General features: G+C 42.1%; 55 protein-coding genes and 1 riboswitch. Of the genes, 10 read left to right on the top strand and 45 right to left on the bottom strand.

The annotated features are described in order from the left end of the window. Window positions 1-200 precede the first annotated feature (200 nt). From ccsB to MKX97_RS06405, 7 genes are all read right to left on the bottom strand, one after another. On the bottom strand, window positions 201-1,385 hold the full coding sequence (ccsB, locus tag MKX97_RS06435; RefSeq protein ID WP_340758612.1) for a c-type cytochrome biogenesis protein CcsB: 1,185 nt from the start codon (window positions 1,383-1,385) through the stop codon (window positions 201-203). Further along, a complete protein-coding gene (locus MKX97_RS06430) occupies window positions 1,385-3,034 on the bottom strand; it encodes a cytochrome c biogenesis protein ResB (protein WP_342537212.1) in 1,650 nt (549 codons plus the stop codon). The genes ccsB and MKX97_RS06430 overlap by 1 nt, the downstream gene beginning before the upstream one ends. A gap of 15 nt (window positions 3,035-3,049) precedes the next feature. Next, on the bottom strand, window positions 3,050-3,583 hold the full coding sequence (gene resA, locus MKX97_RS06425) for a thiol-disulfide oxidoreductase ResA (RefSeq protein WP_078816441.1): 534 nt from the start codon (window positions 3,581-3,583) through the stop codon (window positions 3,050-3,052). 104 nt (window positions 3,584-3,687) lie between these two features. Further along, window positions 3,688-4,419 (bottom strand): pseudouridine synthase, encoded by a 732-nt coding sequence (locus MKX97_RS06420; protein ID WP_078816440.1) that lies wholly within the window; start codon window positions 4,417-4,419, stop codon window positions 3,688-3,690. A gap of 198 nt (window positions 4,420-4,617) precedes the next feature. Beyond that, window positions 4,618-5,628: a D-alanyl-D-alanine carboxypeptidase family protein gene (locus tag MKX97_RS06415; protein ID WP_078816439.1), complete on the bottom strand. Its 1,011-nt coding sequence runs from the start codon at window positions 5,626-5,628 to the stop codon at window positions 4,618-4,620. Beyond that, a complete protein-coding gene (gene scpB, locus MKX97_RS06410; protein ID WP_078816438.1) occupies window positions 5,625-6,242 on the bottom strand; it encodes an SMC-Scp complex subunit ScpB in 618 nt (205 codons plus the stop codon). Before scpB ends, MKX97_RS06415 begins: the two co-directional genes overlap by 4 nt. Continuing rightward, the gene (locus MKX97_RS06405; protein ID WP_078816437.1) at window positions 6,235-6,981 is read right to left on the bottom strand and encodes a segregation/condensation protein A; all 747 of its coding nucleotides are present in this window, start codon (window positions 6,979-6,981) and stop codon (window positions 6,235-6,237) included. Before MKX97_RS06405 ends, scpB begins: the two co-directional genes overlap by 8 nt. Before the next feature lie 37 nt (window positions 6,982-7,018). On the opposite strand from MKX97_RS06405, the gene MKX97_RS06400 reads away from it, so the two are divergent. Further along, a complete protein-coding gene (locus tag MKX97_RS06400) occupies window positions 7,019-7,528 on the top strand; it encodes a DUF309 domain-containing protein (protein ID WP_009497180.1) in 510 nt (169 codons plus the stop codon). On the opposite strand, the gene MKX97_RS06395 is transcribed toward MKX97_RS06400, so the two are convergent. The 12 genes from MKX97_RS06395 to MKX97_RS06340 form a co-directional block, all read right to left on the bottom strand. After that, window positions 7,525-7,857: a GNAT family N-acetyltransferase gene (locus MKX97_RS06395; protein ID WP_050804656.1), complete on the bottom strand. Its 333-nt coding sequence runs from the start codon at window positions 7,855-7,857 to the stop codon at window positions 7,525-7,527. The genes MKX97_RS06400 and MKX97_RS06395 overlap by 4 nt on opposite strands. 220 nt (window positions 7,858-8,077) lie before the next feature. Then, window positions 8,078-9,406 (bottom strand): diaminopimelate decarboxylase, encoded by a 1,329-nt coding sequence (gene lysA / locus MKX97_RS06390; RefSeq protein WP_342537211.1) that lies wholly within the window; start codon window positions 9,404-9,406, stop codon window positions 8,078-8,080. A gap of 89 nt (window positions 9,407-9,495) precedes the next feature. Further along, a complete protein-coding gene (locus MKX97_RS06385; RefSeq protein ID WP_342537210.1) occupies window positions 9,496-10,956 on the bottom strand; it encodes a spore germination protein in 1,461 nt (486 codons plus the stop codon). 1 nt (window position 10,957) lies between these two features. Next, window positions 10,958-11,746 (bottom strand): SigF/SigG family RNA polymerase sporulation sigma factor, encoded by a 789-nt coding sequence (locus MKX97_RS06380; protein WP_009497184.1) that lies wholly within the window; start codon window positions 11,744-11,746, stop codon window positions 10,958-10,960. 3 nt (window positions 11,747-11,749) lie between these two features. Continuing rightward, complete coding sequence (gene spoIIAB / locus MKX97_RS06375; RefSeq protein WP_009497185.1) at window positions 11,750-12,196, bottom strand: anti-sigma F factor; 447 nt, start codon at window positions 12,194-12,196, stop codon at window positions 11,750-11,752. Further along, window positions 12,186-12,539, bottom strand: a complete 354-nt coding sequence (locus MKX97_RS06370; protein ID WP_040758189.1) for an anti-sigma factor antagonist — start codon at window positions 12,537-12,539, stop codon at window positions 12,186-12,188. The genes spoIIAB and MKX97_RS06370 overlap by 11 nt, the downstream gene beginning before the upstream one ends. 875 nt (window positions 12,540-13,414) lie before the next feature. After that, entirely contained in the window at window positions 13,415-14,710 is a 1,296-nt protein-coding gene (locus MKX97_RS06365; RefSeq protein WP_078816990.1) for a pyrimidine-nucleoside phosphorylase, read from the bottom strand. 8 nt (window positions 14,711-14,718) lie between these two features. Next, on the bottom strand, window positions 14,719-15,912 hold the full coding sequence (gene deoB, locus MKX97_RS06360) for a phosphopentomutase (RefSeq protein WP_078816435.1): 1,194 nt from the start codon (window positions 15,910-15,912) through the stop codon (window positions 14,719-14,721). 23 nt (window positions 15,913-15,935) lie between these two features. Next, complete coding sequence (gene xerD, locus MKX97_RS06355) at window positions 15,936-16,835, bottom strand: site-specific tyrosine recombinase XerD (protein WP_342537209.1); 900 nt, start codon at window positions 16,833-16,835, stop codon at window positions 15,936-15,938. 44 nt (window positions 16,836-16,879) lie between these two features. Beyond that, window positions 16,880-17,350, bottom strand: coding sequence for a Fur family transcriptional regulator (locus MKX97_RS06350; protein WP_009497191.1), 471 nt, complete (start codon window positions 17,348-17,350; stop codon window positions 16,880-16,882). Between the two features lie 96 nt (window positions 17,351-17,446). Then, complete coding sequence (locus MKX97_RS06345; protein WP_078816433.1) at window positions 17,447-17,959, bottom strand: hypothetical protein; 513 nt, start codon at window positions 17,957-17,959, stop codon at window positions 17,447-17,449. 62 nt (window positions 17,960-18,021) lie between these two features. After that, window positions 18,022-18,573, bottom strand: coding sequence for an NUDIX hydrolase (locus MKX97_RS06340; protein ID WP_342537206.1), 552 nt, complete (start codon window positions 18,571-18,573; stop codon window positions 18,022-18,024). A 62-nt stretch (window positions 18,574-18,635) separates the two neighbouring features. Here MKX97_RS06340 and MKX97_RS06335 point away from each other — a divergent pair, with 62 nt between their 5' ends. Next, window positions 18,636-19,544, top strand: coding sequence for an aldo/keto reductase (locus MKX97_RS06335; RefSeq protein ID WP_078816431.1), 909 nt, complete (start codon window positions 18,636-18,638; stop codon window positions 19,542-19,544). A 527-nt stretch (window positions 19,545-20,071) separates the two neighbouring features. Here the strand turns inward: MKX97_RS06335 and MKX97_RS06330 are convergent. The 4 genes from MKX97_RS06330 to MKX97_RS06315 form a co-directional block, all read right to left on the bottom strand. Beyond that, window positions 20,072-20,356, bottom strand: coding sequence for a hypothetical protein (locus MKX97_RS06330; RefSeq protein ID WP_342537205.1), 285 nt, complete (start codon window positions 20,354-20,356; stop codon window positions 20,072-20,074). 181 nt (window positions 20,357-20,537) lie between these two features. After that, a complete protein-coding gene (locus MKX97_RS06325; RefSeq protein ID WP_342537204.1) occupies window positions 20,538-21,575 on the bottom strand; it encodes a beta-carotene 15,15'-monooxygenase in 1,038 nt (345 codons plus the stop codon). 122 nt (window positions 21,576-21,697) lie between these two features. After that, on the bottom strand, window positions 21,698-22,051 hold the full coding sequence (locus tag MKX97_RS06320; protein WP_340758604.1) for a DUF2200 domain-containing protein: 354 nt from the start codon (window positions 22,049-22,051) through the stop codon (window positions 21,698-21,700). Between the two features lie 52 nt (window positions 22,052-22,103). Further along, a complete protein-coding gene (locus MKX97_RS06315; RefSeq protein WP_340758602.1) occupies window positions 22,104-23,141 on the bottom strand; it encodes a DUF1835 domain-containing protein in 1,038 nt (345 codons plus the stop codon). Between the two features lie 992 nt (window positions 23,142-24,133). Here MKX97_RS06315 and MKX97_RS06310 point away from each other — a divergent pair. Then, a complete protein-coding gene (locus MKX97_RS06310) occupies window positions 24,134-25,360 on the top strand; it encodes an IS110 family transposase (RefSeq protein WP_078818701.1) in 1,227 nt (408 codons plus the stop codon). Window positions 25,361-25,915: 555 nt separating this feature from the next. Here the strand turns inward: MKX97_RS06310 and MKX97_RS06305 are convergent. The 3 genes from MKX97_RS06305 to MKX97_RS06295 all read right to left on the bottom strand — a co-directional run bounded on the left by MKX97_RS06305 (window position 25,916) and on the right by MKX97_RS06295 (window position 29,190). After that, window positions 25,916-27,271, bottom strand: coding sequence for a nucleobase:cation symporter-2 family protein (locus MKX97_RS06305; protein WP_342537203.1), 1,356 nt, complete (start codon window positions 27,269-27,271; stop codon window positions 25,916-25,918). Beyond that, window positions 27,271-27,855 (bottom strand): xanthine phosphoribosyltransferase, encoded by a 585-nt coding sequence (locus MKX97_RS06300; protein ID WP_342537487.1) that lies wholly within the window; start codon window positions 27,853-27,855, stop codon window positions 27,271-27,273. The genes MKX97_RS06305 and MKX97_RS06300 overlap by 1 nt, the downstream gene beginning before the upstream one ends. Window positions 27,856-27,984: 129 nt before the next feature. Next, window positions 27,985-28,086, bottom strand: a riboswitch (purine riboswitch). Between the two features lie 174 nt (window positions 28,087-28,260). Next, window positions 28,261-29,190 carry an AEC family transporter gene (locus MKX97_RS06295; RefSeq protein ID WP_342537202.1) on the bottom strand — a complete coding sequence of 310 codons (930 nt, stop codon included), beginning with the start codon at window positions 29,188-29,190 and terminating at the stop codon, window positions 28,261-28,263. Window positions 29,191-29,264: 74 nt separating this feature from the next. On the opposite strand from MKX97_RS06295, the gene MKX97_RS06290 reads away from it, so the two are divergent. Continuing rightward, window positions 29,265-30,497: an MFS transporter gene (locus MKX97_RS06290; protein WP_342537201.1), complete on the top strand. Its 1,233-nt coding sequence runs from the start codon at window positions 29,265-29,267 to the stop codon at window positions 30,495-30,497. A 35-nt stretch (window positions 30,498-30,532) separates the two neighbouring features. On the opposite strand, the gene MKX97_RS06285 is transcribed toward MKX97_RS06290, so the two are convergent. The 3 genes from MKX97_RS06285 to MKX97_RS06275 form a co-directional block, all read right to left on the bottom strand. Next, window positions 30,533-31,291 (bottom strand): exodeoxyribonuclease III, encoded by a 759-nt coding sequence (locus tag MKX97_RS06285; protein ID WP_342537200.1) that lies wholly within the window; start codon window positions 31,289-31,291, stop codon window positions 30,533-30,535. A 20-nt stretch (window positions 31,292-31,311) separates the two neighbouring features. Next, window positions 31,312-32,223: a pseudouridine-5'-phosphate glycosidase gene (locus MKX97_RS06280; protein WP_340758597.1), complete on the bottom strand. Its 912-nt coding sequence runs from the start codon at window positions 32,221-32,223 to the stop codon at window positions 31,312-31,314. Window positions 32,224-32,292: 69 nt separating this feature from the next. Next, window positions 32,293-33,417: an FAD-binding oxidoreductase gene (locus MKX97_RS06275; RefSeq protein ID WP_340758596.1), complete on the bottom strand. Its 1,125-nt coding sequence runs from the start codon at window positions 33,415-33,417 to the stop codon at window positions 32,293-32,295. 134 nt (window positions 33,418-33,551) lie between these two features. Here MKX97_RS06275 and MKX97_RS06270 point away from each other — a divergent pair, with 134 nt between their 5' ends. Continuing rightward, complete coding sequence (locus MKX97_RS06270; RefSeq protein ID WP_340758595.1) at window positions 33,552-34,646, top strand: branched-chain amino acid aminotransferase; 1,095 nt, start codon at window positions 33,552-33,554, stop codon at window positions 34,644-34,646. Between the two features lie 46 nt (window positions 34,647-34,692). On the opposite strand, the gene MKX97_RS06265 is transcribed toward MKX97_RS06270, so the two are convergent. The 9 genes from MKX97_RS06265 to MKX97_RS06225 all read right to left on the bottom strand — a co-directional run bounded on the left by MKX97_RS06265 (window position 34,693) and on the right by MKX97_RS06225 (window position 44,962). Further along, the gene (locus tag MKX97_RS06265) at window positions 34,693-35,490 is read right to left on the bottom strand and encodes an ABC transporter ATP-binding protein (RefSeq protein WP_340758594.1); all 798 of its coding nucleotides are present in this window, start codon (window positions 35,488-35,490) and stop codon (window positions 34,693-34,695) included. Next, the gene (locus MKX97_RS06260; RefSeq protein ID WP_078817708.1) at window positions 35,465-36,508 is read right to left on the bottom strand and encodes an ABC transporter permease; all 1,044 of its coding nucleotides are present in this window, start codon (window positions 36,506-36,508) and stop codon (window positions 35,465-35,467) included. The genes MKX97_RS06265 and MKX97_RS06260 overlap by 26 nt, the downstream gene beginning before the upstream one ends. Window positions 36,509-36,526: 18 nt before the next feature. After that, on the bottom strand, window positions 36,527-37,537 hold the full coding sequence (locus MKX97_RS06255; protein WP_340758593.1) for an ABC transporter substrate-binding protein: 1,011 nt from the start codon (window positions 37,535-37,537) through the stop codon (window positions 36,527-36,529). Between the two features lie 260 nt (window positions 37,538-37,797). After that, window positions 37,798-38,547 (bottom strand): amino acid ABC transporter ATP-binding protein, encoded by a 750-nt coding sequence (locus MKX97_RS06250; RefSeq protein ID WP_340758592.1) that lies wholly within the window; start codon window positions 38,545-38,547, stop codon window positions 37,798-37,800. A 12-nt stretch (window positions 38,548-38,559) separates the two neighbouring features. Then, a complete protein-coding gene (locus tag MKX97_RS06245; protein WP_340758591.1) occupies window positions 38,560-39,219 on the bottom strand; it encodes an amino acid ABC transporter permease in 660 nt (219 codons plus the stop codon). A 218-nt stretch (window positions 39,220-39,437) separates the two neighbouring features. Beyond that, a complete protein-coding gene (locus MKX97_RS06240) occupies window positions 39,438-40,247 on the bottom strand; it encodes an amino acid ABC transporter substrate-binding protein (protein ID WP_340758590.1) in 810 nt (269 codons plus the stop codon). A gap of 152 nt (window positions 40,248-40,399) precedes the next feature. After that, the gene (locus tag MKX97_RS06235; protein ID WP_342537486.1) at window positions 40,400-41,803 is read right to left on the bottom strand and encodes a SpoVR family protein; all 1,404 of its coding nucleotides are present in this window, start codon (window positions 41,801-41,803) and stop codon (window positions 40,400-40,402) included. Beyond that, window positions 41,794-42,957 (bottom strand): sporulation protein YhbH, encoded by a 1,164-nt coding sequence (gene yhbH / locus MKX97_RS06230; protein ID WP_342537199.1) that lies wholly within the window; start codon window positions 42,955-42,957, stop codon window positions 41,794-41,796. The genes MKX97_RS06235 and yhbH overlap by 10 nt, the downstream gene beginning before the upstream one ends. A gap of 109 nt (window positions 42,958-43,066) precedes the next feature. Continuing rightward, window positions 43,067-44,962, bottom strand: coding sequence for a PrkA family serine protein kinase (locus MKX97_RS06225; RefSeq protein ID WP_009497237.1), 1,896 nt, complete (start codon window positions 44,960-44,962; stop codon window positions 43,067-43,069). Window positions 44,963-45,127: 165 nt separating this feature from the next. On the opposite strand from MKX97_RS06225, the gene MKX97_RS06220 reads away from it, so the two are divergent. Continuing rightward, complete coding sequence (locus tag MKX97_RS06220) at window positions 45,128-45,991, top strand: YitT family protein (protein ID WP_342537197.1); 864 nt, start codon at window positions 45,128-45,130, stop codon at window positions 45,989-45,991. A gap of 63 nt (window positions 45,992-46,054) precedes the next feature. On the opposite strand, the gene purU is transcribed toward MKX97_RS06220, so the two are convergent. The 3 genes from purU to fdhF all read right to left on the bottom strand — a co-directional run bounded on the left by purU (window position 46,055) and on the right by fdhF (window position 50,763). Next, window positions 46,055-46,945 (bottom strand): formyltetrahydrofolate deformylase, encoded by an 891-nt coding sequence (gene purU, locus MKX97_RS06215; protein WP_050804657.1) that lies wholly within the window; start codon window positions 46,943-46,945, stop codon window positions 46,055-46,057. A gap of 386 nt (window positions 46,946-47,331) precedes the next feature. Further along, a complete protein-coding gene (locus MKX97_RS06210) occupies window positions 47,332-47,820 on the bottom strand; it encodes a DUF1641 domain-containing protein (RefSeq protein ID WP_340758587.1) in 489 nt (162 codons plus the stop codon). Window positions 47,821-47,838: 18 nt separating this feature from the next. Then, window positions 47,839-50,763, bottom strand: a complete 2,925-nt coding sequence (fdhF, locus tag MKX97_RS06205) for a formate dehydrogenase subunit alpha (protein ID WP_340758585.1) — start codon at window positions 50,761-50,763, stop codon at window positions 47,839-47,841. 265 nt (window positions 50,764-51,028) lie between these two features. On the opposite strand from fdhF, the gene MKX97_RS06200 reads away from it, so the two are divergent. The 3 genes from MKX97_RS06200 to MKX97_RS06190 all read left to right on the top strand — a co-directional run bounded on the left by MKX97_RS06200 (window position 51,029) and on the right by MKX97_RS06190 (window position 53,721). Further along, window positions 51,029-51,370 (top strand): DUF2294 domain-containing protein, encoded by a 342-nt coding sequence (locus tag MKX97_RS06200; protein WP_078817712.1) that lies wholly within the window; start codon window positions 51,029-51,031, stop codon window positions 51,368-51,370. A 15-nt stretch (window positions 51,371-51,385) separates the two neighbouring features. Continuing rightward, entirely contained in the window at window positions 51,386-52,180 is a 795-nt protein-coding gene (gene fdhD / locus MKX97_RS06195; RefSeq protein WP_078817713.1) for a formate dehydrogenase accessory sulfurtransferase FdhD, read from the top strand. 257 nt (window positions 52,181-52,437) lie between these two features. After that, on the top strand, window positions 52,438-53,721 hold the full coding sequence (locus MKX97_RS06190; RefSeq protein ID WP_342537195.1) for an OFA family MFS transporter: 1,284 nt from the start codon (window positions 52,438-52,440) through the stop codon (window positions 53,719-53,721). Between the two features lie 45 nt (window positions 53,722-53,766). Here the strand turns inward: MKX97_RS06190 and MKX97_RS06185 are convergent, their stop codons facing one another. Continuing rightward, entirely contained in the window at window positions 53,767-54,609 is an 843-nt protein-coding gene (locus MKX97_RS06185; RefSeq protein WP_342537194.1) for a neutral zinc metallopeptidase, read from the bottom strand. A gap of 186 nt (window positions 54,610-54,795) precedes the next feature. Here MKX97_RS06185 and serC point away from each other — a divergent pair, with 186 nt between their 5' ends. Further along, window positions 54,796-55,920, top strand: coding sequence for a 3-phosphoserine/phosphohydroxythreonine transaminase (serC, locus tag MKX97_RS06180; RefSeq protein ID WP_342537193.1), 1,125 nt, complete (start codon window positions 54,796-54,798; stop codon window positions 55,918-55,920). 43 nt (window positions 55,921-55,963) lie between these two features. On the opposite strand, the gene MKX97_RS06175 is transcribed toward serC, so the two are convergent. The 3 genes from MKX97_RS06175 to MKX97_RS06165 form a co-directional block, all read right to left on the bottom strand. Further along, window positions 55,964-56,815, bottom strand: a complete 852-nt coding sequence (locus MKX97_RS06175) for an STAS domain-containing protein (protein ID WP_342537192.1) — start codon at window positions 56,813-56,815, stop codon at window positions 55,964-55,966. A gap of 61 nt (window positions 56,816-56,876) precedes the next feature. Beyond that, complete coding sequence (locus MKX97_RS06170) at window positions 56,877-57,302, bottom strand: hypothetical protein (protein ID WP_078817718.1); 426 nt, start codon at window positions 57,300-57,302, stop codon at window positions 56,877-56,879. A gap of 103 nt (window positions 57,303-57,405) precedes the next feature. Then, window positions 57,406-57,663 (bottom strand): YqkE family protein, encoded by a 258-nt coding sequence (locus tag MKX97_RS06165; RefSeq protein ID WP_078817719.1) that lies wholly within the window; start codon window positions 57,661-57,663, stop codon window positions 57,406-57,408. Window positions 57,664-57,671: the final 8 nt, after the last annotated feature.

Raw genomic sequence — 57,671 nt, 5'->3', positions numbered from 1 at the left:
CGGATTCTTTCGAGCGCACTCATAATGATCCATTAAAAATCCATGACATCTGCCGGAAGCTATAACTGAGCTCAGCAGGCGTCTGAATACCTACCGCTCAGTAATAAATTCACATACATCTTACAAACAATAGAGGTGAGAGTTTTCATCTGAATTCAGATAAAAAGACTGCATGACAAGTTTTGCCATGCAGTCTAAGCTTACGCGTATGAATGCAAGCCTGCAATAATCAAGTTAACTGCAATCAAGTTGAACATAATGATCACGAAACCGATCACTGCCAGCCATGCTGATTTTTCTCCTTCCCAACCGCGAGACAAACGCAGGTGAAGGAATGCAGCGTAGAATAACCAAGTGATGAGCGCCCAAACTTCTTTCGGATCCCAGCCCCAGAACCGTGACCATGCTTCATGCGCCCAAATCATTGCGAAAATCAATGCACCGAGCGTGAAGACAGGGAAACCGATTAAGACTGAACGATAGCCGATCTCGTCCATCAGCTGAGAGTTCGCTTTCTTTGCAAGCGGTTGGAATACTGCGGCGATTGGTTTGCGTGCAATTAAACGTAATAACAGATAAAGCACAGAACCTACCGCAACGGCCCAGACAAGAGAGGATAACTTTTGTGCGTTTACAATTGGCGGCATCTCAATCCAAGGAGTCATAGTATCCGGCGTCATCGCTTCGTATTCATTCATTCCGAATAACGGAGGAACATGATACGTAATTTCAGCAGGTGCCTGATTTTTATCAATATACGTAAATTCTGCTTCATAATTCATTACCTTGAATGTCGTGGATGTTACGACAAAACCAAGTACAAGTATTAATGTATACATAACAGCTTCAATCCAAAAACGTTGTTTAGATTTCTTTGTCATATCTATATTTTTCACTAAAAACACAAGGCCTGCTATAGCACTGATTGCTAGTATTGATTCACCAATAACCGTTGTAATTACATGGATGAACAACCATTTACTCTGCAATGCAGGGATTAGCGGAGTAACTTCTCTCGGGAACATCGTTGCGTATGAAATAATGATAATCGCAATCGGCAAAGCAAATAACCCAAGCGAAGGTGTCCGGTATATAATATATAACAGAATAAATGCCCCTACGAGCATCATCCCGAATGCAGTCGTGAACTCAAACATATTACTGAGAGGTGCGTGGCCTGATGCGGCCCATCTCGTAAAGAAATAGCCTAAGTGAGCAAGGAATCCAATAATTGTAATGACTAATCCAATCGTTCCCCACTTACTGTTATGGTAGGCCTTTTCAGTTTTCGATTTTTTGATGGCTCCGCCAAAAAATAATGTCGCCACTAAATAAGAAACAAATGATACAAACAACAAGTTACTACTGACAGCAACTAAATCCATTACTCTTCGTCCCCTTCCTGTTCTTGCTTGTCCAATTCAGGATCTTGACGATCTATATAAGCAGGCAAGACGGCAGACTCTCGAACTTTATCCAGATCTTTTCGTAAAGAGAACCAGTTTTTATTCGTATGGGCCGCAACCAATATATGACCTTCCGCATCTTTTTGGACCCAAATCCGGCGGTGTTGCCAATAAGATCCTTGGATGACACCAATCATGAAGATCAGACCACCCAATATCAAAATATAGAGCGTTTTGTCTTTTCGGATCGTTAAACCTGATATGTTACGTGTTTCAGCAGAAGCAAATTTAACGGCATAATCGTTCTCTTCCACTTCCAGCGTTTGGCGAATCGCAACGAAACTTCTTTCACCTTCCGGCTTATCCGGTGTCTTCATTTGGAAAATGAACGCTGGATTATTCGGAACTGGCGATTTAGAGTATGGTTCACCGTCCTTCACTCCGTCATAATCCGGATAGAATCCAATCATCTTAACGGACGAACCATTCCCAAGATCATACTCTTTTTTAGGCTTACTCAAATCAACTGTGAACTCGCCTAATGATTTTTCCGTTGATTTGTTCACCAAATGAAAAGTCATGGTACTCAATTCATTCAGCTTATAGTCCATCTGGAAAACATTATAGCCATTAAATTTCAACGGCTTGTTGACTACAATAGAATAATCCTGCATTTTTTCGAGGTCGTCACTCCCCGGTAATGCGCCTTCTTTTTCTTTGTAAAGGGTGACATCTGTCTGATACGTCTTTACAATCGAGCCCACTTTATCTAGAGCCTCACCGAAAACTTCTTCAGCTTCGTCCTTCGTATAATTCTCTAAAATGAATCCTCGGTTTTCGAGTACATAGCCAGGCGCTCCTACAATATTACGCGTTTCCCCTTCACGCAGCCACATCGCTTCATCGACGTAGAAGCCAGGAATCCCTCTCAATAGAACTCCCGCAAAGAAAATGATCAAACCAGTATGATTTACATAAGGGCCCCAACGTGAGAAACGATGTTTTTCTGCTAAAATAGCACCATTTTCTGTTTTCACGTTATAGCGCAGTTCTTTCAACTTCTCTTCTGCCTTGGCAAGAGTCTCTTCCGTGTTTTCTACATCCCCTTCTCCATAAATACGCTGGCGCTTCATGAAGGATGGGTGGCGACGTGTACGTTGCTTTTTCAGTGATTTATATAAAGGTACCACACGGTCAATACTCGCAATGATAATTGAAGTTGCCAGCATGACAATCAGTACTTTAAACCACCAACTATTGTACATATCATAAAAGCCGAGCTGATAATAAATCTTTCCTACCACACCATATAGACGTTCGTAGTATTCCGCATACTCGGCATCCGTTGTAGCGGGGACGTAGAATTTCTGCGGAAAAATGGTTCCGATCGCTGAAGCAGCCAGTACAGCTACAATTATACTGACACCAATCTTCACACTGGAGAAAAAGTTCCATATTTTATCGACAATCGAACTTTTATACGTCTGGGATCTTCTGGAAGATCCTTCGTATCGCATATCCACTATGTCACTTTTCTTTGCCTTTTCAGACAAAGGACGCCCACACTTCTCACAAAGTTCCGTACCATAAGGGTTTTCATGACCGCATTGGCATTTAATATTGCTCATTGAGTAACAAACTCCTTACTTTGGTTGAATACTTTCTAAATATTCCCTTATTTGCTGTTCACTCATCCCTTGCTTAATAATCTTCGTAATCTTGCCTTCGGGATTAATCAAGAAGGTGGTAGGCAGCGGTTTGATGTTGTAAAGATCCATTACTGTTTTATTCTTATCCCATAACATCGGGAATGAGAGGTTCAAGTCATCTCGGAAGAGTTCTACCTTTACTTTCGGCTCTCCTACGTTGACTGTCAGTATATGTACACCTTTTGCTTCAAAATCTTTGTACATATCCTCCATATGAGGCATTTCTTTCTTACATGGCGGACACCAAGTTCCCCAGAAATTCAAAAACACACCTTCACCTTTATAATCCGATAGACGATGTGCATTTCCTTCCAGATCTACAAGCTCGAAGTCAGGAGCCTTGTCCCCTTCTGCTAAGACCTTCACTCTGTCTTTTGAAGTAATCGCATATACAATGATGGCTGCCATAATTAATAGAAGGACTGTCCTGCTAATTAGCCTGATCTGTTTTTTATTTTTCTTGGCCAATCATAATACCTCCCGTCGTAAATACGTTCCAATCGCTATTATACCAAAACGCAAATTCAGTTGACGTCGCACTAGTGATAGGTTTGTGAACTTTTGAGGCTTTCTTAGCCGATCTTCCCGGTTTCCGCAAGAACACGCAGTTGTTTAATTTCATGGGTCGTCAATTCTCGCGCTTCTCCTGCATTCAGCCCGCGTGTCGTCAAATTGGCGAACTGCTCACGCTTTAGCTTCTGCACAGGGCAGCCAATCGCATCGAACATTCGGCGGACTTGTCTGTTGCGTCCTTCATGAATGGTGATCTCTACAATCGCAGAGTTGGTTTTTTTATCGACAGTTGTCATTTTCACCTGAGCAGGCGCTGTTTTACCATCCTCCAGCTCAATGCCTGTCTCTAGTTTTTTAAGATTTTCTCGCGTAGGGATTCCTTTAACTTTTGCGACATACCTTTTTTGAATCTCAAATTTCGGATGTGTCATCAAATAAGAGAAATCTCCGTCATTTGTCAGCAACAACACGCCCGACGTGTCATAGTCCAGTCTGCCGACAGGGAAAATCCGTTCGCTAACTTCCGGTACTAAGTCAATTACTGTTTTGCGTCCTTTGTCATCTTGTACAGTGGAAATATAGCCACGTGGTTTATAGAGTAAGTAGTAGACAGGCGATTCTTTTGTCAGTTGAACACCTTCTACTGCAATTGTGTCCATTCTGCTAACTTTTGTTCCAAGTTCCGTCACGACTTTGCCATTTACTTTGACCAAGCCGTCAACTATGAGTTTTTCTGCCTTTCTTCTAGATGCGATGCCGGCCTGCGCCAATACTTTTTGTAATCTTTCCATGGTTTCCTCCTTGATGTTACCTAAATAGAACTCTGCGTGTAGATGATGCGTTGTTACTTCTGTATGAAGGTCGGTAAAAAACGACATACCTAACTTATTCTACTTTAATTGATACTGAAAAAATTATGTCACACTTTGCGGTAAATGAAAAGAAGACTGACCTAGACAGGACAATCTTCGAAATTGTGTGTATTCAATTCACTTTTCCGTTTCGATATCGACCGCTACTGTCTTGATCGGTTCTGTGTCCAAGTAAATCGACCAGAAACCTTTTTTTTGAGTTTCTTCGGTTTGGGGTATTTGTAAAACGTTGGATAGGTGTTTTTTCTCTTCTTTTGATACGAGTAATTTAATGGGAGTATCTAGTTTTGCGGTCATATGAGGGAAGATTTGATAGCGTCCTTTTTTTGCGATGGTATGGTTTTGATATTCGGAAAACGCTTGTTGCGATAAATGTTTGTGTACTTTCCAGTCGTCTCCGTTATTTAACGTTACAACAATAACGGACTTACCATCTTTTTCGAAATACGTAGCTAATGTTCGACCGGCCACCTTTGTAAAGCCCGTTTTGCCAGCAATTGCTGTAGGTTCGGATAGCAGCAAACGGTGCTTATTCTGCCAGCTGTTTTTGCCGTGTTCCGTCTCAAATGGATAATTCGTCGTAGTAGCAATCTTCCGGAATTTCGGGTTTTCCATCGCATAATAAAGCATTTTAGCCGTATCGTACGCTGAAGATAAATGTCGATCATCATGTAGGCCGGATGGGTTTGTAAAATAGGTTTGTTCTAATCCATGGCTTTGCGCTTTTTCATTCATCAAGTGAACGAAGCCTTCTACAGACCCGCCCGCATGTTCAGCTAGTGCTTGAGCAGCATCGTTCCCTGAACGAAGCATCAGTCCATAGAGTAAATCGTCCGTTTGCATAGCGCTGCCATATTCCAAGTAGATTGATGAACCTTCTGCAGACGCCGCTTCTTTTGAAATGATTGTTTCCTGACTTTCCGATTGCGACTCCAAAAATGTATAGGCCGTCCACATCTTCGTTAGACTCGCAATAGGCAAGGGTTGATGTTCATTCTCTCCTTTTAGCAGTCTGCCGTTTTCAGCGTCGATCACTGCCCAAGCTGATCCTGCCGCACTTGCAGCTTGGGGTGAAGCGAATAGCACGAATCCCAACAACAACAAAACAATGACTGAAGACTTTCTCAAGCGTCAATTCCTCCTTCGTCTTGAATCGAGAATGCTTCCTGAAACTTTGTCATAAATAAGTCTGGATCTTCCTGCTCCTTTTCTTCTTCCAAAGAAAGTGGCGGCAATTCTTTTAAAGACGCAAGACCAAAACGATCGAGGAAGAAATCCGTCGTACCGTATAAAATCGGTCTTCCCGGTCCTTCCATTCGCCCAACTTCCGCCACAAAACCTTTACCTGTCAATGAATGCAAAGCCCGTTCAGATTTCACACCCCGCAAATCATCTACTTCAACCCTTGTAACCGGCTGTTTATATGCGATGATCGCAAGAACTTCCAATGCTGCTTGAGTAAATGTTGAAGGCTTCGGATTCTCCAACATCTTCTTGATCTCATCTGCCAATTCACTTTTCGTCACCAATCGGTAGCTGCCGCCATAACTTTTCAAGGTGATGCCTCGCTTCGAGTCCTGATCATAGTCCTCATGCAAAGCAGTCAGTATTTTTAGCGTCTCATCTTCATTACGTTCCAATAAAGCAGCCAAATGAGTAAGTGTCAGTCCTTCCTCACCTGCTACAAATAAAAAACTCTCCGTCATGCTCAAGAGCTGTGATTCTATTTCCAATTTATACATCTCCTTGAATCAATGAGATTAGCAACTCTTCGAAATTATTACTTTGTCGAACTGTAACTTCCTGAAGTTTCATCAGTTCGAGCAGTGATAGGAATGTCAACACCAATTCTGCTGTAGTTTCGGTCTCAAAAAGCGCATGAAACTCGCATTCACCGCCACAAGTCTCCAGCTTACTCATAATGACAGACATCTTATCCCCGACAGATTGCTCTGTCTTTGTTATACTCGCTGTTAGGGGCAAGCGAAGTTTTTTTCTATGAAGCATCTTTTGGAAAGCACCGATTAAATCAAAGACGTTTAACGGATCTTCTGATTCCTGAACTGGCAGTTCTCCATAGCCCGATAGATCTTCAGGCTTTTTCGTGAAATGCTCATCGCGGTCCGCAGCAGATTCTCGCAATACATTCGCCGCTTCTTTGTATTTCCGGTACTCAATCAATCTGGCAATGAGCTCTTCACGAGGGTCCTCTTCCTCATAGTCGAAATCATCGTCAAATGCTTCCTCTTCATTGACCGGCAACAACATTTTACTTTTAATTTCCAGGAGAGTGGCCGCCAATACAAGATACTCACTTAGTTCGTCTAATTGGAGAACGCGCATGGCATATAGATGCTCTATGTACTGGTGTGTCAATTCCGCCATGGGGATATCGTAAATGTCGATCTCCAATCGATTGATCAAATGCAATAATAAATCTAGCGGCCCTTCAAAAACTTCTAATTTCACACTATAACTCATTTTAACTACCTACCTTAACAGAAAGGAATGATTTAGGATGCATCCTTACTCTCATCCTCTATTTCTACATTTTATTGTGTATTTCAACGACAATCAAGATTATTTCGAATGCCACGAAGTGCTAGAAGAATATTGGAAAATGCAAGAGGATTTTTCGAAAGAACATCCCTTGACCGGCTATATTCTTATGGCTACTGGATTATACCATTGGCGCAGAGGCAACTTAACAGGTGCGGCTCGCACATTGACAAAAGCACTTCATCGTTTTCAACAAATGCCGATTGAATACAGCGTCTACAAAGAAGAGGTAGCAGTGAATCAACTGATCGACCACTTGAAAGACAGCTTGGACCGTCTTGAAGGCGATGCAATCTTTACTCCATTCCTTCTGCCGATTTCACCAGCACTTCTGGAACTGTCTGAAAAAGCCAAGCCGACGATTTCACTTCTTCCGAAGAACAGCGCATCTGTCATTCATAAACATATGCAAAGAGATCGGTCTGATATTCTCATTCAACGCGAAGAAAAGAAGAAGGGCAGCAGTTAAATATCTGCGCCTTCTTCTTTTCGTTTACATCTTTCTATAAACTGCTCAGTGAAATCAGTACTTTGACATTGATAGCCGGGATAGATTAGCGCCAGTTCTTTTACCATATCATAGCCAATTCCTTCGCTACGAAAAGATGGATTGACCGAAATATGCTGAATGGTGTAGGTTTTATCGTGTTCATGTACCTCTACACCAATCAATCCGATATAATCCTCTGACTCTTTATAAAGAAATAGCTGCCAATCCTCATCACAAAGATATAGTTGGATGGTTTCTTGTAGTTTACGCAACATTTTTTCGCTAGGGATGTACGATAAAAAACCCATAGCAATTTTCTCATGCGCCTTTTTAAAACGTATAAGTTTCAATAGTAACCCCTTCTTTTCAGAAATCCTTTGTACAGTTTACATGAACATTCCATTATATTCAACTCATCACTTTACAGTTACCGGGGATCAATCACTGGCACAACAAAATACCAATAGGCAGCTCCCCAAATTAAACCAATGACGAGAATCGCTAGGAAAAGGATCAGATTCTTCTTCCTCATTGAGAAATCTCCTTCGCTTGCTGATGTAGCGGAAGATCCAATTTAATAATGTCTTCATAGGTTTCCCGTCTCACCACTAGTTGGTGCTGACCCTTTTCCGCGAATACAACAGCTGGCCTAGGCAAACGATTGTAGTTGCTGGCCATGGAATACGTATACGCACCCGTACAAAAAACAGCTAGCAGATCACCAGTCTCCACTCTAGGCAAAAAGGCTTCTTCAATCAATTTGTCCCCTGACTCGCAGCATTTCCCAGCGACAGTCCACTGTTGATCGTGCGGCTCATTCATCCGGTTGGCGATGGCACTTGAATAGTGCGCATCATACAATGCCGGGCGAATATTGTCAGACATCCCGCCATCAACTGCTACATATGTCCGGATACCAGGCACTTCTTTCGTGCTGCCAGCAGAATAAATCGTCGTGCCGGCATCGCCGACAAGAGACCGGCCAGGTTCAATCCAAATTTCAGGAACCGGATATTCGTATTCCCCTGCCATCGACTTCACAACTTCAGCCATTTCTTCCACATACACTGCCGGCTCAAGTGGATGGTCTTCCTCAGTATAACGAATGCCGAATCCGCCGCCTAAATTCAATACCGGACAAATAAACTGATGAACTGTTCGCCACTCCATCATTTTCTCCATCAATACTTCTGCCGCAAATTTAAATGCAGCCGTTTCGAATATTTGTGATCCGATATGGCAATGCATCCCTAGAAAATTAACGAATTCATGATCGAGCAACGCGTTAAAGGCTTGATCAGTTTGTCCATTTTTCAAATCAAAACCAAACTTCGAATCCTCTTGTCCAGTCGTAATATAATCATGGGTATGAGCTTCTACTCCTGGTGTAACGCGAATCAAGACATTCATTTTCTGCTTGCGCTCAGAAGCGATTTCCTTAATGATGTCGATTTCCAAAAAATTATCGATTACGATACAGCCGATTTGTTCTTCAAATGCATAAGTAATCTCTTCTCTGCTTTTATTGTTTCCATGGAAGTGGATGCGCTCGCGAGGAAAGCCTGCTGCAACAGCAGTATATAATTCTCCACCCGATACGACGTCAAGAGACAGCCCTTGCTGCTCTGCCAATTGATAGATCGCAATGGAAGAAAAAGCTTTACTCGCATACGCCACTTGCGCCTTCATGCCTTTTTTCTCAAATGTCTCTTTGAAACCTGACGCGCGTTCCTTGAACAACTCCGTGTCATATACCATGACAGGCGTTCCGTATTGTGAAACAATCTCGGTGACTTCCACTCCTCCGATTGTTAAATGGCCTTTTTCATCCACCGTTTGTGTCCCATAAAGATGCATCTTACATACCCCTCCCGAATTCTCTTAGATAAACTTTATCATAAGAATACGGAAAGAGGCAATGTTCGATCCAAACAGGTCCTAAGCATTCAAGACATCCTGTCACGATTAGAGGATTTTGTAACAAACGGCCGCGGATCATCGATTGTCATCGGGAATCGAATCAATACACGAAGCAAGGCTTTCGGGAAGAATGGGGTGAACGGCCACAAATACGGCACATTCATCGGTTTCAAAGAACATAAATAGTAATAAATAAAAGCAAACGCAAGGAAAAACCCAGGTGCTCCAAGCAAAGCTACGGAAACTAACAAGAAAACCCGAAAAACTTTCGTCGTTATACTTAATTCAAAAGAAGGTATCGCGAATGTCAAAATTGCACTGACAGCGACATACAATACGACCTCAGAAGAAAAAAGTCCCACGTCTATTGCAACTTGTCCGATGACAATAGCAGCCACCAACCCCATCGCAGTAGATAGCGGGGTCGGTGTATGGATGGCCGCCATCCGTAAAATCTCTATCCCTACATCCGCCAAGATCAGCTGCACAAATAACGGCACTTCACCCCATTCATTCGGTCCTATATATTTAATGGCTTCCGGAACGAATTCACTTTTGGTAGAGAGTAAATACCAAAACGGCAGCATCACTAAGCTGAAAAATGTGCCGATAAAACGCACTCCGCGAATAAATGTTCCGATCAAGGGTGCTTGCCTGTACTCTTCCGCGTGCTGCAGATGATGAACAAGTGTGACAGGCACCAGAATGACGGAAGGTGATGTATCTACAATAATCGCGATATGACCTTCCAGTAAATGAGCCGCGCAAATATCTGCCCGCTCGGTATAACGAACGAACGGCATTGGATGGAATCCTTGTTTGAATAAGAATTCTTCCAATGATTTGTCCGTCATCGTGAGGCCATCAGTTTTTAGATCATCCAGCCGTTTTCGCACGAAATCCAAATGCTCTTCATTCGCTGCGCCCTTCAAAAAAGCAATGGCAATATCCGTTTTTCCTTTTACAGATGTTTCATGCATTTCAAAACGAAGCTCTGTAGCACGCAATCTTCTGCGAATTAACGACGTATTGGTCAAAATATTTTCCGTGAAACCGTCCCTTGAACCGCGAATAACTTTTTCGGTGTCCGGCTCTTCTGGTTGTCTTCCTGGATAATTTCGAACATCTAAAGTGAATGTGAATCCATCACTCATGACGAAAACGGCTAATCCGCTTAATATAACCTTTGCCAGCGTATCTTCATCCTCGACTACCTCAAGCGCATGATATGGAAAATAATCGATCATCGCACGATCTGTTCCTTCGTCGGAAGAAGCATCTTTAAATAATTCATTGCGGTATTGCATTTCTGTCAGTAAGGTAGTTAAGACCTCGCCATCTACTAGTCCATTCATATACAGAAGAAGTATCTCTTTATCCCACAGGTGAATCAACCGACGTGTAGCGTCATATGTTTCGTCTTCGCCAAACTGGTTGATGAACCACCTTTCCCCTTCTCTTATAGACTTAAATAGATTCTTGGTCAAATTATTTTCTCCTCACCTTCTCGAGTGCCTCTTCGGCATTCGCTCCCATCCAAGTTTTCATCTGGGCCAAGATTTTCTTTTCCAGTCTGGAAACTTGTACTTGTGAGATACCGATCCGTTCAGCGATGTCACTTTGGGTGTAATCTAAGTAGTAACGCATATAAATAATTGTTTGGTCCCGTTTATTCAAACGAGTAATGATGTCTCGCAATGGAATATGATCGAAAACCCGCTCTGAACGGTCGTCACGTAGCTGATCCATTAAGGTCAGACTATCTCCATCACTTTCATATAACTGCTCATGTAACGAAGCCGGGTCACGCAACGCATCAGACGCTAATATAACATCTTCCACCGTTACTTCGAGTAATTCCGCTACTTCCGAGATGGAAGGGGAGCGACCATTTTTCTTAATGAAATCATCCGTCGCATGTCGAATCTTATAGCTCAGCTCACGGATAGTCCGGCCTACTTTCACCATACCGTCATCACGCAAATAGCGTTGAATTTCTCCTACGATCATCGGAACTGCATACGTTGAAAACTTCACCTCATACGAAAGATCGAATTTATCTATTGATTTCATCAAGCCAATACAGCCAATTTGAAACAAATCTTCTAAATCCGCACCACGCGAAGCGAATCGCTGAACGATAGACCACACAAGTCTCGTGTTGCCTTCTACCATCATTCTTCTAGCTTCTTTGTCACCCGTTTGTGATTCTTTGATGAGTTCTCTCATCTTCTCTTGGGACAGTAGAGCGTGTTGCTTCTCAACAGATGCTTCCATATGTCACCTCATTCTACTTACTTCTGTGACCGGCGAAAAGTTCTTTTCGAATGTCACGATAGTCCCGGCTCCGAGGGTAGAATCTACACGGATACAATCAGCGAAACTTTCCATAATAGTAAAGCCCATGCCTGAACGCTCCATTTGCGGCTTTGTCGTAAACATCGGCTCCATCGCCTGCTCTACGTCAAAAATCCCCATTCCTTCATCCTTTACAGTCATTTTGATGAGGCGGTCTTCAATCGTCGCATGAATGGTTACCAAACTTTTTCCATCGCATTCATAGCCATGAATAATCGCATTCGTGACAGCTTCAGATACGATGGTCTTAAATTCGGAAATTTCTTCTAAAGTCGGATCTAACGGTGTGATGAAGCAAGTCATCGCCATGCGTGCAAGTGCTTCATTTTCTTCGATCGCCAGAAACGATAAGGTCAACTCATTTTTCATGTACAACCCCTCCGATTTCGTCGATTGCTTCTTCGACTGTACATTTTCTAATCACAGCGCTCAGGCCTGAAAATTGAAAGATTTTCTCCATTGTTGGTGACGGATTAAGTATCAAGGTTTCTCCGTTGACGGGTGCAAGATCACGCATTCTGCCAAGTATGAGGCCAATGCCTGCGCTGTCCATAAAGCCTAGCTTGTATAGGTCCCAAATGATTGCGCGTGTTTTTCCTGTGAATATTGCGGTTGATACTTCAGTTCTAATTTGATTGGCTTCATGGTTGTCGAGTTCACCTGCCAGCGTGATCAAAACAATGCCATTTTCCAGTTGGGTAATAGTTGCCATGTGTTCAAACGCCTCCTTCATGAAGCTATCATTCCACATTTAGAACCCGAATCCTTTACTTTTGACAAAACTAGTCATGAGACGTTAAAACTTCTTAACTTACGACATTGAAAAGTAGTCTCGGCGCCGCTGGTACGGCAAAAATCATGCGTCTGCTTTTTCTTTTTACTGAACGTTGGCGCCTACCGCTTGTGCCGAAGTAAGTTCAACAACGTTACTCTTTTGTTGTCTCGTCCCTCGACTTTTTAATGTGTCCGAGATAAGGGACACTGGGATGCACATTGACACCGCTGCGCGGCTGGGGGATTGCCTCCCGCCAAGAGCCAACTAGCAAAAGCATGCTAGCTGTCTCATGGCTACGGCTGACCCCGCAGTTGCGGCTGCGCTGGTATGGTGAAAATAAGGTGCGTAGCGTTTAAAATTTTCAATGCTTCAGTGTCTGCTTAGTAGTCTGAATTCAGTTTGCAAGGAGAAGTTACCTTATCTCTTCCTCTTACTGAACGTAGGCGCCTTACAAGCGGTAGGCGGAGTGATGAGACAGACAGGCGGTCTTCCTGACTGGCTTATCGCGGGAGCCATCCGCTAGCGCCGAAGTGTATTCAACGACATTACTCTTTTGTTGTCTCGTCGCTCGACTTTTAATGTGTCCAAGATAAGGGACACTGGGATGCACATTGATACCGCTGCGCCGCTGAGGGATTGCCTCCCGCCAAGAGTACACTGGAGTTCACTTAGCTTTACAATTGGTTAAACTATCTCAAGCTAAATAAGAGTATGTACATTGAAAAACTGTTTTACACATAAACAACAAAAAAAGCCATATGTCCCGGCAGATTCCTTCTTCGCGGAATCACCTGGACATATGGCTTTATTATTTATAAAGAATGAATTAAGGATGGTGCTTCTGCTTTTTCGGCGGAGATGTATATATGGTCCTGCAGCAGCTTGATAGAATCGTCCACTTGCTGCTTATTCGAATGAAGAATGGCGAGTGGTTCGCCTTCTTTGACGTAGTCTCCGATTTTTCTGCATAAGACAATTCCAACTGACAAATCGATGACATCTTCTTTTGTGGCGCGACCGGCTCCTAACAGCATTGCTGCTACTCCTACCTCGTCTGCATCGATCTCGCTTACATAGCCGCTTTGTTTAGCAGGTACTTCGATTTGATACTGTGCGTGCGGAAGGAGATCAGGATTTGCTATAACTTCCGCGTTACCGCCTTGTGCTTTGATTAATTCGCCGAATAGGCGTAACGCTTCACCATTTTTAATGACGCTTTGCAACTGAGCCCGTGCATCTACATCGGATGCTGCTTTGCCGGCAGCCAGCAACATTTTACTGCCAAGAACTAAGCAAAGTTCCGTCAAATCGGCTGGTCCTTTACCTTGCAGTGTCTCAATCGCTTCTTTTACTTCTAACGCGTTACCTATAGCGAGCCCTAACGGTTGACTCATATCCGAGATGACGGCACTCGTGTTACGTCCTACTTCATTGCCGATTGCCACCATCGCGTCCGCTAACTGACGAGAGTCTTCCAATGTCTTCATGAACGCGCCGGCGCCCGTCTTGACATCCAAGACAATCGCATCTGCACCCGCCGCAAGTTTCTTACTCATAATGGAGCTTGCGATAAGCGGGATACTGTCCACTGTCGCCGTGACGTCTCTCAGCGCGTATAACTTCTTATCGGCAGGTGTCAAGTTTCCGCTTTGTCCGATCACGGCGATTTTTAGTTCATTCACTTGCTGAATGAACTGCTCCGTCGAAATTTCCACATGGAATCCTTCAATTGCTTCGAGCTTATCAAGCGTACCGCCTGTGTGGCCAAGTCCTCGACCACTCATTTTGGCAACCGGCACACCACAAGCGGCGACTAACGGAGCTAAAATCAACGTAGTCGTATCCCCCACGCCTCCAGTGGAATGCTTATCCACTTTCACTCCCTCAATGGCTGACAAATCTATCTGATCGCCTGACTCTGCCATAGCCATTGTTAAATGGCCTTGCTCTTCCGTTGTCATCTTCTGAAAAAAGACAGCCATCAAAAACGCACTTGCCTGATAATCCGGTATGGATCCATTTGTATAGCCAGTGACAAAAAATTCGATTTCTTCTTTTGTCAGTACTTCCCCGTCTCGTTTCTTCTCAATGATATCCACTATGCGCAGCATGCCGATTAGTCCTCCCTATTCAATAAAGATAAAAAGCTCTCTCCGTATTCAGGTTTGTCTACCTGGAAATTCTCAGCTATGGTTGCGCCGACGTCAGAGAATGTTTTACGTATCGGCAATTCCCCAGCCCCTTTATTGCCAGGTGAATAGACGAGCAACGGTACATATTCTCTCGTATGGTCTGTACCTTCATGAACTGGATCATTACCGTGATCTGCTGTAATGATCAATAAATCGTCCGGCTGAAGGGCTGCCATAATTTCCGGCATACGCGCATCGAATTCCTCCAATGCCTTGCCGTAACCGATCGGATCACGACGATGGCCATAAAGTGCATCGAAATCGACTAGATTGATAAAGCTGATTCCTTCGAATTCTTTTTGCATCACATCGACCAGTTTATCCACTCCATCCATATTCCCGCTTGTACGAATGGCTTCTGTCACGCCTTCTCCATTATAAATATCTGCAATCTTACCGATTGCGATAACGTCATATCCTTTATCTTTTAACTCGTTCATAACTGTTTTACCGAACGGTTTCAGCGCGTAATCATGACGATTTGTCGTCCGTTTAAAATTACCCGGTTCACCAACGAATGGACGCGCAATAATACGTCCAACCAGATACTCCGGACGCAACGTCAATTCTCTGGCAATTTCACAAATACGATATTGTTCTTCGATTGGAATGATTTCCTCGTGGGCAGCAATTTGAAGAACAGGATCAGCAGAAGTGTAAACAATGATTGCACCCGTTTCCATATGTTCTTGACCGAGTTCTTCAATGATTTCCGTTCCGCTTGCCGGCTTGTTACCGATCACTTTACGGCCCGTTTTCAATTCCAGCTCCTCGATCAATTCTGGCGGAAAACCATTCGGATACACTTTGAACGGCTTATCTATGCGTAAGCCCATGATTTCCCAATGCCCTGTCATCGTATCTTTACCGACTGATGCCTCTTCCATCTTTGTATAATATCCCAATGCATCTTTTTGAGGTACCAATCCTTTGACAGGCGCAATATTGGCTAGTCCCAGCCGCTCCAGATTCGGCATCTTTAAACCATCCATTTCTTCCCCGATATGTCCAAGAGTATTGGCTCCAACATCCCCGAAAGCCTCGGCATCGGGTGCTTCCCCAATGCCTACTGAATCTAGTACGATTAAATGAACTCGGTTATAACGTAATTTTTTCATAAAAAAACCTCCAATATAGTGGATTACGCTCTTGGATGATACATGCTGTATACATCCTTCAAACGCTTTTTGCTGACATGCGTATAAAGCTGTGTCGTAGAAATATCAGCATGACCAAGCATTTCCTGGACTGCCCTCAAATCTGCTCCATTTTCGATTAAATGAGTGGCGAATGAATGGCGCAACAAATGCGGAGAAATCACCTTTTGAATATTCGCTTTCTGCCCCGCATCCTTGAGAATCTTCCAACAGCCTTGTCTTGTCAATCGCTTTCCATGCATATTGACGAATAAAGCATCCGGGTCCTGCCCGGCTCTAATAAACTTCGGGCGCGCGTCATTCAAATAACTGCCACAAGCATCAATTGCAGAACGTCCCAATGGCACAATCCGTTCTTTGCTTCCCTTACCAAAGACCCTGACAAATCCCATTGTCAAATGAAGATCAGCCAAATCAATCGCTATCAATTCACTTACCCTCATTCCGGTCCCGTATAACAACTCCAGAAGTGCTAAATCTCGTAATCCTTGGGGTGCAGTACAATCCACTACATCCATCAGCTGCTCTATTTCTGGGATGGACAAGACATCCGGCAACTTCTGTTCAATTTTCGGAAGTTCCAAATGGATGGTACAGTCATGTGTCGTGAGTTGTTCTCTCACTAAAAATTGATGGAACGAACGGATTGAAGAAATATGTCGTGAAAGTGTGCGAGAAGACTTGCCGCTTTCCTTTAGCTTTTTTATATGCTGTAAAACAGTGGAACGTTCAATCGAATTAAGCGTTTCCAACTGTAAACTTTCTAGATAGCGTATGTAGGAAGTCAGATCTCGCTGATAGGATTTCACTGTATTCTGTGATAGCTGACGCTCCACTGTCAAAAAGTGTACATAGTCTTCCAGCGCAAACCGTGCTTCTTTCATAAAAGGTGACCCCTTTCTAATGAAAAAGTAAAAAAGGATAGCACTTATGCCATCCCATCGTCCTCTTTCTTCTTTTCTGTATCTTTACAACGTTTGCAAATTCCGTGGAAGGTCAGCCAGTGGTCTTTCACCGTAAATCCATAACGGCTCTCCACTACTTTTTCCACTTCACCAAGTAAGTCTTCTTGAATTTCATCAACGACGCCACATTCCAGGCAAATCAAATGGTGATGGAAACGCGCTGCGCCTTCTTCCCGCAAATCATAGCGTGCCACGCCATCGCCAAAATTAATTTTATCGACAACTTTTAATTCAGTCAGTAATTCCAACGTGCGGTAAACAGTAGCAAGCCCAATGTCTGGAGCTTTCTCTTTTACTAAGAGGAATACATCCTCCGCACTTAAATGGTCTTCTTTATTCTCAAGAAGAACGGCTACAGTCGCTTCACGCTGAGGCGTCAACTTATAGCTGGCCCCGTGCAATTGCTTCTTGATCCGTTCGATTCGGCTTTCCATACGACGCCCCCCTCAAATTGTCTCCATTATACCAAACTGTCTTTCAAGTTGACAATAGAAAGGAAATGATCAGTTCTATCTGGTTATTAATAGAGCTTATTTTATAAAATAAAAGATCGATAGTTCCAATAGCTGGATGATTAAAAGCAATCCGATCAGCAACGGAATAGCAGAAAGCGGACGATCTTTCTTGAGTGCCGGTGCAACAAAGAATGGCGGGTTCAATACGGTGCATAAGATAAGGTAAAGAAAGCAACCGACCAATTGAAACGGGAACCACCAAACGGCATACATTACAAGCTTCATGCCAGTCGACAGTAAATATGTAGAGGAAAGGCCGAAGAGTACGCATTTCGTTGCCCCGATCAACGGAAGGATAAAACGGACTCTCTTATATTTAGACAGAATGATGATCAACGTAATGAAAGTAAACGTCACGATTATAGGAGACCAGATGGACGCTTCTGCCCCTTTCACTACTCGCTGATCATATAATCCGACGATTGTTTCCAATGCATTGATCGGCCACTCCCTGAATAACAACGCCCCTCCAATATAACTGATTGCGAGTATAACGAATAAATAAATAAAAGACAATGATCGAGCCATAATTAGGACACCTCCGCATCGTTTTTACAACATATGCTTGTCCGTCCTAAATTAGCTCAATTTTAATCAAATTGAAGACTTTTTACATACCAAACCCCGACAACCGTTTTAGCATCATAGATTCGTTCGTTCGCGATCAATTCTTCTGCTTCTTCGACTGTCACTTCCAGTACATCGATAAATTCATCTTCGTCACTTGCAGCAGGTTGATCGACTTTTTCCAAATCTTCCGCTATGTATAAATGAATAATTTCATCCGCGAAGCCCGGTGAGGTGGAAAAGGTTTGGAGATATTTAAATGAATTCGCACGGTAGCCAGTTTCTTCTTCCAGTTCCCTGATCGCTGTCAGTTCCGGTTTTTCTCCTGGCTCGATTTTTCCTACCGGGATTTCAAGCATCGTTCGTTCCAGCGCTTTTCTGAACTGTTCCACTAAGACCAGTTTACGTTCTGCGGTAATTGCGATGATCGCGACAGCGCCCGGATGTTTCACCAGTTCTCTTTTCGCAATTTTTCCGTCAGGCAGTTCGACCTCATCCACTTGCATTGAAATCACTTTACCTGTAAAGATCTTTTCTGTCGATAGGGTGCGTTCTTCAAACTTCAAAACTTTCAACCCTTTCCATTGGTTTTCTATCTCGAATTCATTGTACCATGAAAGGTATAGGAGGGATGCAAATGAAGAAGCGAAAAATAGGTTCCAGTGATTTACAAGTTTCCGAACTTGGACTCGGCTGTATGTCATTACCTACTGACCTGAAAGCGGCTCAATCGGTACTCGATGCTGCCATTGATAATGGCATCAACTATTTCGATACGGCAGATCTGTATGATAAAGGAACAAATGAAGAACTTGTAGGAACTATTTTAAAAGAAAGACGAAAAGATCTGATTATTGCGACGAAAGCGGGTAATAAATGGACAGCAGGCGAGGAAGGCTGGAAGTGGGATCCATCAAAGCAACATATCATGAAAGCAGTAAAGCAAAGCCTACAGCGTTTACAACTCGATTATATTGATTTGTACCAACTACATGGAGGCACGATGGAAGACAACGTGGAAGAAACGATTGAAGCGTTCAAGGTGTTGAAAAAAGAAGGGATCATTCGGGAATACGGCATTTCTTCCATACGCCCTACTGTCATTCAGCGGTTTCTGGCACAGGGCAGTGCAGTCTCTGTCATGATGCAATACAGCCTACTGGACCGTAGACCTGAAGAATATTTCCCGATGATTGAACAGCACGGTGCATCCGTAATTACACGAGGTACAATTGCGAAAGGCTTGTTGACAGATGAAGGCAATGCACGAGCTGAAAAGATGAATGGTTTCGCGTCCTATTCAGAAACGGATCTTCAGAAGACTGTGCAGGCGCTTTCTGAAAAAACAACGGATCTGCATGCAGCCGCTATTGCTTTTGCATTGAAGCAGTCAGCTGTAGCCTCTGCATTAATTGGCGCTCGAACTCCTGAGCAACTTCAGCAAACACTGAATGCCTATGAGACAGTAATTGACCCGCAATTGCTAGATGAACTGACGCGCGCGACGGCACAGCATCGATATGAACAGCATAGAGTTGAAAGTTAAGATAATAATAAAAAGAACTATCCGAACGGTCGGTTCTACCTGACTTTTCGGGCAGTTCTTTATTGACTAGATGTCCATTTCCTTCTCCATCGCCTCCCATATCACCCGATGTTTGGCTTTAGGTATACCATAAACTTGCTCATATCGACAAAGCTTGCATGAACAGTGTACTTTTCCTTTGCTTAAGGTCCCCCGAATGGGCAAATGCCGTTCTTCGTATCCAAGAATATCCCGTAAAATCGATACTTTCTTTTTAATAATTCGCTCGCGTTGGTGGCGAGTATACGCTCTTGACCGGTCTTTCACATATATTCAGCTCCTTTGATCAACCCAAGCTTGCAAGGTGCCTCAAAGAATTATAGAGCTACTTACAAGCTAGGTATGGAGCTGAACAACACTATGATTAGATTCATTACGCAGTTTCCTTTCCTAATAAATTTTGCTCTACATAATAAAAGGATGAAACTACCCACAAATATTTGACCAATGATCTGCCACAGATACTACTGTTGAACGAGGATTTTATTTTAAACTAGTTTAGCTGCCAGTTTCGTATAAATTAAAGTTATAAAAAGAACTAACAAACCAAGTAAAATAGAGCCACCCCCCAAAAACAGGGATATTGCCATCCCATCCCATGCTCGCACGATTAGTAACCCATAGTTATGGGTTCCCGCTCCTAGCAAGAGTAGAATATAACCGATCAAATATCTCTTACTTTTCCTCACACTCCATCCAATCCCAATTAAAGCAATGACAAAAATGATTGTCGGGAAAATATAAAACAAGAAATTAAAAAGGTGAACACTCATCGTTAATCAATCCTTTCTTGATTAGATTAACATTGTACTCCGATCCGCTTCAGGTATAATTTTGTCCAACAAGCACGACCATTTGTGGGAGATTTACTACCGCATCTACAGTTCATAGTTTTAAGTTCAGTTAAATATATTATCTCGGAAACGCCGGCAGATCAGTATTAATGCTTTTGGCTTATAATTTTGTTCTTAATACTTCTTTAAATTTGACTGAGTCATCCACTCGTATAGCAACTTGCTCATATTTTTTCTTTATGCCCATTAGCAAAGTTGCTTCTCCTGGATGCTTTAATTTTATTATGACATCTGGATAAGTCTTCTCAAAATCGCGGGCCACAAAATCAATAGTGTTCTTTGACAGCTTTTTTTCCAATATAGAACGATCTTCTATTACCTCTTCGATATCCTCCCACCTTATTTCCATACGTTTCATTAATCCCAATGAAACATACATACGATCATTTTCAATTTGCAGGGGATTAAAGCGCATTGCCTGAATATCGCCTAAAAATAAAACAACAGAATACATATTTAAAACTAACAATATTAGCGATAAAATCAAAGATTTATCATGCAACCACCAATGAACACCCAGTGTTTCCACCACGATGGCGTGGATCATCATCACTTGAAATGCTATTAAACTTGAATTTTTATAGAGAGTAAACGTATTTTCTTTATACTTAGGTTCTTTTTTCCAAAGACTAAAAGCATAATAGAACATAAGCATTTCGGAACATATAACTTGTATAATCGGATGTTTTCTTACTTTTTGCTCTACCGCATTTGAAAAAGAGAATAAAAGCGGAATTGGATTCTTCTTTACAATGCGGATGATTTCAGGTAAATAGTTAAAGAGAGTGAACAACAATAATACCTCGAGTAAAACGATCGCACCCTCCATAACAAAACCTACTAGTGTAAGCGTCTTAAAGGGGGCTAGATATTGCATCGGAATCATAAATCGTGCGACGATCAGTCCTCCTGCCATCAAGGTAAGAAGAGACTTCCAACTTAATTTTCGTTGCCAAGCTAAAAATAAAATCGGGGCTACAATGGTTAGGTCAATTAGTGAACCAAGAACCACAGGATTGGTATTAGCCGGCAATATGCTGATTCCCAAAGAAGAACGGTATAATGCAAAGTTGGAAACAAGTACGATAAAAAATAAGGTTGGCCATATCATATGGAGTGAAACTTTTTTAAACACCATAATTTTCACCTCAGTCATTTTCGATTTTAATAATTTTCATAAAATATGACGTTACTTCTTTACAGATCCTGTATTCCTAACAAAAGAAAGCACAATTAAAAATCACTATCCCTAGCTTTTAATTATCCTTTCCGCAAAATCTTCTCCATCGTTTTTCCCTTTGCCAACTCATCGATTAACTTATCCAAATAGCGGATTTCCTGCATTATCGGTTCTTCAATTTCTTCCACTCGAATACCACAGATTACTCCTTTGATCAAAGCCCTTGCAGGATTCAATTGAGGAGCTTCCGCGAAGAAGGTCTCAAAGTCTGTCTGGTTTTCCAGTTGTACTTCAAACTCTTCTTGACTGTATCCTGTCAACCAACGAATGATTTCATCGACTTCTGATTTGGTACGCCCTTTTTTCTCCGCTTTCACAATATAATGGGGATAGACCTTTGCAACACTCATTGTATAAATCTTATGTTTTGTCATGATATTTCCTCCTAATTATTTCGTATTAAAAAAATTCAGTACTTTATGAAACTCAACGCAGGAACTCTTCATTTAATTTTACTTCATATAGCCGCATTGCCTGAAGATCCCCTCTGTATACAAAAACTTCTTTGGAAATCAACGCTCGGAGTCGAAATTCTATCCACTCATCTCCCGTATATTGCTGCATATGACCGATCACTTCGCCAATCAAGCGAGCTGATTTCATAAAATTATATGTACTTTGTTCTTTATGCAGGTACTTTGCACAACGAATAATGATATCATCGTCTCGATCGACATTTGAGTGCCAAAGTTCCCCATGCTCCCATGTTCTCAAAAGACTTTCCATTCGCAATAAGTTCTTCCCTTCGTCACAAAGCGCATGTCGTTTCGCTAAACGCATTGGTCTAAGTTCAAATTGTTCATAGAATAGCAGAAGTCGCTCGGGAGTCAGTTCGCCAGATGTACGAGGAAACAACTCCTCTTCAAGTTGCGAATACATAAAGTTTTCATGGAAAGCTTTAAATGTATTGAGCTCTAGGACTTTATTTGGTTTCTTGTCCAATAAATAAAGTACGATGCGTAACCCTGTTTGCTCTGCAGCGTTCTCACCGGTCCAAATAACGACCTGTTGATCAGGTGTTATTGCTTTTATTTTCTCAACCGCTTTTACCATACCTGCTTTATACTGTTCAAAATCATCGAAGAACGGATGATAATTCTCCTTAAACCATTGAAAACGAGATTCAAGCCCTTTTCTTGTATGAAGGGATTCTATAGGACCGACCGAAAAGTTGTCGGACAATACGATAATCTCCTCTGTTAATTCGTATGAAGTTTCACGAAATGAAGCTTTTAAACTCCCTCCCGTAGAATCTCCGAACACAATATGTACAGTCTCCAGACCTTCTATTTTCCCATCATTTTTTGAAAGACGACGCAATGATTCTTTCACCGACTGCAGTATTTCGCTCAGTTCATTTTCTTCATGCTGTTCAGAACGCACTAGCAACACATGCAATAGCGCCTTTGCTTCTTGCTCATCTAATTTAGAGATAGCTTGTTTCAACCAATTTATATCCTCCATTTTCATCCTCCTCTGCTTTAGTCCTAAGGAAAGACAGAAGTTAATTCAAAAGTCGAACCTTTCCATAATTATACCATACCAGCCACTTACCCCCCTGATATTTTTACCAATAAAAAAGGGGCTGGGACAAAACTAATTTGTTCATAATGAAAGACGAACGATCGCAAAAAACACAAAAAGGTTCGGGTTACTTAGTGTGCGGTTAGGGATTTGCCCTCCAGGCCGGGACGCTTTCCGGAGGGCGTGGCTTGAGCCAATCGAACAGCGAAGGGTTCGATTTGTATAATTTCTGCGCTTCTTTGCAGAAATTATACAGCACGTGCTCCTAACGCTTCGCTTTTACTCGCAAAAGCCGTCCTTCGCTACGGCTTTCGCTCAGTCCAGGGTCTCAAGACACACGCTGATCCTCCCGGAGTCGCCCTGCCTTCCGGGCAAATCCTACGTTTTGTTCGGTAGGGCAGTTGCCTTTGCCCCAAATACAGAAAGTTTGGCTATGTTCAATTATTAAGCATAGAAACTCGGTGCTTACTCCATATTTCAGGGTTTACAATTATGTAAAATTGCTATCAAACTGCCTTGTACACGAAAAATCGGGATTGAAGCGGAGGGCAGGGCGACTCCTGCGGGATGTAGCGCAAATGGTGAGACCCCACAGGAAAAGCCGTAACGAAGAACGGCTTTTGCGAGTATAAGCGAAGCGTTAGGAGCACCGGTTTCCGAAGCGGACGAGGAGGCTCACCTGCGCCCCGCGGAAACATACTAACATTAGTAGTACAGACCAAGTCCATGGTTTGTGCTACTATTTTTTATGGTAGAAGTGAAGGAAAGTCGCAGGGACGCTGGGATCTTAGAATCCGTACAAGGAAACCGACTCACTTCACATCCTTATTTGAATCAGTTTAGTATGTTGGATCTTCGAGATCGTGTATAAGAAAGTGGAATCGATGAGGCACTGTGAAGACTTCTATGAATGGTCAAAAGGAGGAAACAAGATGAGTTATGTAATGGCGTTTGATGTCAGTATGGGAAAAAGCGCGGTGGTGATCTATGACGACAATCAGCAGTGTCATTACGAAGGTGAAGTGGAACATACAACAGTGGGGTTCCGTTCACTAAAAGAACAGATTAATTTAGTTAGGAAACTAGACGGTCAACTACCAGAAATCGTATTCGAGGCAACCGGTGTTTATTCGCAGGGCCTAGAGCGCTTCCTACAGAACGAGCAATATCCTTATAGCCGTATAAATCCTCTACAAGCTAAACTACAAATGGCTACAGGTAGTATGCGGCGACACAAAACGGATATCAGCGATGCACATGAACTAGCTAAATCGCATTTCAAGACAGAGCGGAATAAAACCTATGTACACGAAGAATATTTTGAACAAATGCGGGCATTGGGAAGGTACTACGACGATTTAGAACATGAAAGTCGACAATATGCGAACCGATTACATGCATTTCTGCAGTTAAGCTTTCCCTTATTGGAAGACGTGTTCTCTAGGAGTTCTCTTCACTTCTTACAAATCGTACAACATTACCCTCATCCAGATTTGATAAAGGGTTTATCGTTGGAAGAGATACAGAGCCGAGTGAAAGAGACTTCGCTCAAAAATATATCACTTCAACAAGCGGAGAAAAAGGCAGCACTTCTACTGGCAGCTGCTGAAAATTCCTATCCAGCCATTCAGGCGACAGATGTGCGGTGTCAGCACCTAAAGGAGTGTGCCCAACGAGTCAAAGAACTGAAACGCCAGAAAAAAGAGATCATCAAACAGATGGTCCAACTTTCAAAGGAACGTAGCGATTTTCAAGTGCTCATATCTTTTCCAGGCATTGGAGAAGCTACCGCTGTTCGGATTATTGGAGAGTTGGGAGACATTCGCCGTTTTCAAAATAACAAACAGGTGAATGCGTACGCCGGTATTGATATTCAACGGTATCAGTCAGGGAAGCTCCACTATCAAGATCGAATCAATAAACGTGGGAACCGTAGGTTAAGGAAGATTCTGTACTTCATGGTTATTTCCATGATTTCTTTACGAAAACGAACACAAAATACCATTGTTGATTACTATGACCAATTAAAAAAGCAACCCCAGAGTAAGCCTCATAAGGTTGCGGTGATCGCTTGTGTGAATAAGTTCCTGAAAGTCGCATTTCACCTTATTCAACACAGCATCCCCTATAACTATGCATTCGCCATGGCTAGTGCGTAAAAGGATAGCTTTACTATAGCACATTTCTCCTTTCGAAAAACAGCAATTCGTTAGGTCTATTTAGCATATGCAAAAATAAAGCTCAGATTTTACTAATTTTTTCAGTTTAAGCAATTAGATCATGACGGGGGATGGCTTCTTTCGCTCGCTATATAGGATTGGAGCGGAAGACGGTCGACTCCTGGGGGATCAGCGTGCGTCTTGAGACCCCGCAGGAAGCGAAGCGAACGAGGAGGCTCAAGGCCACGCCCCCCGGAAAGCGTACCGTCTGGAGCGGAAATCCCGGGGTGCTCACTAGCTGTGGTTTCACACGCCTATTCGGATAGTAAATCATAGTACGTATCTTTTATTCTAACAAAACCCTTGACTAGAGGTAAGAAAGCGTCCCTGCCCGCAGCGGAAATCCCATAGGCAGCTCCAAATCTGCAATACCTTTGCATTAGAAAAAACCGAACAATTTTACAAAACTTCGTTGGAATGTTTTGTAATCGTTCGGTTTTTTATCGTTTTGAATCCTTTTGTCCCAGCCTCTTTTATTGGTTATACATTTTTCATTTATTCACTTTGAGCAGAAGCACTTACCAATACGGAAGAAGGACCTTCTTTCATCGTAACTGGCTGTGTCTTCGTTTCACTAGCTTTCTGTTTTGTCTGCTTCTTTCCCGAAGGCACCATATTGAAGATGATATTTAAGAAAATCGCAGTTAAACTCCCTAACACTATCCCATTACTCGTTAAAATTTGCACACTGTCTGGCAATTTTGCAAACAGATCCGGTACAACTGAGACCCCTAGACCAATTCCAATCGAACACGCAACAATCATTGCATTGTCCTGAGATTTTGATATGACTGGGCTCAGCATTTTAATTCCTTGAGCGACCACCATTCCGAACATCGCAACCATCGCCCCTCCAAGGACAGCATTCGGGATGATTGTAGCAAGTGCTGCAACTTTCGGTAAGAAGCCCAATGAAATCAGCATGACCGCTGTCACTAAAATGACGCGGCGTGATTTGACACCTGACAACTGCATTAAACCAACATTTTGTGAAAACGTCGTATATGGAAAGGCATTGAAAATTCCACCGATGACAGAAGCCAATCCTTCTGCACGGTAACCTTTTTCCAGTTTACTTTTATCAATCTCTTCATCACAAATGTCTCCAAGCGCGAAATACACACCTGTCGACTCTACTAATGAAACCATTGCAACCAACGTCATGATTGCAATCGGCAACAAGTGAAAAGTTGGTGTCGCTAAGTAAAACGGAAGCACCATATGCACATAGGAAGCATCTTGTACATTTGAAAAGTCCACGATGCCTAAGAATACAGCCGCCACAGTACCTCCTACCAATCCAAGCAAGATCGCAATCGACTGCAAGAAACCTGTAGAGAATCTATACATCAGCACGATAAACAACAAGGTACCAAATGACAAACCAATATTCGTCAGTGAGCCAAAATCAGCAGCCCCTTGACCGCCACCCATATTATTTATCGCAACTGGAATCAATGTAATTCCAATAATTGTCACGACCGAACCTGTTACAACTGGAGGGAAGAAACGAACTAAGCTTCCAAAAAACCGGCTGATGAAAAAGATAATCACTCCAGAAGCGATGACCGCACCGTAAATAGCCGAAATCCCATATTCATTTCCAATCAAAATCATTGGGCCGACTGCCGTGAACGTACAGCCGAGCACAACAGGCAAGCCAATACCGAAATATTTATTACGCGAAATTTGTAAAATCGTTGCAATTCCGCACATCAGAATATCAATCGACACGAGATACGTCAGCTGTGTTGGTGTCAAACCGATAGCGTTCCCAACGATCAGAGGGACTAATACAGCTCCAGCATACATAGCTAATAAATGTTGAAAACCAAGCAAGGTAGTTTTCATTAGAAGGTTTCCTCCCCGACGAATTGCACTTTTCCATCCTGCAAGGACTGAAGTTCCGCCAATGATTCCAGTCGAACTCCGGCCTTACGTATTAATTCCCCGCCTGGTTGGAATGCTTTTTCAATGACAATACCTACACCAGCGATTTTTGCGCCTGCTTGTTCTGCAATATCTATTAATCCGAGTGCTGCTTGTCCATTCGCTAAGAAATCATCAATCAACAACACGGTGTCTTCATTAGAAATGAAATCTTTAGAAACCGAAATATCATTTGATTCATTTTTCGTGAATGAATGTACTTTTGCGGAGTAGAGATGATCCGTCAATGTAAGAGATTTTCGTTTTCTCGCAAAGACGACAGGTACACCTAAAATTAGGCCGGCCATCGTGGCAGGAGCAATTCCTGAAGATTCAATCGTGACGATCTTTGTGATGTTCTGGTCACTAAACCGCGCGACGAATTCCTTCCCGATTTCCTGCATTAGTACTGGATCGATTTGATGATTTAAAAACGAATCGACTTTCAATACCTCTTCCGATAATACTTTACCTTCTTGTCGAATCTTTTCTTTTAACAACTCCACTTGTGTTTTGCTCCCTTCAAATGTACGAATAAAAAAAGCGTACATGCCATTTCCCCATATAAACTATGAGAGAGCGGCATCTACGCTTTTAAAGATGAAAAAGCATTTTCCTGTCGAACGACAAAGAAATCTGCTTTTCATACTCCTCATAGGCGACCCATTTACGGTAGATCGGTAGAAACTTGCGGGCCATATTCCCGCGATTATATGAGTTCTATTTAACTGAATGGTAATAGTATAGCATGATTCGACAACATTTCAATACTTAATTCTTCCAATTAAACTCATTGGATCCTTTCCTTTTGGAGCTTGGACATATTCCTGTCAAAAAAATATGTATCATAACTTCAGACGAGATGTAATAAAAAGCAATGACTGCTATTCCACTCTCTTTTTTCCCATTACTCAAACAAAAATGATAGAGGACAAATAAATCACCAAGCCGACTGTAAAGCTGCTGATCACAGTAGTGAACAAGACAATTTGCGCTGCCAGTTCAGCCTCTATGTCATACTCCAATGCCAGAGTGGAACTGTTCCTTGACGTCGGGAATGAACTTGCGATCCATAAAGACTGGGCTGTGACACCGTCAATCTTCAACAGCAAGATAAAAAGAAGCGCAACAGTTGGTGAAAGAATGAGGCGCCCAAATGCGCTCAGGAAAATCAGTCGATTCCATAGCGCCTTCACTTTTATTTGCGCCAATTGTGCGCCTAATGTAATGAGTGCAATCGCGATGAACGCGTTGGATAAATGCTCGATCGGCAATTCAATGAAGTGAGGCAATTGGATGTTTGCCAAGTTAAGAAGTGCCCCGAGCCAAAGTGCATGAATGATCGGCATCTTGATAAATTGTTTCAGAATGGCCGCTCCGGATTGTGTCGCAGAAACTAGATTATATAAACCATAGGAATACGTCAGTAGATTTTGATAGACGATCAAGACAATTTGAATCGAGACACCGAGCGGGTTTGCATGGAAAACCAATTGGCTGACCGGCAATCCATAGTTACCTGAGTTAATGAGGACAATACTATTTTTCATTACTGCAGATTGCTGGCGGTTCAGACGCAGCATTTTACTGAATAGATGACCAATGACAATCAGCGAAGTACTGAATAATACAACAAAAATTAAAACATCCAGCAAGACTTCCACATTGATTACTGTATGGTATAAATTCATGAAAACAGCAGCCGGGATGAGACAATACGTTAAGATATTCCCTAACGCCTTAACGTTAAAAGTAAATTTTATTTGCAAAACAACCCCAATTGCTAATAAAATTAGCATCGGTGTGATAACATTTACGAAGACTATGAGTAAATATTCCACTAGGAGATCTCCTTTCTGTTCTTATAGCCATATACTTCTTGGACCGATCTTCATTAATAGGAGGCTTCACTATTTTGAATTCAAAAAACGTACGACCGAACAAACATTTACATTTTCCAAAGAGTCAGTGGATCCTGTTAGCCGGCATTCTATTTATCGCCGCAACGATTCGATCACCACTTACATCTGTAGGACCTATTATCGGGGCCATTCGAGACCAATTGCAAATATCCAATTCGTTAGCGGGCTTCTTGACAACGATTCCGTTGCTCGCTTTTGCTATTGTTTCACCATTCGTGCCTCGTATATCAAAAAAATACGGCATGGCGCCCACTCTTTTTTATTCGCTGATTGTACTAATGGCAGGTATTACTCTGCGCTCTGTTGGATCTAGCAGCTTACTACTAATTGGTACATTTTTAATAGGTGTAGGCATCGCTTTTGCGAACGTCCTGCTCCCCGGCTTGCTGAAACTGAGTTTTCCATTACATATCGGATTGATGACAGGCTTGTATTCCGTTTCTATGAATATATCCGCAACACTCGCGTCCGGAATCGCTGCGCCCATTGCTAATAATACTGTATATGGATGGCAAGGTGCGCTCGGCATCTGGGGTGTCATTACATTCATAGCTATCATCGTGTGGATTCCGCAAATCCGAAAAAAACCGGATACCGAAAAAGAAGTAACGAAAGACTTGAAAACACGTCCGAAAACTCCACTTTGGCGTTCACCCATTGCCTGGAGCGTCACTTTTTTCATGGGCTTCCAATCCTTTTTGTTCTATACAACTTCTTCTTGGATACCCGTGGTTCTTCAGACGACCGGCTTATCAAACGAAGCAGCTGGCTGGATGCTGTCTCTAGTCCAATTCGCACAATTACCGATGTTGTTTATCATACCGATGATTGCAGATAGATTGAAAAATCAACGCGTGCTTGTCGTCGCTATATTTGCATGTTATTTTATCGGATATGCCGGCGTACAATTCGGCAGCGAAAACTTGACTGCGTTATGGATGATTTTCATCGGACTAGGTGGAGGCTCCGCATTTGGTCTATCGATGATGTTCTTCACATTGCGGACCAGCACACCAGAAGAAGCCGCTTCTCTTTCCGGCATGGCACAGTCCGTCGGATACCTACTTGCAGCGGTCGGTCCTGTTCTTTTCGGTTATTTGCACGACTGGACAGGATCTTGGACAACTCCGCTCTATGCATTCATGTTTATCGCATTCTTGGTATTCGTAAGCGGAATGTATGCAGGAAAAAATCGAATCATATCTCAAGATCCAAAGACTTCATGACTAAAAAAGCAAGTGCTGTTGCACTTGCTCTTTTTTCATTCAAATACAAACTCTGCAGAAATTGGACAATGATCACTTCCTAAGATCTCTGCATGGATTTCACTAGTTTGAAGAGCGGACTGAAGACGATTTGAAATGAGCAAATAGTCAATTCGCCAGCCAATATTACGGGCTCTGACATCCCGCATATAGGACCACCACGTATAAGCCCCTTCTTGGTCAGGGTGCAAATAGCGAAACGTATCAATGAATCCCGAATCAAGCAAACGTGTCATCTTCGCACGCTCTTCTTTCGTAAACCCTGAATTGCCATAGTTGGATTTCACATTGCAAATATCAATCTCTTCGTGTGCAACATTCAAATCCCCACAGTAAATAACAGGTTTCTGTGCGTTAAGTTCTGTTAAATGAGCGAGCATTTCATCTTCCCATTTTAATCTGTAGGAAAGACGTGCCAAGTCTCTCTGTGAATTCGGAGTATAACAGTTTACTAAGTAAAACTCTTCAAACTCTAGCGTCAGTACACGGCCTTCCATTTCGCTATCTTTCCCATTCAATCCAAATTGGACAGAAAGCGGTCGTTGCTTCGTAAAAACAGCCGTACCGGAATACCCTTTTTTCTCCGCATAATTCCAATAGTGTTCATATCCTTCAAACGGCAGTTCAATTTGCCCTTCCTGGCATTTGATTTCCTGGACACAGAAAATATCCGCTTCTATTTGCTCAAAAAAGTCATTGAAGCCTTTTTTCACACAAGCCCGTATGCCATTGACATTCCAAGATACTACTTTCAACTTTACACAACCTATCTAATTTAATTGCCATTGAAACTAACAGCTAATTTTGCAGCCAGTGCCGCATTCGATTTCACCAATGCGATATTCGCATCCAAACTTTTTCCGTCCGTCAACTCTTGGACTTTCTTCAACATATACGGGGTAAGTTCTTTACCGCTTATGCCTAATTGTTTCGCCTCAATCAACGCATTCGATACAAGCTGATCCATATGGAGCTGATCCATCGCATATTCTTCCGGAATTGGATTGGCAATTATCGCACTGCCTTCTAGACCGAGATTCCATTTGACACGCAGCATTTCCGCCATTAATTCGATATCGTCCACTTGATAGTCTACACGATGTTCGCTGCCTCTCGTATAAAAAGCAGGAAAAATATCCGTACGGTAGCCCATTACTGGTACTCCTTTAGTCTCCAAGTATTCGAGTGTCTTACCTAAATCAAGTATAGATTTAGCCCCTGAACAAACGACCGCTACACTCGTACAGGCAAATTCCTCTAAGTCCGCAGAAATATCCATCGTCTCCTCGACACCACGATGAACCCCACCAATTGCACCTGTCGTGAATACACGTATACGCGCCAAATCCGCGAAAAACATAGATGCTGCTACAGTCGTAGCGCCAGGCTGCTTGGTAGCGATAAGATAACTTATATCTCTTCTGGACGCTTTGATAACCCCTTTGCTATCTCCGAAACGTTCCAGCTCTTCATCCGACAACCCTATTTTAATCTTGCCGTCCATGATTGCAATCGTGGCAGGTACTGCTCCGTTTTCACGAATAATCTGCTGAACCTCACGTGCAGCTTTCACATTTTCTGGATAAGGCATTCCATATGTGATGATTGTCGACTCCAACGCAACTAAAGGTTTGCCATATTTCATCGCTTCTTTGACTTCTTCCGAATAAGATACATATCTTCTCATCTGAGTTCCCCCTTTACCGTTCAATAACTTTACCCCCCATACCAAAGATAAACATACTCTATCATTTGTTCAATGTTCTTCAGCAATGATTTGTTCGACCTGATAGCTTTCCAGATTCCATCCCGTCGGTTGATCCAACACCAACTGGGACAACAATTTACCGACGAACGGGCCCACTGTTAAGCCTGAAGACCCGAGTCCGTTGGCTACCCAAATCATCGGATGATCGGGCAATCGGCCAATGACCGGCATGAAATTCGGTGTGTGTGGTCGAATTCCAACTCTAACCTCAGCAATTTCAGCTTCCTTCAAACCCGGCGCCACCGGTAAAACATTCGTCAATACTTCTAGTATACCACCAGCTGTTGGCCGAGTATCAAAATTGTCTGTATTTTCATGTGTTGCCCCTGCAACAAATTTCCCATCTTCAAAAGGCACGATATATTGTGTGGCAGGTGGCATGATGACCGGCCAATCCCCTGATGATTTGTATGATGTCTGCAAGTGAAGGATTTGCGCTTTCTGGCCATAGACTAGCAGCTTCTTCCCTAAAGGCTCTGTAAATTCACTGGCCCATGCACCTGCAGCTAAAATGACTTGATCCCCTTCGATTATCTGATTTCTAACGATGACACCACTGACACTCCCACCTGTCATGTAAGGAACGGCAGAACCTTTAATCAACTGCACCCCTCTTTTTACCACGACTCGCTCTAAGGCTTCGCGCAACGCCTGGCCATCCACTTTGGCAGCCCCTGTGATTCTAACAGAACTATATTCGTCTGAGAGCGCAGGGAAATATTTCGCCGTTTGCGTCATGTCCAATAACTCCACTTCTCCGATTTCGGGAGATGATTTTTTGCGCCATTCCAATAAATCTATTTTCTTATGTAAACGTTCACGCTCGGTATGGATAGCCAAGGCTCCAACTTTCTTATATCCTGTTTCAGTTTCTCCTTCCTCTTCCAGTGATCGAATCAACTCGGGATAATAGGCTGCTCCTGCTGTTGCTAGTGCATACCATGCCTTGTTTCGTCGCTGCGAAGCCCAAGGACAGATAATGCCTGCCGCCGCTCTCGTCGCTTGCCCTGGTTCCTGTCGATCGATTACAATGACTTCCACATCTTGATTGGATAGATGATACGCAGCAGAAATTCCGACGATCCCCGCACCGATAATAATGATTTTCTTCATACTAAATTAACTCCTTTTTATATACTTTTCAAATTCGACAAATTTTTCACTTTATTTTTTCTAAAAAAGCAGTATAATGATTCTATTCGAAAGATTTTTCGGAATATTCTACATCCAGAGGAGATCTGATGATTATGACAAGAGTACCTATGCAAATACAACTTACACAAAGCAAAAAAGAAAAGCCAGATCCAGCAACTTTAGTTTTCGGGAAAACATTTACGGATCACATGCTCATCGTAGATTACGAGGAAGGCAAAGGCTGGCACAGTCACCGTATCGTACCCTATGCACCACTGACGCTTGATCCTGCAGCTATCGTCTTCCATTATGGGCAAACAGTTTTCGAAGGAATGAAAGCATATAAATCGGAAGAAGGAACGATCCGTATGTTCCGTCCTGAAGAAAATATGAAACGCCTCAATTATTCATTGGATCGTTTGTGCATGCCGCGAATCGATGAAGAGAATGCCCTATACGCACTAAACCAGCTTCTGCAAATCGACAAAGATTGGATTCCGACTCTCGATGGGACTTCATTATATATTCGACCATTTGTAATTGCAACGGAAGCTTTCCTTGGCGTAGCACCGGCAAAGAAATATCAATTTTTCATGATTCTTTCTCCGGTAGGTTCTTATTATAAAGAGGGAATCCATCCTATAAAGATTCTGGTTGAAAATGAATTTGTTCGCGCCACAAAAGGCGGAACAGGAAGCGCGAAAACAGCGGGCAACTATGCTTCCGCATTAAAAGCGCAAGAAGTAGCCGACCAACAAGGCTACTCACAAGTGCTTTGGTTAGACGGTGTGGAACGTAAGTACGTAGAGGAAGTCGGCAGCATGAACATTTTCTTCAAAATCAATGGAGAAGTAGTGACGCCTGCAATCAACGGCAGTATTCTGGAAGGTATCACACGGAAGTCTATCCTACAGCTACTGCGTCATTGGGATGTACCTGTGGCCGAACGAAAAATTTCGATGGACGAAATTCGAAATGCCTATGAAAATGGGCAGCTAGAAGAAGTTTTCGGTACTGGAACAGCCGCTGTCATCTCTCCAGTAGGCGAACTGAATTGGGATGGCTATAAAATGATCATCGGCAATGGAGAAACTGGAGAGCTTTCAAAAAAACTGTACGACACACTGACAAATATCCAAACAGGCAAAGAAAACGATCCTTTCAATTGGGTCTACGAAATCAAAAAACATATTGCTCAACTTGCTTGACCAAGATTGAAATAGCCCCTATCCATGGATAGGGGCTATTTCTTATTTATACAGATAGCAACGCAGCATCACTTGTCAACTGCTCACCACGAATTCGTTGGAATTCATCCATCAGCTTCGCAATTGTCAAGCCTTGCTTTTCTTCTTCTTCCACTTCTAATATGATCTGTCCCTTATCCATCATGATCAAACGATTTCCAAGGTCCAGGGCCTGCTGCATATTATGCGTTACCATCAAAGTTGTCAACTTATCATGCTCGACTAACCTCTTCGTCAAATCCGTGATCAACTCTGCACGAGAAGGGTCTAGTGCCGCCGTATGCTCATCCAGCAATAAAATTGACGGCTGAGTAAACGTAGCCATTAACAGCGACAGCGCTTGCCGCTCCCCGCCAGATAACAATCCCACTTTAGCGGACATTCGGTTTTCTAAATTCAAGTGCAATGTTTCAAGAGACGTACGGAACAATTCTTTCCGCTTTTTGTCTACACCGCGATGAAGCGAACGACGTTTATTACGTGAATAAGCCATCGCCAAATTCTCTTCTATCGTCATTGTCGGCGCCGTGCCTGCCATCGGATCTTGAAACACCCGCCCGATCATTTTCGAACGCTTAAACTCGGCTAATCTCGTTACGTCTTTACCGTTGATGAAAATACTACCAAAGTCAGGCGTCAATGCACCTGATATCATATTCATCATCGTGGACTTCCCTGCTCCATTACTCCCGATTACTGTAACAAAATCACCAGGATGCAAATGAAGATTAATCTGGTCGAGCGCCACTTTTTCGTCTGGGGTAGCTTCATTGAACGTTTTATTGATTTGATCCAGTTTCAACAATCCTATGACCCCCTTGTGCTGCTTTCATTTCCATTCGCTCGGCTTGTCTACGTGCTTTTCGGGCTTTTTCCCGTCTCTTTTCTAAAATTTGCGGGATAATCAATGCCGCGATCACAATGATCGCAGTAATCAATTTCATATCGCCGGAGTCAAGAAACTTCACTCGCAAGGAAAGACCTAACACAATTCGATAAATGACAGCTCCGAAGATGACCGCCAATGTCGTACGGAAAATTGTTTTTGTTCCGAATATCGCCTCACCAATTATGACAGAAGCCAAACCTATGATGATCATTCCAATTCCCATTCCATTATCAGCGAACTTACCATACTGGGCTATCAATGAGCCTGAAAATGCCACCAATGCATTGGAAATTCCTAATCCTAAAATTACGAGAGTATCTGTATTCGCGGAAAAGCTGCGAATCATTTTTTTATTATCTCCCGTCGCACGTATAGCCAATCCGACTTCCGTCTGCAAAAACCAATCGGCAATCAATTTAATCAGGATCGTCACCAAGATCATCAAGAACAAAGTGCCCCATGTCGCAGGTAAATGTTCAATACCCAGGCCTGACAGGAAGCCATTTATAGCCCCATCAATTCCAAGGTCGCTCCAAAAACCTTGGAACTTGCTGAAAATCGTTTCTGCATTCAAGAGCGGGATGTTCGGGCGTCCTACTGAACTTTCAGTAGTCAGTCCCATTATCCGAAGGTTTATCGAGTAGAGAGCTATCATCATGAGGATTCCGGATAAAAGTGGATTGATTTTTCCTTTGGTATGTAATAAGCCTGTTATACATCCCGCAAAAAAACCGACGACAATTGCGGTTAGTGTTGCAACGAGTGGATGGTAATCAAATACAATCATCGTGGCCGCCACTGCTGCTCCTGTCACAAAACTTCCGTCCACCGTCAAATCTGGAAAATCAAGCACTCGGAATGTAAGATACACTCCGAGCGCCATGATCGCATAGATGATGCCCTGCTCAACTGAGCCAAATACAGCTGAAAACATGCAAGATCATCTCCTAACTTATTCTACCGTTTCGGCATTCCAATCGTCTTGGATTTCAAGACCGATTGTTTCAACAGTCTTCTTATTCACTACTAATTTTAAATTCTGGGGAACTTGTACAGGTAAAGAATCAGGAGTTGCTTCCCCTTTTAGAATCTTCGCTGCCATTTCACCCGCTTCATAACCGATATCGTAGTATTCGAAGCCGTAAGCCCCCAGGCCTCCTCTTTCAACTGAATCGAATTCCCCAACCATCATCGGAATCTTATTATCATTTGCAACAGAAACGACGGATTCCAAAGCCGAAACTACTGTATTGTCTGTAATGATATACAGTGAGTCGACTGAACCAACCAATGACTCAGCTGCCTGTTTCACGTCAGCAGATGTAGCAACAGAAGCTTCGACTACTTCCATGTCCATATCTTTCAAAATTTCTTTCACCTGATCTACTTGAAGACGTGAATTCTGCTCTCCAGAGTTAAAGATCATACCTACTTTTTTGGCACCAATTTGTTCTTTCAAAAATTTCATTGTGTTCGAGATTGCATCAGGATGGTTATCAATTGTGCCCGTCACATTTCCACCAGGTTCTTCATTGGAAGCAACCAGTTCTGCCGCTACTGCATCCGTAACAGATGTAAAGACAATTGGGATATCTTGTGTAGCGCTTGCCGCTGCCTGAGCACTTGGTGTAGAGTTGGCGAAAATCAAATCTACTCCAGCTCCTGCCAGGTTATTAGCAATCGTAGAGTTTGAACTATTGTCATTTTGCGCATTTTGTTTATCGTATTCAACATCTAACCCTGCATCTTCAATCGCTTTTTCAAAACCTTTTAGTGCAGAATCTAAAGATGGGTGTTCAACAATTTGTGTCACGCCGATCGTGTATTTTTCTCCCTCTTTTTCATTATCATCATTTTGATCGTTTGCCGATGAACCTGATGACTCCTTTTTCCCTCCACATGCAGCTAAGATGAGCACGATACTAAATAGCGCTGCTGCATAAGTCATCCAACGTCTCTTCATAGAAAATCCCCCTATACTTTTCTCTCTATTACCTTGTCGATATATTCAGAAAAGGCAATAATTATACGTTATCGTACACTCTACTAAGTTATCCGTCAATGCATTATTCGATATTTTAAGTAAATTCCCATAAATCGAAGATCTTCTTGTCATTATTATGTATTAATTAAGAAAATTATAGAAGCAGAGAGATAATTAAACTGTAATTAGCCAAGCGCTAGTTACCTCGCTTGGCTAAACAAAAAAATTACTCTTATCTTTTATTCACTTAATTCATAGTTTAAAAATTGTTTCGTGCGCAGTTCCTTTGGCGATTTTAAAACTTTCTGTGGGTTCCCTTCTTCGACAATCAATCCTTTATCCATAAAAATCACTCGGTTTGCGACATTGCTCGCGAATTCCATCTCATGAGTAACAACTATCATCGTCATATGTTCTTCCGCAAGCTTTTTCATTACTTGCAGTACTTCTTTTGTCAGCTGCGGATCCAATGCAGACGTCGGTTCATCAAACAATAAAATATCCGGATTCATCATCAAAGCTCTCGCGATGGCCACACGTTGTTTTTGGCCTCCCGAAAGCCTAGAAGGAAACTCATCTCGTTTGTCAGCCAGACCGACTTTCTCTAATAATTCAATGCTTCTATCACTATATTCTTTCGCTTGTTCTTTTTTTACAAGCTTCGGTGCCAATTCTAAATTTTGTTTGACTGTCAAATGCGGAAATAAGTTGAATTGCTGAAATACCATTCCCATTTTCGCGATGATTTTTTTACTGTCTGCCGATTTAGCATAAAGACCATCCTTCACTAGATGATCGCCATCCACAGCAATACTGCCCCCTTCTACTTCCTCCAACTGAATCAAACTTCGAAGCATTGTACTCTTACCTGAACCTGAAGGTCCGATGATTGCCAAAACATCATTTTTCTCTACATTAAAGGTTAAGTCTTTCAATACTTCTAATGGTCCAAATGATTTCTTTAAGTTACGTACTTCAATGAAAGACATAATTTTCTCTCCTCAATCGTATTGCAGCTTTCTCTCTAAATACTTGAAAACAATCGTCAATGCAAAGGCAATCAATAAATAGATCCCCGCTGCAATGAAAAATGGAATGATCGTAAAATCTCGATTGACCACGGTCTGCGCGTAGTGGAGCAGCTCGGGTACCGCCACTGCATACAATAAGGCTGTGTCCTTTACTAAGGAGACAGACTCATTAGCAATCGGTGGTAACGTCACTCGGAACATCTGCGGTAGAATGACACGCGTAGTCGTTTGCCATTTTGATAATCCGAGGACTTGCGAAGCTTCGTACTGTCCTTTATCAATGGATAGGAGGCCACCGCGAAAGATTTCAGCAAAGTAGGCCGCATAGTTCAAAATAAACGCCAATGTGGCAGCGACGAACCGGTCTAACACGAGAAACTCCCCAATTACCGGAAGAAGTGGCAAACCAAAGACAAAAAACAATAGCTGCAATAACAATGGGGTCCCACGCATGATATAAATATAAGTTTGCGCTAAAAAAGAAATTGGTTTCATACTACTTCTTACGGCAAGTGTCAGCAAAAAACCAAGTGGAATCGAAAGAACGATAGCGAGCACGAATAATAGGACGGTCGCTTTAGCTCCTTCGAGCATTGGGATCAGCATAGACATAAAATAGTCAAAATTCATCGTTTAATTCCTCCAAAAACACAGTTAAAAACTCTTGGACTTCCATTATAAAATGCTGCAGAAAGTCAGTACTCTCAAATTTCTGCAACACAGTTGATACACTATTTTTTTGCTATATACGCTAAAATAAATAACTTACACTCAAAGTACAACGTAGAACCCGTTGATTTCTGAGCAAACTCATATAAAAACTTTAATACAACATATATAATTTCGAATCAACGAAGCACTTTATCTTCTCCAAACCATTCAGTGGAGATGTCAGCGGAAGTGCCATCTTCGTTCATCGTATCTAAAGCTTTTTGCAAGTTTTCGAGTAACTCTTCATTGCCTTTCTTGACACCGATTCCGTACTCTTCAACCGCTAAAGAACCATCTAGTTTCTTGAAGACTCCTTCTTCTTTTGTCATATAGTAGTCGATGACAACTTCGTCAAGTACGACCGCGTCGAGACGGCCTGTTTTAAGGTCTGTCAGTGCCAATACATTATCTGCAAACTCGGTTACGGTTTTTAATTTTTCATGGATCGGGTGACTCTCCAGTGCCGGTCCTGCTGAAGACAAAGCTTGCAAGCCAACTACTTTCCCATCTAGCTCTTCTACTTTTCCAATATCTGAATCCGCTAATGTTACAACCACTTGGTTATTATCCAAGTACGGCTTTGTAAATAATACTTTTTCTTTTCGCTCATCAGTAATCGTATAACCATTCCAAATTAAATCAATTCGTCCACTGCTTAATTCGGTTTCTTTCGTTTTCCAGTCGATTGGCTGGAATTTCGCCTCAGCTCCCATATGCTCAGCCGCTGCTTTTGCCATATCGATATCAAATCCTACTAGCTCATTTTTATCATCTCGGAACCCCATTGGTGCAAATTTATCATCCACGCCAATGATGATCTCTTTAACTTCTTTGTCTTTCCCTGTGTCTGCACTTGTTGCAGGACTATCCCCTTCAGCGGACTTGTCCGAACAGCCTGCCATAACTAGTAGTAAGACGGCGAACAGGAATATGAACGACTTCTTCATGTTATTTCCCCTCTTTCTTTCTCTCTTTAATACGCTAAAGAATTAACGTATTACTAAAATACCATTAGATATCCGAAATGAAAAGCCCCTACTTTACTAAATTTAAATTAATCATAGAAAAAAGAATAGACGTCCGTCTATTCTCTTCCGCGTTATTTAGATCGCCGGAACACTTTATGCCCATCATATGAAAATATGAGTGACTTGTTCTCAAGTACCGTCTCCATATGAACAATGCGGCCCCACAGCCGGTGGATATGCGGGAGGACGTGCTCTAAATAGGGCAGATCAAGCTCCGTCTCCTCGTAACGATGCACAAGATACAACTCACCATTTTTCATATAATCGCCATCTTCCACTACGATATACGGAAACCCTCCATTCACCCGCATCCCGATCAACTGATTTCGGACATTCTCTGCCTGCAGATCCGAAACTTTGTACATATTCTCCTGTTTCTGAAAGACATACATATTCTCTTGCTTAATAAAGTCATCGGTCAAATAATTGCGGATGAACGATGTGTCATTCTCTATTTCCCTCGCTTCAAAAATCTTTTCTCGCCCTGTCATAGGACGTTCACCTTTTCCATCTGCTCCTTGCGCAAGTAAATCATATCGCTTTTCAATATCCTCAAAAATTTTCACTCCAAGATAATATGGATTGATGGAAGTCTTGGAAGGTTGGAGAACATTAGCATTCAACTTTGCAAATTCAATCGTCTCAGAGGGCGTCAAATCCATTTCCCGAAGTATTTGTTGATGCCAATAAGAAGCCCATCCTTCATTCATGATTTTTGTTTCCAGCTGCGGCCAGAAATATAGCATTTCCTCACGCAACATCGTTAAAATATCAGCTTGCCAATCTGTTAAAATTCTGCTGTTTTCCAATATGAAAAGCAGTACATCCTTCTCCGGCTGTTCGGGAAACTTTTTATTCATCTCGATCGCTTGCTGTCCAAGGACAGGATGCTGATCTAAATTCCATAAGTCATCGTAAGCTGTTCGTCTTGCAATAGGCTCATCAAATGAGGAAGAGGATGGTTTAATGTCGCGTACGATACTTGGATCAATATGCTCCTGGATAGCCAATACGGCATCCAAAAACGTTTCAACTTTTTGCTTACCATAGCGTATTTCATATTCCGCGATGCGCTCTGCTGTCGCTGCCATACTTTCCACCATGTCTTTACGCGTCTTGGAAAAATAAATATTATTTTTAAAGAAATCACAATGAGCCAGCACATGGGCAATGATCAACTTATTTTGAATCAAACTATTCGTATTTAATAAAAATGCATAACACGGATTCGAATTAATCACTAGCTCATAAATCTTGCTTAATCCGATGTCATATTGGAGTTTCATTTTATGAAATTGCTTTCCGAAACTCCAATGCGTATAGCGGGTCGGCATGCCGTATGCCCCGAATGTGTAAAGGATATCTGCAGGACACACTTCATAGCGCATCTGATAAAAATCTAAACCAAATCCACTGGCAATCTCGGTTATTTCTTCAATTGCTCGCTCTAATGCTAGCTGATCATTCAGCGTAATCCCTCCGTTCGCTTTTCAAAGAACTTCTTAAGTGCAAAGTAAACATCTCGGTTTTTCTGTAAAATGTAATAATTAAATTTCGGATGCTCTATCGATTTATACGCGGACATTAACGTGGACATTCTACGGTGTTCATTCACTTCTGCGTAGCCGAACATATTGGATATCGACAGTAATTCGTCTACATACTCCAGGCATTTCCTATTATCGCTTGTCATGTTTTCTCCGTCTGAAAAGTGTACCGGATAAATATTATAGCTGGCTGGCGGATACGATTCTTTGATCACTTGCAAAGCTTTTTCATAAGCTGAAGAGCATTTCGTCCCCCCACTCTCTCCTTTATTGAAGAAATTCTCTTCCGTCACAACTTTTGCTTCAGTATGGTGTGCAATGAATTCGATTTCGACTGTTTCGTATTTTGTGCGTAGAAATTTTGTCATCCAGAAGAAAAAGCTTCTCGCCATATACTTCTCAAATTTCCCCATCGAACCACTCGTATCCATCATCGCAAGTACGACTGCCTTTGATTGGGGCTTCTCAACAGGATTCCACGTTTTAAACCGCAAATCATCTTCCATGATCGGAGCAATTTCCGCTTTCCCTTTCATCGCATTTCGTGTAATGGCAGATAGTAAAGTACGTTTTTTATCTATATTGCCAATCAATCCTTTTTTTCGAATATCCGTAAAGTCAATATCTTCAATTGTCGTCACGGATTGTTCTTTTTGTTCCAAATCCGGTAACTCCAGCTCCTTGAAGAAAAGCTCTTCCAACTCTTCCATCGACACTTCAGTTTCATAGATATCTTGCCCTGGTTGGTCTCCCGCTTCTTTGCCGTTGCCTTGTTGTGCTTGCTTTTGCTCTCCTTGCGCCACGACATCTCCAACTTTACTGTCTCCCTTTCCTTGTCCAACGTGCTTGGACTTCTCATGGTTGTAACGAATTTTGAACTCATCCAATGAACGAATCGGTATTTTCACTACGTCTTTTCCATTCGAAAGAATAATATTTTCTTCACTAATTAAATCAGGCAAATTACTTTGCAACACTTCTTTAATTTTATCTAGATGGCGTTGCTGATCCTGATGCCCTTTGCGATGGAGAGACCAATTTTCCTCAGTGACAACAAAACGACTTTTCTGGTTTTCTTCCATTCGAATCCCCGCCTATCTCTCGAACAATTTGTTTCCCTATCATATGCGGCAGAAGTTTGAATATTGACTAAAAAACAAGGTCCCTATTTCTGGGACCTTGTTTCTTTCGTCAACGATTCAGCAAACTGCCTACATAACGCAAAAGTTCATTAGCGGAAACTGAATTATACCCATGCTCATCAATCAGTCGAGCCACTACCTCGTTCATCTTCTTGAGCTGCGTCTCGTCTGGCGTAGCAGAAGTCGTTGTGATCTTGACGACGTCTTTTAAATCAGCAAACAGCTTCTTCTGTATAGCCTCCCGTAAGCGGTCGTGCGAACGGTAATCAAAGCGCTGATTCTTCCTTGCATAAGCGGAAATGCGAATCAAAATCTCTTCACGGAATGCTTTTTTGGCATTCTCAGAAATACCGATTTGCTCTTCAAGCGAGCGCATCAATTTTTCATCCGGATTTACTTCTTCTCCAGTTAATGGATCACGTAATTTATTTTTATTGCAATAGGCTTCAACATTGTCTAAATAGTTATCCATCAGCGTTTTAGCCGACTCTTCGTAAGAATACACAAATGCCTTTTGCACTTCTTTTTTGGCAATTTCATCATATTCCTTACGCGCCATAGAAATATAATTCATATACGTATCACGATCTTCGGCAGAAATTGACGCGTGCTGATCGAATCCGTCTTTCAATGACCGCAGTACGTCAAGCGCATTGATACTAGGTACTTCTTTACGAATAATGGCGGAGGAAATTCGGTTGATCACATAACGTGGGTCGACCCCATCCATTCCTTCATCCATAAATTCATTTTTCAATTCTTCTGTGTCCGCATCGTTAAAGCCTTCTACACTCTGCCCATCGTAAAGACGCAACTTCTTCAAGCGATCAATCCCTTGCTTTTTAGAAGCTTTCAAACGAGTCAACACAGAGAAAATCGCGGCAACACGCAACGCATGAGGCGCAATGTGGACATGCGCCATATCGCTTTCACGAATCATTTTCTGATAAATTTTTTCTTCCGCACTCACTTTTAGATTGTATGGAATTGGAATGACGATGAGTCGAGAATGTAATGCTTCATTCTTTTTATTGCTAATGAATGATCGATACTCCGTTTCATTCGTATGCGCAACAATTAATTCATCTGCACTGATCAACGCAAAACGTCCTGCTTTGAAGTTTCCTTCCTGCGTCAAAGATAATAAATGCCAGAGGAACTTTTCATCAAGCTTCAACATCTCTTGGAATTCCATCATTCCTCGATTTGCTTTATTCAATTCACCATCAAACCGGTAAGCTCGAGGGTCCGATTCAGAACCAAATTCTGCGATTGTGGAGAAATCAATGCTTCCTGTTAAGTCCGCAATATCTTGTGATTTAGGATCGGATGGTGTAAACGTACCAATTCCTACTCTTTTATCTTCGGATAATAAAATTCTTTCTATTATAACATCTTCAACCTTGCCATCATATTCCTCTTCAAGACGCAAGCTATTCAACGGGGATAGGCTTCCTTCAATCCGTATACCGTATTCTTCAAAAAATGAATCACGTAATGGCATTGGAATGAGATGCAGTGGGTCTTCGTGCATCGGACAGCCCTTGATCGCATACACAGCTCCTTCGTTCGTGCGTGAATATTGCTCAAGCCCGCGTTTAAGCATTGTAACGATCGTCGATTTCCCCCCGCTGACTGGTCCCATCAATAATAGTACACGCTTCTTAACGTCCAAACGTTTAGCTGCCGGATGAAAATACTCTTCTACCAACCGTTCAATTGACTCTTCTAAACCAAATAATTCTTCATTGAAAAACTGATAGACTTTCCGTCCATTTTGTTTTTCAACTCCTGCACTTTCGATCATCTCATAAATTCGTGAATGAGCAGTCTGCGCAACTTCTTTACGTTCCTTCAATAATTCCAAGTATTCCTTGAACGTCCCTTCCCACTTCAACTCATTTTCTTCTCTGCGATAATTATGCAATTGATTAATAATATCCAACGTCTCTCCTCCAATTAGGCTATGATGTATTATCGTATGCCCGTAGAAGAAAAATGATTCTTATCGTTGGAACGAGGAAAAATAAATTTACTTGATTTCATACTTTGTTCTTTTTTTTAGATTCCTTTAAAATAGAAAGTATAAGTTACGGAAAAGGGGAATTTTATGAACAAGCAGCATAAAAAAGAAGCAGCCGGCCATTTGATCAGGAGATATTTGTTTATATCAATTGGCGTTGTGCTGACCGCTGTCGCATTGGATTTATTTCTCATACCAAATTCCGTCATTGATGGAGGGATTATTGGTATAGCACTCATATTGAACTTTTTGACAGGCGTACCATTTGGAGTTCTTATATTGATCTGTAACCTTCCGTTTTTATTTTTCGGCTACAAGCATATCGGGAGGAACTTCTTCATTTCTTCATCGTTTGCCATCGCGTTACTTGCAATTGTGGAGTTCCCGCTAAAGACTATCGGTCCGTTCGTCACGGATCCGTTGCTTGCTACTGTTTTCGGTGGATTACTATTGGGTGCAGGTGTTGGAATGATTATTCGGAATGGAGGAGCCTTGGATGGTACAGAGATTCTGGGGATTTTATTGACGAAAAAGATTCCGTACAGCGTCGGGGAATTTGTTATGTTCTTCAATCTCTTTATCTTTACATGGGCTGGTTTTGTGCTTGGTCCTGAGAAAGCTATGTATTCGATCATTACTTACTATATCGCGTCCAAAGCAATCGATATTGTTATTCAAGGGTTGGATGAGACAAAAGCAGTCATCATTATTTCTGATGAATATGAGGAACTCGGTGAAGCGATTCGATTGAGACTGGGCAGAAGTATTACGAAGCTGCATGGTCGCGGCGGCTATACAGACAATGAAAAAGATGTCATCTATGTTGTGGTGACCAGACTGGAGATTTCAAAGCTCAAGCAAATCGCACAAGATATCGATCCCTCTGCATTTTTGACCATCATGAATACTCAAGAAACGCATGGAGCCACATTCAAATCGGCAATTCATTAACAAGTACCTTCTATATAATAGAAACACCCTCTCCGAAAAATTCCGGAGAGGTTGTTTCATCTATTAATGGAAGACAATCGTTTTATTGTTTTCAACGATAATACGATCTTCAAGATGCCATTTCACAGCACGCGCAAGAACACGTCTTTCGATTTGGCGACCAATTTTCTTTAATTGGACTGTGTCATCACGATGATCTACGCGTTCGATGTCCTGTTCAATAATCGGACCTTCATCCAAATCGTTTGTGACATAATGTGACGTTGCGCCAATCAATTTTACTCCTCGCCCGAAAGCTCTTTCGTAAGGACGGGCACCGATGAAGGCAGGTAAGAATGAATGGTGGATATTAATGATTTGATTCGGGAAGTGACTGACGAAGTTCGGTGTTAATATTTGCATATAACGCGCTAGCACGAGGACGTCGACGTCGTATTCTTCCATTAACTGAATCTGCTGCTGCTCTACTTCTTGACGAATGTCTTTATTCGCCGGAATGTAGTGAAAAGGAATTCCGAGCGCTTCGACCATTTCTCGTGCATCCTCATGATTACTGATCACGACGACAATGTCCGTGTTTAAGTCGCCATTTTGCCACTCCCAGAGCAATTCCATCAAGCAGTAAGGTTCTTTCGAGACGAAAATAGCTGTGCGTTTAAGTTCTACGGCGTATGAAAAACGATATTCCATCTCATACGCATCGGCGATCTTTTGAAAGTCTTTTTCTAATTCCTGCTTTTTCTCCAAGAGATTATCTGCATGGAATTCGATGCGAAGATAGAACGTTCCGCCTTCAGGGTCGGTCGAGTATTGGCTGGATTCCACGATGTTTGCTTGATGATTCAGCAAAAATGTAGAGACCGCTGAAACGATTCCGGGTCTGTCGGAGCATTGGACGAGCAATCTTCCGATATTTTGTAGTGCAGATGATTGTTCTGCTAGGTGTGTTGACATTCTACTTCTTGTTGACATGTATTCTCCATCTCCTACTTGATAAGTTGATTTGATACGTTGAATTGCTGCTGAAAACCGTTGATTTCCGTTGCAAGTGAACGCTTTCCACGGGGGCATGCGGTTAGCCTCCTCGTCGCTTCTGGAGGGCTCACCTGTCACGCTAATCCCGTTGAAGTCGCTGCTCTCAACGATAAATCAACTAGGTTGTTGTATAGCTTTGTAAATGGTTTCAATCCAACTTCCTGTAATCAATAAATTTCTCCAACCATCTAATAAAAGAAAGTTGGAGAAGGTTTTTGCTTCGTATAGTTTTCGAAAACCTATTCTAATGAAGCGTGACTCTTCTTTACAGTATGAAGGATTCGGCGCTTTTTCGCAAAGGTTTGTTATTCGGCTGGTTCATTCAATCCTTTTCCCATTCCTTTAAGGAAGTTCATGCCAAATGTCAGGGCACGGTTGATGTCGGGATCGTTTAAGGACTTCATTAATTGCAAGGCTCCGGTTTTTTGGTTTTCTCCATTACCCAACTCTGCTTCATGCAAACCACGTTGCACGCTTTGAGATAGTTTTTGGATCGTGGCCGGATCAATTGCAGTTAGAGTGCCGGCTGCGGCCATTAAGTTATTCAACATATTGGTGACCGGCTCTCTAGACACTTGACCGACCGCTATCCCTGCAATTTTTTCTTTTGCTTGAAGCATGGCTTGCAAAGCATCTAAGGCACCGATATCATGCAATTCACCGGTGATTTCCATTATTTTCTGGATAGAATCTTCTTGCTCTGCTAGTAACTTTTGCAGTTCAGCTAATTTTTCTTCTTGAACTTCAATTTCCGTCCGTTCGGTTTGTTTAATAGAAGTAATCGGTGTTGCCATTCCCATTCACCTCCCGATTCATTGATCTGTTAATTGCACATACCCCGGCCTTTTCCACTTACGCTCTACTTCCACTCCGTTTTGCGGATGCCTTTTCTTATCACGGTGATTGCTCTTCGGCAATGGATTCTCACCTTCTTGAGGTAAAACTTCCATACGTACCATTGTCTGCTTGTAAGCTGGTGTATTCGTCCGTTGATCGGTTGCCGGACCAGTTAGAAAATTGATGGCAGACTTTTTCTCTACAGAGTTCATCGGCAGGAACAGCTCATTTTTCTGTACTCGATCTGTGACAAGTGCCGGTAGCTTCAACGCACCATACGGTGAAATGAGACGTACAAATGTACCGGATACCACGCCGCGGTCTTTCGCTAATTCTGGTGATACTTCAACGTAAATATTCGGAACTTTCTCTTGAATTCCTTCTGATTTATTCGTCAGATTCCCTTCATGGAAATGCTCCAACATCCGTCCGTTATTAATATGAAGATCATATTCATCCGGGAACTTAACCGGCACTACCCAATCGGATAAAGCAAAACGGGCTTTTTTATCCGGAAAATTAAATCCATCTGTATATAACAAAGGTGTACTCTCCCCATCCAGGCTGCCCCAAAGGAAACTTCCCCATCCTTCTAGCTCTTCATAAGACGCTTGAGCGAAAATCGGGCTCAAGCTCGTCATTTCTTCAAAAATATCGCTAGGATGCGTATAATTCCAGTTTGCGCCTAGACGATTTGCTACCTCTTGAATGATCCACCAATCCTGACGCGAGTCACCTTTATTCGGCAGTGCTTTATATAGACGCTGAACACGTCGTTCCGTATTCGTAAATGTTCCGTCCTTTTCAAGTGAAGGAACAGCCGGTAAAATCACATCGGCATATTGCGCTGTTCGTGAGAAGAAAATATCTTGTACTACCAGGAAATCCAGCTTTGATAATACATCGTGCACATAGTTCGCATTGGAGTCAACAAGTGCCATATCTTCTCCGACAATATACATACCTTTCATAACGCCTTCATCAATCGAATGAAGCATCTGAATATTATCGAGGCCTGGCTTGCCTTCTATTTCCACGCCATAAGCACGTTCAAATTTTTCTCTCGCTGCGTCATCTGTAATATGCTGATAACCCGGCAGCCAACCTGGCAAACTTCCCATGTCGCATGCACCTTGCACGTTATTATGACCGCGCAAAGGATAAGCCCCTGCTCCCGGACGTCGATAATTTCCTGATGCGAGCAGCAAATTCGAGATCGCTGCTGATGTATCAGAGCCACCTGTATTTTGTGTAACACCCATTCCCCACAATATACATGTTCCATCTGCATCACGGATCATTTCGGCTGTTTTTATCAATACTTCTTTCGAAATACCGGTTACGTCTACAGCATAATCCAAAGTATATCGGTCGAGCACTTCTTTAAAATCTTCAAAATGCAAGACGTTTTCATCAATAAATTTCTGATCGTGCCAACCTTGATCGATTAAATATTTCGTAACAGCCATCAACCACACTTGGTCTGTTCCTTGCTGCGGCGTCATGAAGATGTCCGCGCGCTCCGCCATTTCATGCTTTCTAAGATCCGCGACAATCAGTTTTTGACCATGCAATTTATGTGCTCGTTTGACACGCGTAGCAAGAACGGGATGACCTTCTGCGGGATTTGCCCCGACAATAATGACAAGTCCGGCTTCCGCAATATCTTTAATCGTTCCTGCATCCCCACCCATTCCGACCGTACGGAACAATCCGTCTGTCGCAGGTGACTGACAATAACGAGAGCAATTGTCTACGTTATTCGTCTTGAATACTTGCCGTGCAAATTTCTGTATAACATAGTTTTCTTCATTGGTAATTTTCGAAGAAGAAATCACACCAATACCATCTCGGCCATGCTTCTTACGGATTTTCCCTAAATTTGAGGCGACCAAGTCTAATGCTTCTTCCCAAGAAGCTTCGACAAACTCATCACCTTTTCGAATGAGCGGCGATGTAATCCGTTCCTCGCTATTAACGAAGTCCCAACCAAATTTCCCTTTGATACATGTGGAAATTTGATTCACCGGCGCATCAGAAACCGGTTGGATCTTTAATATTTTACGATCCTTCGTCCATACTTCATATGAACAGCCGACACCGCAAAATGTACACACGGTTTTCGTTTTTTTGATTTTAGACTCTCTCATTGCGGCCTCTACATCGGATACTGCCATAATGCTGCTATAGCCAGGCTCCACATCTTTGATCAAGTCAATCATTGGTTCCATCAATTCGTCATCCATTTTCGTCATAAAGCCGGCTTCTCCGAGCATCGTCTTTTCCATCAAAGCATTACATGGACAAACTGTTATACAATGTCCACAGCCAACGCATGAAGACTCATTGATTTTTGCTCCGCCGTCCCAAAGAACAATTGGGCGATCCCGTTCCCAGTCAATTGATAACGTCTCGTTCACTTGCAAGTTCTGGCAGACTTCCACACATTGACCGCAGGCGATACATTGATTCGGATCATACCGGTAAAATGGATGGGTGAAATCCACTGCGTCCTTTGAACATTTTGGCTCGTAAGGATACTTTTGATGCTCGACCTCCATCAGTGCAACTGTATTGTGCACCTTGCAGTTGCCATTATTGTTGTCACATACGGTGCAATACAGTAAATGGTTTTCGAGTATCCGATCCATCGCTTCTGTCTGTGCTTCTTTTGCACGCGGTGAAGCCAGCTCTATATTCATACCGTCTCTTGCTTTTGTAGAACAGGCTCGCATTAATTCACCGTTTACTTCCACGATACATGTATCACAAGTTTCAATTGGATCCACTTCTGGCAAATGACATATTTGCGGATGTTCTATTTTATTCGCATTTATAATTTGGATTAATGTTGACCCCTCTGCGAAGTCAAAGGGCTTGCCGTTAATTGAAATAGACATATTCACGTCCCCTTTCTTAAACAAAGATAAAAATCCACCATGAAAAAAACCGGCGTAAGCGGCAATTTTCATGGTGGAATAGTTTCTTAACAGGACTTGCTAAAGAACCAATCCATACTTACTATTACATGTAGGCGATAAGAACCTAGCAATCACGTACTAGAATCTCATCAATTCTTACTTTAGTATAAAGTAAAATAGCATGTAATACAATGCCTGTAATAAAAATGTTAGACTATTCTGCTAAATGAATCGAGGAAATGATATGAAAAAAATCCACATGTTCAATGATATTATCAGGAAGTTACGAAAAGACCTATTCGGCAAAGGGCCCGAAAGAATTCATACAATATTTGTTGACAATATGGCTGTGTCGACGCTTTATGGAAATCTTACTCCCACAGAAAAATTTATCGCCAGCACGCCTGAAGGAAAAGAAATGGTTCACAGGGCGCGTACAGGAATGATTCAAGCTGTATACGCAAAGGCCCCCCCCGAAGGGCTTGAAGAATTGATGGAAGCTAAATTTTTACACTTGTTCAGTGATTTTAAAATTGATGATGATATTGCTGTATCGGTTTTTTTATTTGATCGTTCGATTGATTGAAAGGGGGAAAATAGTATGGAACAGCAACATCAGCGGCCGATCATTCGTTTTCAAAATGGGCATTTTACTCAAAAAAAAGATCTGGTGGCAGTAGAATATGCAATTACCATTAAACTGAATGAAAAAGAATTCGCAACGATTGTCTGCACACCAGAGTATATCGAGGATATGGTGGTGGGGTTTTTAGCGTCTGAAGGCATTGTCCCGAAATGGGAGCAAATAAAAGATATTCACTTGGACACAGAAAATGGTTTTATTCATGTGCAAACAGACACTATCTATCCCTTTTTCGAGCAATTACAGAACAAGCGCTATATCACTTCGTGTTGTGGTATGAGCAGACAAGGCTTTGTCTTTGCTAGTGACGTTTTGACCGCAAAAAAAATGAGCAGTGTCTCCGTGCAGTTAACAACCGAACAAATCTTTTCGCTGATGAACGAAATGGAAGAGCAAGCGGACATGTTTAGGCATACAGGCGGCGTCCATAATGCCGCCCTTTGCGCGCCAGACCGTTTATTGCTATCTAGAATGGATATCGGCAGGCATAATGCTTTAGATAAAATTTACGGACACTGTTTAAGAAATAAAATTTCCGTAAGAAATAAAATTATTGTTTTCAGTGGGCGGATCTCATCCGAAATTTTATTGAAAGTGGCAAAAATCGGTTGTGAAATCGTTTTATCGAAGTCGGCTCCAACTGAGTTGGCACTGACATTAGCCGAAGAACTCGGTATTACTACCGTAGGTTTTATCCGAGGAAATTCATTCAACCTATACACACATCCGGAAAGAATTGTCTTAAATAATTAAAAACCTTTTTTCAAGAGCGGAAAAAAATTAATATTGACAATAATGTGAATTGATAATAATATACAGCTTAATCCCAAATCACGTTCTTTATCTATGAAAAATTTGTAAAGACCTCTGTAATAAACATGGCAGAAAAGCTGTAAAATTAGCTTTTTCGACAAAGAACGAGACACTGGGCTCTTGCACATGTTACGTGGCTTATTAGACATCACAGAAACCGCTCGCTGAATTTATCAGTAAAAAAGGGAGGTTTATGAATGAAAAAGACAAAGAACAGATGGCTGATCGCATTGTCTGCAGTTGGGATTCATATTTCCATTGGATCGGTTTATGCTTGGAGTAACTTCACCAATCCATTGATCGATGAATTCGGCTGGACAACAAGCCAAGTACAACTGACGTTCAGTATCGCTATTTTATTCCTAGGATTGTCAGCTGCTTTTCTCGGACACTTCGTAGAAAAGTATGGTCCTAGAAAAGCCGGGTTGCTGGCAGCAACTTTCTTTGGTGTCGGAGTTACCGGAGCCGGTCTCGCAGTTAGTTTGTCTTCTTTGCCGCTGCTTTATATTTCTTACGGCATGCTCGGTGGAATTGGGTTGGGCGTCGGGTATATAGCCCCTGTTTCTACACTTGTTAAATGGTTCCCTGACCGAAGAGGCTTAGCAACTGGACTGGCAATTATGGGCTTCGGTTTCGCGGCTGCGGTCAGCAGTCCGATTATGGAATATTTAATTGTCAATGTGGGGCTGCAAAACACTTTTTATATTCTTGGAATCTCTTATTTTATCATCATGTTGCTTTCTTCTCTTTATCTTGAAAAACCTGAAGAAGGATGGGCACCACCTGGATTTATCGAAAAAGTTCGTTCTGGAAAAACTGAAATCAAAAAAGATCTTGCACAGCTAACAGCGAACGAAGCTATTAAAACGAAGCGATTTTATTATTTATGGTTCATGTTATTTATTAATGTCACCTGTGGAATTGCGATTCTGTCTGCTGCTAAACCGCTGGCGATTGATAGCATCGGAATGACTACCGTTCAGGCAGCCGCTTTAGTTGGAGTACTTGGAGTATTTAACGGGGCCGGAAGACTGGGCTGGGCAACAATCTCAGACTATATTGGCCGTCCGAATACCTATACTACATTCTTTGTCGTTCAGCTTATATTATTCTCAGTGTTGCCATTCACAACAAACGCGATCATTTTCCAAGTGATTTTAGCAATCATCTATACATGTTACGGTGGTGGTTTCGCATCCATCCCGGCATTTATCGGTGATATTTTTGGAACGAAGCAACTCGGAGCGATCCATGGATATATTTTAACAGCATGGTCCGCTGCCGGAGTAGCAGGCCCGATGTTTGCGGCTTGGATGAAGGATACTACTGGCAGTTACGAAAGCAGTTTATTATTTTTCGCCGGATTATTCGTTGTGGCATTTGTAATCTCTCTTTTGATTCGTGTTGACATGAAGCGACTGCGTAATGAACAAGCTGGAATCGATCCATCCGCAGTTCCACAAATAGCGGCTACGAAATAATGAAAAGCGCATCTCATTTATGAATTCTGAATGAGATGCGCTACTTTATCTTTCCGTTTCACTAAACGTGTCTCCGCCTTTGATGGTGCCAAGTTCAAATCCGTGTTCAAACCAATAGATCCGCTGCTTTGCAGTTCCGTGCGTAAAGCTTTCCGGTACTACATAGCCTCTCGCACGTTTTTGGATCGTGTCGTCTCCAACCGCACCAGCTGCCGTAATCGCTTCCTGTAAATCTCCTTGCTCCAAGTAGCCAAGACCTTGTGCATGATGCGCCCATACGCCAGCAAAATAATCGGCTTGTAATTCAAATCTTACTAAGTATTTATTGAATTCTGTTTCACTCATTTTTTGACGTAAAGGCATAACTTGATCCGATATTCCAAGTAAAGTTTGTACATGATGACCGACCTCGTGAGCTATAACATAGGCCATCGCAAAATCTCCCGGAGCTTTGAAAGAACTCTGCAATTCATCGTAAAACTCTAAATCAATATATAATTTACGATCTCCTGGACAATAGAACGGACCTGCCGCAGCACTTCCAAAGCCGCATGCAGTCTGTACTTGACCGGTATAGAGGACAAGCGTAGGATTTTCATATTGAAGGTCTTGTTGCTGGAATAGCTCTGTCCAAATATCTTCCGTATCGGCTAATACGACCGATACAAAATCCGCCAATTCTTTATCTTGTTCCGTCTCAACATACGGTTGCTCGGGTTCAGACTCGGATGCATTATCCAGTAAATCAGTCGGGTTTCCACCCAGCAATAAAAATAAGATGATTCCCACGATACCTAGGCCACCACCGCCTAATGCAATCGCGCCGCCACCGCTTCTACCTCTTCGATCCTCCACATTGGAACTTTTCCTGCGTCCATCTGTCTTCATGACATCTCCTCCACTCGTTCTTCCAGTTTAGTGGAAGGCTTAATGAGCATGTACTTGCACTTTATTTCAACATACCCAAATTGGTAAGGAGACAAACAAGGCGGCTGCACCAGATTATGATGAAATTATTGATAATTGACTGTTATCTATTTCACATGTTCATTTTTTCATATATACTTTATAATAATGTCTTACATTTATGAAGGAGTGATTTTGTTGATTAGTCAGAAGTCTGTATATAATTTCAACGCGGGTCCATCAGCTCTTCCACGTGAAGTGTTGGAGAAAGCACAAAAAGAGCTAGTGGATTTTAAAAATTCCGGAATGTCCATTATGGAAATGAGTCACCGTAGCGCGGCTTATGAAGAAGTACATAATCAAGCAATCCAACGCTTGAGATCACTTTTCGCTATACCTGAGAATTATGAAGTTCTTTTGCTGCAAGGCGGAGCAAGTCTTCAATTTGCTATGATTCCAATGAACTTTCTTACTTCCGGAAAAAAAGCCGGCTACATTATGTCAGGAGCTTGGTCTGACAAAGCATTAAAAGAAGGTAAAACAATCGGCGATGTGTTTGAAGCTGCTTCCACTAAAGAAACAAACTACAATAGAGTACCATCCCTTGCGGACATCCAGTTTGATGACAAGGATGCATATGTTCATATCACATCCAACAACACGATCTTCGGTACACAATTCCAAGAGTTTCCTGACACTGGAGATGTTCCATTGATTGCGGATATGTCGAGTGATATTCTCTCAAGACCTATAGACGTCAGCAAATTCGGCATGATCTATGCAGGGGCGCAAAAGAATCTAGGTCCTTCCGGCGTAACAGTTGCAATTATCCGTAAAGATTTATTGGAAAATGCGAATGTAGAAATTCCTGCTATCCTAAAATACAGCACGCATTCTTCAAACAATTCACTATACAATACTCCGCCTTCATTCGGTATATATATGTTAGGTGAAGTTTTAGGCTGGATGGAGCAGCAAGGCGGCCTTGAGCAAATCGCTAAAAATAATGAAGCGAAAGCTACGCTAATCTACGACGTCATCGATGAAAGTAATGGATTTTATACAGGACATGCTGAAAAAGACAGCCGTTCACTTATGAATATTACATTCCGTTTGGCTGATGAACAGCTTGAAAAGCAATTTTTACAGGAAGCAAAAGAGGCAGGTTTCGTCGGGCTGAATGGACACCGCTCCGTAGGCGGATGTCGTGCTTCTGCATACAATGCAGTGCCGTTCGCAGCTTGCCAAGCATTACAGCAATTCATGTTAAACTTTCAAGCGAAAAATCAATAATACTAAAAAACCAGGCACTCTAATATAAGAGTGACCTGGTTTTCTAATTGAGGACTACACTGAATTCCTTTGAAAATGCTTGTTGCAGAGAACTGAAGGTCTCGACATTACTAAAATCAAGACCTAGTTCTGTCGATGCTTGCGCAATTTCTGGACGAATTCCAGTAATAGTAGACTTCGTACCAAGCAAAGCCAACACTTGTGTAATTTGATAAATCTGTTGCGCAACCAATGTATCGATAACTGATACTCCTGATAAATCAATAAATAAATGAAGGATATTGGTTTCCATACATTTTTCTGGTATGCTTTCTAACATGATTTGAGCACGCAGTTCATCCATATCTCCAATCAATGGAACGACTCCAATCTGATTCGTCAATTTGATCACAGGAGAACTCAATTCATTAATCAAACTTTGCTGCATATCAAATCTACTGTTAACAAATTTATTATATGTCTCAGCAAAATCAACATAAATCTGATCAAACGCACTGTTAATTGTCTCGCTCCAACGTACATAATCTTCAATTGTTATGCTTTCCTCATTAGCGACGTAAAATTCTTTAATTACACCCCAATAAGTTAGGCGTACTTTGCTTAATGCATCTAATACATCTTCAATTGGCGTTTTACTATTGACCCTGCTCGGTGCAACTACTGCTGCCCACTGTTTTTTATTTTTCATAAATATTTCTTTGTCATCCAACAGACTGCTGGTAACCGTCAAATTGGTTAATCTGTTTTGTTCCCGAAGCGTCTCTTCCATTGACTGACTGGCGCTTAAAGAATAAACGGAGCCTTCCTCCACTTTTCTCATCGCAAGCCACGACTCAGTTATATTTGGAAATTCAGACAATAAGTATTCATACAGCTTAACATCAATCTCTTTCATTCTATATCCCCCACTGCTATTCTCGTTATACTTTTAACTTCTCCTTTATAGAAGAATTTGTTCATTGAATAAATACGAGTAAGCGGTTTTTTTCAAAGTCAAAAATATTCAAAATCACTCCAAGTGCAGTGACATATTTATATAAAGACTCATAGTAAATAGTTCCGTACTCTTTTTCATATTGCGCGATCATAAAAGGATAATGTTCATCATCAGGAATAGGTAGATACTTCCAAGGCCGCGGTGTATCTTTTGATTTCTCAGCATGAGCTTCATTCAATAAATTGTTAAGAAGTTCGACTTTTTCTTTCGGAAAATCAAAATACTGAATCTGCCCTTGCTCTGCGACAGGGATTAAATTCTTCCTGATCCAGTCTACAATCGGGTGTTCAATTGGAGCTCGATGAACTTCTCCAAGACTTTTCCCTAAAGTTCGGCGGCCCCTCATTTCGCTTTTATCAGCATAAACAATGTGTAAGAATTTCACAGTACGCCTCCTCAAACAGAAGATTATAGATCAACCCACTAAATAATTTAAACAGTGCCTGTACACTAATTATACAGCAGACTGCTCAAGTTTATATTACTTTTCAATACTTAGTTCCTTGGTCACCATATTCTTCAAGTAGCTCTTCAAAGCTTTTATTCTTTTCACGCTCTTTGCGTTCTTGAATTCTCTTTTCTTTATCTTGCTCTTTTTTCGTTTGCTCCGCTGCTGTAAGTTCTTGCTTGGCACTTTTTAATTTCGCCAGCATGTCTTCACTCACTAAGTCGGAAAGGGATGTGCCTACTGCTTCTGTATCCGCTTTTTGCTGTTTCGGTTGAACGTTATTTCTTTTTTTAGCCATAGTTAACC

Origin of the sequence: Sporosarcina sp. FSL K6-3508 (assembly GCF_038615825.1) — a bacterium.
In the GTDB taxonomy this organism is placed as follows: domain Bacteria; phylum Bacillota; class Bacilli; order Bacillales_A; family Planococcaceae; genus Sporosarcina; species Sporosarcina newyorkensis.
Note: the sequence above shows the minus strand (reverse complement) of the source record. Positions and strands in the feature narration are given on the sequence as shown.

What these genes read in the sequence shown, in the direction of transcription:
- ccsB (WP_340758612.1), bottom strand. Translation starts at nt 1,385, where the DNA reads ATGGATTTAGTTGCTGTCAGTAGTAACTTGTTGTTTGTATCATTTGTT.
- MKX97_RS06430 (WP_342537212.1), bottom strand. Translation starts at nt 3,034, where the DNA reads ATGAGCAATATTAAATGCCAATGCGGTCATGAAAACCCTTATGGTACG.
- MKX97_RS06420 (WP_078816440.1), bottom strand. Translation starts at nt 4,419, where the DNA reads ATGGAAAGATTACAAAAAGTATTGGCGCAGGCCGGCATCGCATCTAGA.
- scpB (WP_078816438.1), bottom strand. Translation starts at nt 6,242, where the DNA reads ATGTATAAATTGGAAATAGAATCACAGCTCTTGAGCATGACGGAGAGT.
- MKX97_RS06405 (WP_078816437.1), bottom strand. Translation starts at nt 6,981, where the DNA reads ATGAGTTATAGTGTGAAATTAGAAGTTTTTGAAGGGCCGCTAGATTTA.
- MKX97_RS06400 (WP_009497180.1), top strand. Translation starts at nt 7,019, where the DNA reads ATGCATCCTTACTCTCATCCTCTATTTCTACATTTTATTGTGTATTTC.
- MKX97_RS06395 (WP_050804656.1), bottom strand. Translation starts at nt 7,857, where the DNA reads ATGGGTTTTTTATCGTACATCCCTAGCGAAAAAATGTTGCGTAAACTA.
- lysA (WP_342537211.1), bottom strand. Translation starts at nt 9,406, where the DNA reads ATGCATCTTTATGGGACACAAACGGTGGATGAAAAAGGCCATTTAACA.
- MKX97_RS06380 (WP_009497184.1), bottom strand. Translation starts at nt 11,746, where the DNA reads ATGGAAGCATCTGTTGAGAAGCAACACGCTCTACTGTCCCAAGAGAAG.
- spoIIAB (WP_009497185.1), bottom strand. Translation starts at nt 12,196, where the DNA reads ATGAAAAATGAGTTGACCTTATCGTTTCTGGCGATCGAAGAAAATGAA.
- MKX97_RS06370 (WP_040758189.1), bottom strand. Translation starts at nt 12,539, where the DNA reads ATGGCAACTATTACCCAACTGGAAAATGGCATTGTTTTGATCACGCTG.
- deoB (WP_078816435.1), bottom strand. Translation starts at nt 15,912, where the DNA reads ATGAAAAAATTACGTTATAACCGAGTTCATTTAATCGTACTAGATTCA.
- xerD (WP_342537209.1), bottom strand. Translation starts at nt 16,835, where the DNA reads ATGAAAGAAGCACGGTTTGCGCTGGAAGACTATGTACACTTTTTGACA.
- MKX97_RS06350 (WP_009497191.1), bottom strand. Translation starts at nt 17,350, where the DNA reads ATGGAAAGCCGAATCGAACGGATCAAGAAGCAATTGCACGGGGCCAGC.
- MKX97_RS06345 (WP_078816433.1), bottom strand. Translation starts at nt 17,959, where the DNA reads ATGGCTCGATCATTGTCTTTTATTTATTTATTCGTTATACTCGCAATC.
- MKX97_RS06335 (WP_078816431.1), top strand. Translation starts at nt 18,636, where the DNA reads ATGAAGAAGCGAAAAATAGGTTCCAGTGATTTACAAGTTTCCGAACTT.
- MKX97_RS06330 (WP_342537205.1), bottom strand. Translation starts at nt 20,356, where the DNA reads ATGAGTGTTCACCTTTTTAATTTCTTGTTTTATATTTTCCCGACAATC.
- MKX97_RS06325 (WP_342537204.1), bottom strand. Translation starts at nt 21,575, where the DNA reads ATGGTGTTTAAAAAAGTTTCACTCCATATGATATGGCCAACCTTATTT.
- MKX97_RS06320 (WP_340758604.1), bottom strand. Translation starts at nt 22,051, where the DNA reads ATGACAAAACATAAGATTTATACAATGAGTGTTGCAAAGGTCTATCCC.
- MKX97_RS06315 (WP_340758602.1), bottom strand. Translation starts at nt 23,141, where the DNA reads ATGGAGGATATAAATTGGTTGAAACAAGCTATCTCTAAATTAGATGAG.
- MKX97_RS06310 (WP_078818701.1), top strand. Translation starts at nt 24,134, where the DNA reads ATGAGTTATGTAATGGCGTTTGATGTCAGTATGGGAAAAAGCGCGGTG.
- MKX97_RS06305 (WP_342537203.1), bottom strand. Translation starts at nt 27,271, where the DNA reads ATGAAAACTACCTTGCTTGGTTTTCAACATTTATTAGCTATGTATGCT.
- MKX97_RS06280 (WP_340758597.1), bottom strand. Translation starts at nt 32,223, where the DNA reads ATGAGAAGATATGTATCTTATTCGGAAGAAGTCAAAGAAGCGATGAAA.
- MKX97_RS06275 (WP_340758596.1), bottom strand. Translation starts at nt 33,417, where the DNA reads ATGAAGAAAATCATTATTATCGGTGCGGGGATCGTCGGAATTTCTGCT.
- MKX97_RS06270 (WP_340758595.1), top strand. Translation starts at nt 33,552, where the DNA reads ATGACAAGAGTACCTATGCAAATACAACTTACACAAAGCAAAAAAGAA.
- MKX97_RS06260 (WP_078817708.1), bottom strand. Translation starts at nt 36,508, where the DNA reads ATGTTTTCAGCTGTATTTGGCTCAGTTGAGCAGGGCATCATCTATGCG.
- MKX97_RS06255 (WP_340758593.1), bottom strand. Translation starts at nt 37,537, where the DNA reads ATGAAGAGACGTTGGATGACTTATGCAGCAGCGCTATTTAGTATCGTG.
- MKX97_RS06250 (WP_340758592.1), bottom strand. Translation starts at nt 38,547, where the DNA reads ATGTCTTTCATTGAAGTACGTAACTTAAAGAAATCATTTGGACCATTA.
- MKX97_RS06245 (WP_340758591.1), bottom strand. Translation starts at nt 39,219, where the DNA reads ATGAATTTTGACTATTTTATGTCTATGCTGATCCCAATGCTCGAAGGA.
- MKX97_RS06240 (WP_340758590.1), bottom strand. Translation starts at nt 40,247, where the DNA reads ATGAAGAAGTCGTTCATATTCCTGTTCGCCGTCTTACTACTAGTTATG.
- yhbH (WP_342537199.1), bottom strand. Translation starts at nt 42,957, where the DNA reads ATGGAAGAAAACCAGAAAAGTCGTTTTGTTGTCACTGAGGAAAATTGG.
- MKX97_RS06220 (WP_342537197.1), top strand. Translation starts at nt 45,128, where the DNA reads ATGAACAAGCAGCATAAAAAAGAAGCAGCCGGCCATTTGATCAGGAGA.
- purU (WP_050804657.1), bottom strand. Translation starts at nt 46,945, where the DNA reads ATGTCAACACACCTAGCAGAACAATCATCTGCACTACAAAATATCGGA.
- MKX97_RS06210 (WP_340758587.1), bottom strand. Translation starts at nt 47,820, where the DNA reads ATGGCAACACCGATTACTTCTATTAAACAAACCGAACGGACGGAAATT.
- fdhF (WP_340758585.1), bottom strand. Translation starts at nt 50,763, where the DNA reads ATGTCTATTTCAATTAACGGCAAGCCCTTTGACTTCGCAGAGGGGTCA.
- MKX97_RS06200 (WP_078817712.1), top strand. Translation starts at nt 51,029, where the DNA reads ATGAAAAAAATCCACATGTTCAATGATATTATCAGGAAGTTACGAAAA.
- fdhD (WP_078817713.1), top strand. Translation starts at nt 51,386, where the DNA reads ATGGAACAGCAACATCAGCGGCCGATCATTCGTTTTCAAAATGGGCAT.
- MKX97_RS06190 (WP_342537195.1), top strand. Translation starts at nt 52,438, where the DNA reads ATGAAAAAGACAAAGAACAGATGGCTGATCGCATTGTCTGCAGTTGGG.
- MKX97_RS06185 (WP_342537194.1), bottom strand. Translation starts at nt 54,609, where the DNA reads ATGAAGACAGATGGACGCAGGAAAAGTTCCAATGTGGAGGATCGAAGA.
- serC (WP_342537193.1), top strand. Translation starts at nt 54,796, where the DNA reads ATGTCTTACATTTATGAAGGAGTGATTTTGTTGATTAGTCAGAAGTCT.
- MKX97_RS06175 (WP_342537192.1), bottom strand. Translation starts at nt 56,815, where the DNA reads ATGAAAGAGATTGATGTTAAGCTGTATGAATACTTATTGTCTGAATTT.
- MKX97_RS06165 (WP_078817719.1), bottom strand. Translation starts at nt 57,663, where the DNA reads ATGGCTAAAAAAAGAAATAACGTTCAACCGAAACAGCAAAAAGCGGAT.